The organism is Verrucomicrobiia bacterium, from assembly GCA_035629175.1.
Taxonomy (GTDB): Bacteria; Verrucomicrobiota; Verrucomicrobiia; order Limisphaerales; family DASXHY01; genus DASXHY01.
In genome coordinates, this window is sequence record DASPIL010000107.1 from 173,015 (window position 1) to 230,685 (window position 57,671).

The following is a 57,671-nucleotide window of genomic DNA, read 5'->3' on the forward strand; positions in this document are numbered from 1 at the left end:
CACGACGCCGTTGGTGCTTGTCGGGAGTAGGAAAAATTTCGACAAAAACCCACGGCTGGAAACGGTCGTGGGTTTTTTGTTATCCCGCGCCGCAGCCAAAACCAGAAAAGCAATGAGCAAGACATCCGAATCCGGGAAAAAAAGCGCCGCCGCAAAACCGGCGTCGCGCACCGCAAAATCTTCCGCCAAACCGCGCGCCGAGGTCGGCCCGCTGATGTTCGGCCGCGATATCCTCGTCGAGGCGCTGGAACGCGCCGGCGTGGAAGTCATTTTCGCCTATCCCGGCGGAGCGAGCATGGAAATCCACCAGTCGCTCACGAAATCCAAAATCCGCACCATCCTCCCGCGGCATGAGCAGGGAGGCAGCTTTGCCGCCGAAGGTTACGCGCGAGCGACTGGCAAGGCTGGCGTGTGCATGGGCACAAGCGGCCCCGGCGCCACCAACCTTGTTACCGCGATTGCCGACGCCTTCATGGATTCATGCCCCCTGGTGGCGATCACCGGGCAGGTGAACCAGAACATGATTGGCCGTGGTGCGTTCCAGGAAACGGACATCATCGGCGTCACGCTGCCAATCGTGAAGCATTCCTACCTGGTGACCGATGTGAACGACATTCCGCGCGTGGTTGCCGAGGCATTTTACCTTGCCGAGTCGGGACGTCCTGGCCCTGTCGTGATTGATGTTCCGAAAAACATCCAGCAGGCCAAGACGCAACCCGTGTGGCCGACGCTGGAGCAGGTTAAAGCCGGATTGCGTGGATACAACCAGCCTGACCTCCGGGCGGACGAACTCGCGTTGAACGAAATTGTGGGGCTGATCGAGAAAGCTGAGCGGCCCGTGTTGTATGTGGGTGGTGGAATCATCACGAGCGGCGCGGCGGCGGAATTGAAGAAGTTCGCCGAGACAACGAATATTCCGGTGACCACGACTCTCATGGGAATTGGTGCGTTTCCGGAAACCCATCCGCTTTCGATGCGCTGGCTGGGAATGCACGGCGCTGCGTTCGCAAACTGGGCAGTGAACGGCGAATACAAGCAGCGCGCCAGCTTCGACGAACCGATGGTAAAGATCAAAGATGGGGCCGATCTGCTGCTCGCGTTCGGCGTGCGCTTTGATGACCGCGTGACGGGCAAGTTCGAGGAGTTTTGCAAGCACGGCACCATTGTTCACCTGGACATCGACGCGTCGGAATTGAACAAGAACCGCAAGGCCCATCTGCCGATTGTTGGGGATATCAAGGACGCGTTGACACGTCTCAACGCAATGATTGCGAAGCGTCCCATGGAGAAGAAACACACGGCGTGGCTTGCCCAGATTGACGAGTGGAAGAAGAAAGGCCCCTTCACCTACAGCATCACGACAGAAATCGTGAATAGCGATCATATGAAGGACCACCTGTGCGGCCATGAGGACCAGGTCATCCTGCAGCAGAGTGTGATTGCCGCGTTGTATGAGTTGACCAACGGCGATGCGATCATCACCACAGGCGTGGGCCAGCACCAGATGTGGGCGGGGCAGTGGTACAAGTTCAAGCACCCGCGCCAGTTCATCACGAGCGGCGGACTCGGCTCCATGGGTTATGGCTATCCGGCGGCGCTAGGGGCAAAGGTCGCTTTTCCTGACCGGCAGGTGGTTGATATCGATGGGGATGGCTCATTCCTGATGAACATCCAGGAACTGGCCACGGCACACGTGGAACACATTGGCGCAAAGGCGATCATCCTCAATAACCAGCATCTGGGAATGGTGGTGCAGTGGGAGGATAAGTTTTACGCGGGGAATCGCGGCCACACATATCTCGGCAACCCGGAAAATCGTGCGCAGATTTATCCCGATTACGTGCGCGTCTGCAACAGCTTCAACGTTCCCTGCGAACGCGTGATGTACAAGCGCGATCTCAAGCCCGCCATCCAGCGAATGCTCGATTCAGACGGACCCTACGTCCTGGATGTGGTGGTGCCTTACAGCGAGCACGTGCTGCCATTCATCCCCGCGGGACGAACGGTGGCCGACATGATCTGGAAGGCATCGGATCCGCGCATTTGATTCGCGGCTCGTCCGAATCCGCGGATGTCGGTTCTTAAAACACTCGGGGTGGGCTGAACGCTTGCCCCGGTGTTTGACGTCAGTTGAAGCGCCGCTACGCAACGACGCACTCACGTTACTTGGATAAGGGGGCGTCACTCCGTGAATGAGCCCCGGTGAAACCGTGCTGCGGCTCTTGCCCGGGAAATATTAGGGTGATAGTTTTTCGCCGCACCATGTTCACCCAGCAAACGACGTTTTTATGAAAATGACTTCTCTCCTGGTTTTGGCGGCGGGTTTGGCTGCAGGCGTTGCAACGGCCGCAGAAATTTCCGGCACGGTCACGTTGAATGGCAATCCTCCGGCAGAAAAAGCGATCACCCCGTTGAAGGATGATCCGAACTGCGGAAAGCTCCATTCCAGTGTGCCGACGACGAAGTTCTACGTCGTGGGTGCAGACAAGGGACTGGCGGATGTGGTCGTGATGCTGAAGAACGTCAGCGGCAAGTCGACGGGCGCATCGGCGAAGCCAGTTGTGCTGGATCAAAAAGGCTGCATCTACACGCCACAGATTCTGGCGGTACAAACTGGCCAGAAGCTTTTGGTCAAGAATTCCGATCCCGCATTGCACAACGTCCATACGAAGCCCGGAGCCGGCAGCGCCAACAAGGAAGAGAATCGCGCGCAAATGCAAGGTGGCCCCGATCTTCCATTCACTTTTGCAGCCTCGGAAAACTTCCTGAAATTCCAATGCGACGTGCATCCCTGGATGTTCGCCTGGGTAACTGTCGTCGATCACCCGTACTTTGCGGTGACGGACAAGGATGGCAAGTTCGCCATCAAAGATGTGCCCGCAGGCAAATACACAGTTACAGCACTCCATCGCAAGGCAGCTCCCACCGGGCTCGACAAGGAAGTCGAAGTAAGCGACGCGGCGGCGAAAGTGGATTTTGTTCTAGAGGTCAAATAATCATAACCTTTCTTAAGACCGCTGTGGGCGCAGGCTCGCAGCGGTTTATTTTTTCAAGAACTGATGTCTCACGCTTCTTCAACATCCCGCGGTGTTCATGCCTTTGCGGTCGCCACCGCCATCGCGACCCTGCTGTTGATTGCAGTTGGCGGGCTCGTGACAAGCAAGGGCGCCGGCATGGCAGTGCCGGACTGGCCGACCAGTTACGGCTACAACATGTTCGCGCTGCCGATTCACCTCTGGACGGGTGGTGCGTTGTACGAGCACACGCATCGGCTCTGGGCGTCGGTTGTCGGCCTGATGGTGGTAGCCCTGACGCGGTGGTTGGGTGGCCGCGCTTCCCGCAAGCCGCTCGCGTGGATTGGCGCGGCGGAACTGCTCGCGGGTCTTTTGATGGTCACTCTCTGGCCGAGCCTTAGGGGAACAGGCTTTTTCCTTTCTGGCATCGGCGGCGTGGTGTTGCTCGCGGCGCTGGTGTGGATCAGGAACGACGCCGCGTCCCACGGGCTCGTGCGGCTTGGTTGGATCGTGTTTGTGCTCGTGCAGGTTCAGGGGTTGCTGGGCGGCTTGAGGGTCGTGCTGTTTAAGGATCAATTGGGCATCTTCCACGCCGCGCTAGCCCAAGTTTTCTTTGTCCTGCTGTGCATCATCGCTCTGTTCACCAGCCGCACGTGGCGGCGTCATGTGTCGCATCAATCGTCCCCCCTTGAACAGGGCGCGGTGGGGATGCCAGTGCGTGCAGGGTCCCGGGCCTCGCGATTCGCGATTCTCGCGACGACGGTGCTGATCTTTATTCAGTTGCTGATTGGGGCCACCATGCGGCACCAGCATGCGGGGTTGGCGATATGGGATTTTCCGCTCGCGCATGGGGAGCTTTGGCCGGCAACCGACCCGGAATCCGTTCTTCGGTACAACCAGCAGCGTGTGGAGATCTCGTCGGCGAATCCAATCACCCCATTTCAAATTCATCTTCACATGGCGCACCGTTTTATGGCGGTGGTGATCCTGGCCGCGGTGGTTTATTGCGCTGGAACCTTGTGGCGCTCACGACGGCTTGGGGAATCGAGCCATTTCGCGGCACGATGCTCCGCCGTGTGGCTGGGTCTGATTCTGGCGCAGGTCGGATTGGGAATTGCAACCGTGTTGACCCATAAGGCGGCTGACGTGGCGACTGCGCATGTGGTGGTGGGTGTACTTTCTCTGGCCACGGGTGCACTGCTGTGTATATTCACTTTTCGCAGCCTTGCCTTTTCAATGCGCGCGCCCTTTTTGCCAGGTGACGCGCGCCGCTTCACTGGCAGAAGCGGAGTCACGGCAGGCGCATCACAGAGATGAAAGCAACTGCACCAACATTGATCGACGCTGTTCCCGACGAGAAGAGCTGGTTCGCCGTCTATGCTGATCTCACCAAGGCGCGGCTGACTTTCCTTGTCGTTTTGACGACGCTGGTTGGGTTTTACATCGGGTTTGAGGGGCCGGTGAATTACGCGCTGATGTTTCACGCTGTGTTTGGAACGGCCATGGTCGCAAGCGGCGCGGCGGCGCTGAATCAGCTTCTCGAGCGCGAGCACGATGCGAAGATGCGACGCACGCGCAACCGGCCGTTGCCTTCAGGGCGGCTGCAGCCCACGACCGTAATGATTTTCGGCGGGGTGTGCGGCTGCGCCGGATTGTTGTATCTGGCGCTGGCTGTGAATCTCACCACGAGCGTTATCGGCGCGATTTCATTGCTGAGCTATCTGTTCATCTACACGCCTTTGAAACGCGTGACCTGGTTGAACACAGCGATCGGCGCCATTCCGGGAGCACTTCCGCCTTTGATGGGATGGACCGCGGCGCGCGGCGAACTCACGACAGAAGGATGGGTGCTGTTTGCAATCCTTGCATTCTGGCAATTGCCGCATTTCCTCGCGATCGCGTGGATATATCGCGAAGAATACGAGAAGGCGGGATTCAAGATGCTTCCAGTGATCGATCCGGAAGGGCATCGCACGGCGCGCCAGGCGGTGAGCCACACGCTGGGTTTGTTGCCCATCAGCATCTGCCCATTCCTGTTCAAACTGACGGGGCCGATATACCTCGTGGGCGCGCTGGTGCTGGGAGTGGCGTTCCTCTGGTTTGCGGTTCAATTCGCCCGCCAGTTGACCATCGCGCGCGCGCGCCAGCTTTTTTATGCATCCATTCTATACCTCCCACTGCTGCTCACGGTGATGGTTCTGGACAAGTGGAAATGATAGTTAAGATCAGCTGACTCTGCCGTTGACACTGAAATGTCACTGAAGTTGACTAACGCGGATTTTACTCCTGTTCGACGACAAGACGCGCTGTCTTTTTGTCCAACAGCTTTTTAGGAACGAACGAACATGCAGGCGACGCACGCAGTTTCACACGCAGACGTCCACCACGACGCCCACGACCTGGGCTTCTGGCGGAAGTACGTCTTCACGGTTGACCACAAGGTCATTGGCATTCAGTACGGCTTGACCGCGCTGGCCTTCCTGCTGCTCGGTTTCTTCCTCATGCTGATGATGCGGTGGCAGATTGCGCATCCAGGCCAGCCCATCCCAATCGTTGGAACTTTGCTTGAGATGGTGCTGGGTCAACCCGCGGCCAAGGGGATCATGTCGGCAGACCTCTACAATTCCTTTGGTGCCATGCATGGAACCATCATGGTGTTCCTTGCGATTGTGCCACTGGCGACGGGCGCGTTCGGAAATTACCTGGTGCCGCTGCAAGTCGGGGCTGGCGATATGGCCTTCCCCCGTCTGAACATGGCGAGTTACCAGTTTTACTTTTTCGGCGGCATCATCATGTTCGCCAGCTTCTTCATCCCCGGCGGAGCCGCGCAGGCGGGGTGGACGTCGTATCCGCCACTCGCCGTAGCCATCGCCACCAACGGCCAGACCATGTGGCTTCTCGGCATGGTCTTCCTGATCACCTCTTCGCTTTTGGGTTCGGCCAACATCATCGTGACCATTGTGCAATTGCGGGCGCCCGGCCTGACGTGGATGCGGCTGCCGTTCTTTGTGTGGTCGCAATTTGTCGCGGCGTTCCTCCTGCTGCTTGCGTTTCCTCCCCTGGAAGCCGCAGGCATCATGCAGTTGATGGACAAGGTGTTTGGCACCAGCCTGTTTCTTCCCACGGGACTGGCGGTTGGCGGAAACATGGCAGACATCAGCGGTGGTGGCAGTCCGCTCCTGTGGCAGCATCTGTTCTGGTTCCTTGCGCATCCCGAGGTCTATGTGCTCATCCTGCCGGCGATGGGAATCATTGCGGAGGTGATTGCCAACAACACGCGCAAGCCGCTGTGGGGCTATCGTTCAATGGTATTCGCTTCGCTCGGCCTCGGGTTCATGTCGTTCATCGTCTGGGCGCATCACATGTATCTGACCGGCATGGGAACAGTCATTGCGACATTCTTTCAGACGACCACGATGATCATTTCCATTCCGTCCGTGATCATCCTGACGTGCCTCCTGATATCGCTTTGGGGTGGGTCGATTCGATTCAACACGCCGATGCTGTTCTCGCTGGCATTCCTTCCGATGTTCGGAATTGGTGGTTTGACAGGCCTGCCTCTCGGATTCAGTGCGAGCGATATTCATTTGCACGACACCTATTACGTCATCGCCCATTTCCATTACGTGGTGGCGCCGGGGACGATCTTCGCATTGTTTGCGGGCATTTATTTTTGGTTCCCGAAATTGACCGGCCGGATGATGAACGAGTTCTGGGGCAAGGTGCATTTCTGGCTTTCGCTGGTGTTCATGAACCTGATTTTCCAGCCGATGTTCGCCCAAGGCATGTCAGGCATGTTGCGGCGCATGTCTGATGGGGGTGCGAATTATTCCGCGTCGGTGCTGGAGAAATCCGGCGCTGCGGTGATCGGCGGCCTCAGTGACATGGTCATGCACCTCAATGTGTACATCCTCTGGGCGGCAGTGGGTCTCGCCGTCGCGCAGATTCCATTCATCATCAACCTGTTCTGGAGCATCAAGAACGGCCGGAAGGTGACATCGGATAATCCCTGGGATTCCACCACGCTGGAGTGGCAGACGCCAACGCCGCCGCCGCACGGCAACTTCACCCACGACATCACGGTTTATCGCGGCCCTTATGAATACAGCCCCATTGGCAAAGTGGGCGACGATTTCCTGTCGCAGGCTGATTCAGGCGCACCAACCAAACACTGATTCATCAGCACATGGAAATTCCTTACGCAGTCAAACCCCGTCCGGACACCGGCGTTTACAATGCCAAGCTCGGCATGTGGTTGTTTCTCGCGTCCGAAGTCATGCTGTTCGGCGGCTTCTTTTCCGCCTACATCCTGCTGCGCGTTGGCGCCCCGGACGGAACCTGGACTCGAGGTTTGCTGAGCGTCCCGCTCGGAACCCTCAACACGTGCATCCTTGCTTTATCCGCCGTGACCACCCTGCTGGCATGGGCCGCGTGCAAGGTTCGGGATCTTGGCAAATTCAAGTTTTACCATGCGTGCACCATCCTCCTGGCGCTCACGTTTCTTGGAATCAAAGCCTACGAATACAGCGATAAGTTTCACCATTACCAGGTGTTGAAAACCGACGGAACCTATGTGGACGGTCATTTTGTGGACGCGCGCTACGTCGACGCAACCGACCCGCAGCAGGAACGCGTGCTGCATGGCTTCAAGGGCAAGTCATTCAAGGAGGGCGGTAAACAGTTCAATTTGGCGTCCGTGACGTTGAATGGGTTTGAAGCGGAAACGTTGAAGGAGATCAACGAACCGATGCGAGGCCACAAGCACGAGCACAAGGACGTGGCGGTCCCAGCCGCGGATATTCGAAAGATCGGCAACTACGGCCCGGCGCATAACACGTTCACGGCGATTTACTTCACGATGACGGGTTTGCACGCGTTGCACATTCTCGGCGGCGTTCTGGTGATCGCCTATTTTTGGGGGCCAGGCAGCCGCATGTGGCACACCGAGCCGGAACGCTTCACGAACCGCATTGAGGTCTCGGGATTGTTTTGGCATTTCGTCGACCTCGTGTGGATTTTCCTTTTTCCGCTCCTTTACCTGACCTGATTTATGGATGACCTGACGCCTTCCAATATAAGCGCCTACACGAAGCGCTGCTTTCTAGTCCTGCTGGGCGTGCTGTGCGGCACCCTTGCCATGGTCGCAGCCTCCTTCGCCCCGCTTAACAGCCACGGCTTGAAGATTGCGCTGATTCTGGCGGTCGCGGCTGTGAATGCAACACTCGTTGCAACGTTCCTGATGCACATCGTCACCGAGCGGAAGTTTGTGCTGATTGTTCTCGGGTTCACTGTGATTTTCTTTGTCGCGTTACTTGGGTTAAGTTCGCTGGGGCAATTCGACCATCCCAGGATCGTTGCCCCCAAATAAAGTTATGTCGCTCAAAGCTTTTCATCTCATCTTCGTTACAGCCCTGAGTTCGCTGGCGTTTGGCTGTGCCGCGTGGAAGTTCAAAACCTACGCCGCAGAACGCGCAAGCGGCGACCTGCTCTGGGCGATTGCTGGTGTCCTCGGCGGGATCGCGGTGCTCGTCTACGGAAAATATTTCCTGAAGAAACTGAAAAACGTGAGCTTTCTGTGAAAACCTGCGCTTCCCGCATTCTCATCGTTCTTCTCCTGCTGGCCGGGATGAATTCTCCCATGCAAGCCCTCGCTTGTGCCGTGTGTTACGGGGAATCCGATGCGCCGATGGCAAAAGGCGCCGCGTTCGCAATCCTTGCGCTGGGCATCGTCGTAGCCGGGGTGCTTGGCGGAATAGTCGCTTTCTTCGTGCACATCAAACGCAAGGCCGCCGCGCAGGCGGCCACGATTGCGTCGCCTGATTCGGTTTAATGCAACGTCTCATATGATGGAGTCCTTTTACAATCTGCTCGGTCTGCCGCAGCTCGCATCTGAAAGCGGGCGGGGCGTGGATGACCTGATCGTTTATATCCACTTCCTCATGATCGCGCTCTTCGTCGGGTGGCTGTGCTACTTTGCCTACGCGCTCTTTCGCTTCCATCAATCCCGGTCACCAAAAGCCGATCCCGTCGGTGTGCGCAGCCATGTCACCAATTACATCGAGCTTCTCGTGGCTGGCGTAGAGGCCGGCCTGCTCGTGCTTGTCGCCGTTCCTGTCTGGGCAAAGGCGGTCAAACAATTTCCCAGCACAGAAGACTCAACCGTCATCCAGGTGGTTGGACAACAGTTTGCATGGAACGCGAGGTACCCCGGTCCTGACGGCGTGATCGGAAGACAGGATATGAGTTTCGTCGCAGGCGACAATGCCTTCGGCATTGATCCCAATGATCCCGCGGGCAAGGACGATGTGCAGGTGTTGAATGAGATGCACGTGCCAGTGAACCGGCCCGTTATCGCTTACGTCAGCTCCAAGGATGTCATCCACTCATTCAAGATTCCCGCCATGCGTGCTGCGCAGGACGCGAACCCGGGGATGCGTGTTCCGATGTGGTTCAAGCCGGTGCAGGTCGGACGTTTCCAGGTTTATTGCGCCCAATTGTGCGGCAACGGCCATGCCAGCATGGCTCAAGGGTTTATTGTCGTGGACACCCAGGAAGACTATGACAAGTGGCTCGCCTCCAAGGTCGGCGCTGCCACCAGTTTTGAGTAACCGCTTGTTGTGACATCTCCATCGCGTCGATTTTCAACGGCAGCCATTGTCGGGCTCCTGCTGGTTGCATTGACGGTGACGTTGATCGTGTTCCTTCAGTTGCGATTGCGTGCAGGCCCACCGCTTCCGAAGATTGCGCAGGTTGTTAATTTCACCCTCACAAACCAGTTTGGCTCCGCAGTATCGCTCGCGGACCTCCGAGGCGAAGTTTGGGTTGCCGACATCATTTTCACCCGTTGTCCGGGGCCCTGTGCGCGCATGACGCGGCAGATGAAGGAACTCGAAACTGCGCTGCCAAGGGGGAGCGGAACACGGCTGGTTTCGCTGACGACCGATCCCGATTTTGATTCTCCTGAAATCCTCAGGCAATACGCGGAGCGCTTTGGGGCTGATTCGAACCGCTGGATGTTTCTGACGGGCAGCAAGACTGAGATTGCCCGGGCTGCAATTGATGGATTGAAGCTGACCGCCATCGAGAAAGCGCCGGAGGAGCGCGAGTCAGTGGATGACCTCTTCATTCACAGCACCATCTTCGTGGTGGTCGATCGCCACGGAGTGTTGCGCGGTGTGTTTGAAACGGGGGATGTGGAATGGAGCGTTTCAAAGCAGAGGCTTCTCGATGCCGTGAGGAAGCTGGAGCGGGAGCGATGAATCCCGCAGACCTTCCGGCGTTGAACGCGGTGTTGAACGGTTGTAGCGCAACCCTGCTGGTGATTGGATATCGGATGATACGGCAGGGAAAACAGGCGGCTCATCGAAACGTGATGGTTGCCGCGTGCGTGTCGTCGCTGCTCTTTCTGGTTGGGTATGTGACGTACCACGTGTGGATGCAACAGACGCACGGCACGGCGCACACGAGCTTTAGGAATCCGGCATGGTTCCGGCCGTATTACCTATTCATCCTTTTCACGCACCTGGTGGCGGCAATGGTGATCGGACCGTTCGTTCTGCTCACGCTGTATCGGGCGTTCGCCGGACAATTCGAAAAGCATAAGAAAATCGCGCGCTGGACCTGGCCGCTGTGGATGTATGTTTCCGTGACGGGCGTCGTGATTTACCTGCTGCTCTATCAATTGTTCCCGCAGGGCTGACGACCGCGCTCAGGGGGAGGATTTTTCCTGTGACTCCAGCGTACGCAACGCGTCGCGATATTGCGCTGCCTGCTCGTAATCCTCCCGCTTCACTGCATCTCCAAGCGCCAGTTCCAGCTTTTCGCGCGCAGACAAGGGGCGATTATCCCGGATTTCCGCGAGCCACGCCTCCAAGGACTGAATCTCGCCGCTTTGTTCAATGAGTTCGGGACGCACCTGGTCGCGAAAGAAGGCGCGGATCCGTTCAACACCTTCTTCCACCTGGCTGATCGCCGTCGGATAATCTCCCGCCTCCAACGACTGCATCGCCTGGGCGCGGGTCTGGATCATGAGCAACTGGGGCTGGAATTGCTTGAGTGACCAGGCGACATCTTCGGATTCCGCGAACTTGCTGACGAATTCGAAAAGCGAAAGGTTGCGATCTGTGTCGCGCATGACGCTTTCGTAATCGCCGAGTTGGAGCATGCAGATGTAACGGTGATGATACTGCAGTGATTCCAATTGCAGCTTTGAACATTCTTCCGCCTTGAGCTTGAAGCCATCGGCGGAACCATCGTTTTCGGACACATGCTTTTCGAGTTTCGATTCATAAAACTCGAACAGTGAACCAAAGCCAAATGGCTGCTTACCGTCAGGGCGCCCCTCCGCGTTCATCTGCAGCAAACCGAGGTCGACGCGCAGTTGAATCTTTTCAATTCCATCCCGGCCCTTGAACCTCCGAACAACCACTTGGCCCGGTTTGTAGTCCCAGTGCTCGAGAAGATGCGAGATATCGAGGTCCATGCCGCGAATATGACCGCCGCGTTTTATCAAGTCAACGCGTTGTAAACCCCAGTGTCTGTAGAAATAACGAGGGGTGGGAGAGACCCGGCCTCCTCTTCACTGCCTAATCGCGAACCACTAAAAAGACGCCTTCCTCTCCTGAATGCGCAACCCAGCGTTCACGCACAATGAGGCCGTGCTTTTGCAGTTCAGTTTCCAACAGGCCCGGCGTGTATCGATAGGAGAAAAACAAACGGAATGCATCACCGGGCGAGAACGAAAACGATTCACCTTCAACGCGGATCGAGCATGCGCGTTGGAAAGAGAACGTTGCCTCAATGCGCTTCAATCCATTTCCGTCAGGTTCCACGACTGAGAAACGCAGTTCGCCGTCATGCGGTTCCACACCGTGGTCATACAGGAAACCGAAGAGCCATTCGCGCGTGGGAGCATTGTCATACTGCGGCAGCACCCGTCTGAGACCCTCCGCGTAATCAGGTCCCGGCGCCAGGTTCGCGCTGAAAAGCAGGAGATCGTCCCGCGACAGCATTGCCGCCAGCCGGGGCAGAATGACCGAGGGTTCGAAGTTGGGAATCATTCCGAAGAACGTCACGAACCGCCGGGTTTCGCAACTGGAAGGTCGTGGAAACAGTTCCGCGGAATCCTGCACCGATGCAAGGTCGCACACAACAGGGGAGCAGTGGATGCTTGGAACGGCGTTCAGGATTGTCTCCCTTGCGGTCAAGACCATCGGTGTGCTGACGTCACAAGGAAAACAAGCGATGGCCTTGTTGGAACGTCGTAGCACTTGAAGGAACCGTGCGTCCTTATGCCCGCCGCCGCATCCCAGGGCGACCAATTCAACCTGGGATGCCAACAGCCGGGTTGCTGCGTATTCAAAGCCGCGATCGTAAACCGCTCGAATTTCCGGATCGTTATGCGCGGGAGAACACGCCTCGTGCACAGCCTGCCAGCGCGATGTCTGGCGGACGCTATCGTAGAGGAACTTGTGGTTAACTTTTTGGGTGCGAAACGATTCCAGCAACTCGGTTCGCAGGCGGCTCGGAAACTGGCTTTCGTGAATGAGAACCGAAACGGCGCGTGTCATAGAAGCGTCAGGCGTCGATTCGGTGGCAGCCCAGCGACAGGTGAGTGCGGGATGAACTTAATCATCTCTGCGAGTTGTCCGTGCGGCTGCAGCCGCCCGCTTCCACTTCACCTGGAACTCCAATTCCTCGGCGCCTTTCTCCCGCTCATGCTCAATGCTGAGAACGGCATCCTTGGGCAGGCGAATGCGTTCTCCTCCGACTTGAATGACGAATGGCTTGCCGGTTTCAAGCGCATCGGCCAGGCGGCGCAGTTTGAGAACGAACTCTTCGCGAGAAATGGATTTTTCAAGATCCCGATCCTTCCGGCTTTTAGGTTTCGCAGGCATGGCAACGGTTTAGCCCAGTCCGACATGCGGCGCAATGGCGAGATGACGTTCAGCAGGCTCTGTTGCGCAACTGCAATGCTGCTTTCACTGTTATCTGGGTTCAAACCATACTTCCCAACAAATGCAACATGCGGCAAATAGAAGAACGTGTTCAAACCGAGGTCGGTGGTGCGAATAACGGGCGGGGTCAGGGACGCAATGAGAATCTCCACCGCGGCTTCATACCTGGCCGGGAGATGGTTTCTCAATGCGCTGGCGAGATGTTGTCCGCGCTGCAGGATGCTCAGCGGTTCGAGTGCGTTCATCGCCGTACGCTGGAACGCAGAGCGATCGAACTTGCGGTGCACCAGGGAGATGTTGTGCGCCAGGCAGGCGATCGCCTCGGGACCGAGCAACTCCTTGAGTGAACCGCCCTTCGACATTGTGCATGTGGTGGACGGAAGGCTCGGATGCGGGCTCAGCTTCATGCACAGATTGAGCCGTTCGAACTCGCAGTTCGCAAGCCTGCATCGCGGGTCATCTCAACCCCGCGCCCGCGTCTTTGCTTCAAGCACCCCGCCGCCCGCCACCAGGATCACCCGGTCATCCGGGGAGGGCGTCACCGTGTGGCCGCCGGTGAACCCACCAAACGCGGGCAATACACACTGATGCTTTTGGATCCAGAAACAGCGAAGCCGCAACCGCTGCCTTGCCATGCCGCGCGTCACCACGACGGGATGCACATGCCCGCAAAGCGCGTACCCTTCTGCGGGTTCATCGAGGGGATGATGATGCAGGAAAAACGGCGGCATTGCATGGCCCTCTTCAACCGTGTCGCAGCCCATCGTCCGCGCCACGCCGGCCGCGCGCCGATCGTGATTCCCCTTCACGAGAACGACGCATGCGTCGAGCTGCGCGCGCCATTGCTGCAATTGTCGAAGGGTGTCTTCCTCACGCGCGTGTTCCGAGTGAAAGGTGTCTCCGAGAATGACGAGGCGTTCAGCGCCATACTCCGTCACCAACGCGCTCAGCCTGCTGATGTCGTCCGCCGTCGTTCCAGGCGGCACCCACCGAAGCGCATGGCGGAAGGTGGCGTCTTTTCCAAAGTGAACATCGGCCACGAACAGGGTGCGTGTGCGCGGCCAGAAGAGAGCGCGTTCCGCCAACGCCAGGACGTTTTCGCCTGCCACTTGAAATTCCAGTTCCCGCTCAGGCATGGGCGGGTTCCCGGCGCCTGCGCGGCCTTGTTTCACCCGCGCTCTCGATCACGAGCTCCATTCGCGCGACGCGATCGGCGAGCTCCTCAAGGCTGAGTTCCTGGCGAAAACGTTCGACGAAAATCGGGAACGCGAACGGCGACGGCGACTCAAGGTCAACGATTCGCATGCGGCTCGCGCTCATTTTCCGGAGCGCAGCCCGCAACCGGGTTTGTTCCAGTTGATTTTCCAGCACCTCGCGCGACGCCTGATGCAACAGGAGATTGGACGGTTCATACCGCTGAAAGACCTCATACAACAGGGATGAGGAGATCATCAGCTGCCGGGTGGATTTGCGCGAGCGCCCCACGCCTTCGTGCGTGAGCCCGGCGATTCGTGCAATCTCCCTGAATTGTCGGCGGCTCATTTCGCCTGCATTGATGCTGGCGAGAATATCTTCGAGCAGGTTCTCATCACTCAACAATCCGTTTTCAAGGGAGCGCTCCAAATCCGCTTCGTCTGGCGAAAGCAGTTCCATCCCGTGATCGTTGAATGCCAGTGAAAAGGTGGTGGGATGCTGCCGTCCCAGGCGGTAGGCAAACAACGCGCCCAGCCCCTCATGAACCAAACGTCCTTCGAATGGATAGATGAAGAGGTGATGTCCCTCGCGGCTCTTGAACTTCTCGATGAGCAGTTCGTCTGTGGCTGGAATGGCCGAGAGTTTCGACTGGATTTCCAGAACGCCCCGCAAGCGCTCCATCTCAGGCGTGTCGAAAATCCCGCGCCGCGCCGCGTCGAGCCGGGTTCGCATCCCTTCCGCGAGGCGCGTTGAGAGCGGCAGGCGCCCGCCCATCCATCGAGGCACGCCGCGCGGTCCCTTGCGGGCAAGCCGCACGTGGGCGCGCATGTCCCGCACGCGAACGAGTTCGAGGTTGCGCCCCGCAAAAAGAAACCGATCGCCGCGTTTCATCTTCGCCAGAAAAGATTCCTCAACCGAACCCAGCCGCGCCCCGCGAACAAATTGAACCTGGATCGAGGCATCGCTCGTGATCGTGCCAATGTTCATGCGATGTTCCCGCGCCAGCCGTTCGTCCCGCATCATGAAGCGGCCGTTCTCATGAGTAAGCCGCGCGAATTGAGGGTAGGCCTTCAATGACTGCCCGCCGCGCGCGGTGAAATCCAAGGCCCAGCTCCATTCCGCATCAGTCAAGCTGTGGTAAGCGAGGGTGGTCCGCGCTTCAGCGAGCAGCGCGTTCTCATCAAAACCGCCAGCCTCATCCATTCCTCCGGCGCCCACGGTGGCGAGATGCTGAACAAGGACATCGAGCGGTGCGCGCAAGGGCGGACGTCCTTCAAGGCTACCCGCAATGGCGAGGTCGCGCGCCGCCGCAATCTCGACGAGTTCGAGGGTGTTGGCTGGAACGCAATAGATGATGCTCTCGGCGCCGGGCCGATGTCCGCTGCGTCCCGCTCGCTGCAGCAACCGGGAAACGCCTTTGGGACTGCCGACTTGAAGCACCGCGTCCACGGGCGCGAAATCAACCCCAAGGTCGAGGCTGGACGTCGCAACAACGGCTCGCAGGCGCCCTGTGCGCAGCCCGTCCTCGGCATCGGCCCGCACTTCATTCGACAGCGAGCCGTGGTGCAACCCCAGCTTGCCTTCCCAATCAGGCATCGCCTGCGCCAGGCCCTGGAACCACAGCTCGGCCTGCGATCGCGTGTTGGTGAATACGATGCTGGTCGTATGCCTGCGCAACAACTCCGTCACGCCGTTCAGCAGGTGCAATCCGAGGTGCCCGCCCCACGGGTAGCGTTCCACCGCGGGCGGCAGCAATGTCTTGATGGAAGTGCGTTTCACGGGGCCGCCCTGGACGAGCGCCATTGGACGGGCATTGCCTTCGCCATCGTAACCACCGAGCGCCAGTGCCGCATCCGCCAGATTGCCAAGTGTCGCCGACAAGCCCCAAACGCGCACCGTCGGAGCCAGCGTCCGCAGCCGCGCCAGCGCGAGCTCTGTGAGAACTCCGCGCTTCGTCGAAAGCAATTCATGCCATTCATCAACTACGATCAATTGAAGTGAACGGAAGTGATGCAGGAAAGTGGGCTGGCTCAGGAGCAGCGTTGCGCTTTCGGGAGTGGTGACCAGGCATTCAGGCGGACGTTCTGAAATCTTCTTCCGCTTGTGCGCCGAGGTGTCGCCGGTGCGCCGGGCGACCTTCCAGTGCGGCCACAGTTCTGCAGTCGATGACGCGAGGGCAGACTCAGTGTCTGCGGCAAGGGCGCGCAGCGGCGTGATCCAGAGCACGCGCATGCCGCCGCCGCGATCGTCGCGGCGCATCCCCTGCAGCAGGGCGGCGAACCAGATGGCGAACGTTTTTCCCGCGCCCGTTGTGCAATGGAGCAGACCCGAGTCTCCGCGGCCGATGCGCTCCCAAACTTCGTGCTGAAAGGGGAAAGCAGACCAGCCGCGCTTTTCAAACCACGCGTGGATGCTTGCTTCGGCGGGCACACTTTTCACCGCGGAAATATACACGCGATTGCATGGTCCGCGACTCGCAGTCAGCGGATGCAATGTTGCAGGATCTGCGCCTGCTGAAGGAATCTACAGCTATTGGGGAAGCTTCAGCCGGCCTTCGTCCAAATCGATGAACTCGAACATCGTTTGAACAGTTCCCGGAGGAAGGCCCAATTCGGCGAGCCGCTCATTCAAGCGTTGCGTTCCCGCATCGCGCCAGCCCCGCTTGATCATGAACGCATTCCATATCTCGATCTCTTCCTCACTGGGCCTGCGTCCGTTCTTGAATGCCCAATCGAGGAGTTCTTCATCGCTTCCGCCCTTGAGTGTTTCGATTTCCAACTTCGCGTAATCGATCTGAAGGAACCGGCAGCAGCGCGAGTCGAAACTCGTTGACATCGAGGTGCCGCGGGCGGCCTGCCAGTCGGGTGGGAGTTTGCCTGCGGCCGCGAGCCTGATCTTATCGATCATTCGGCCGAAATAAACAATGCCGTCAATTTGATCGAAAGGGCTGCGCAGCCCTGGAATGATCGTCGGATTTGGGAGTGCCATGCCGGGAGAAAACCACGTTCTGCCGCGTTGCGCAAGGTGCGCTGGACAAGTGCGAATCACTGTTGCCGCTCGATCCACACGGGCTGCGTGAAGGCGCCGTTGGCAGCAATATCCCACACCTCAAAACGCACCCACGTCCTTCCGCTGAGATCCACTGGCGTTCGAAGCGAGCGATGGCCGAAGCTTTCAGTGTCGGAAAGATCAATGCGCTGACGGTAAGTCTTCTCTCCATCGCCCGACACGACTTCCGCAAAGGAAAGCGGGAACGTCCATTCCAATTCCGTTTCCATCACCACATGCGAATTGGTGATTGCCAGCGTCTGCCCGCTTTGCCGTCCGCCCACGTTGAAGCGAGGAATAAGAATTTCACCTGTTGTCGTGAAAAAGGCCCCGCTGCGCAACGCATCGAGCACAGGCTGCCAGCCCTCGTCAAAGCGGGGAAGCTTTGCAAGCCTCAGATAGTTCATGTTCATGTGCGCGTAGGTTTCAAAATCAGGTTCCATCAGGAACGTGTCCACTTCTCCCAGCACCTGCTTCTTCGCGCCCCAATTCGACATGTCATCGAGCAGATCCAGGACGCGCCACCCGAGCGTCGGCCGCGACAGGTCAGCCGGCATTGCCTTCCATGCAGCTCCAAGAAATCTGTCCGAGCGGAAGAATTCCGTGTTCCTGTAACGGTCCGGATACTCGAACGAAGCCTTGATGCGCGGATGCGCCGTCCACATGAGGCCGCCTTCCGCCTCGAAAAGCCTCAACACATCGGCGGGATTGCCGACTCGATAGACTTTGCCGTGGGTTTCCGTTTCTTCCATGAACGCCTTTCCTGCAGGCCGATTCAGCGTCCAGTTGATGGGCTTGGGAAAGAGGCTGAGCCAATGCCCGCCGAGATGCACGTTCGGCTCTTCGCCAGGAAGCAGGAGCAGCTTGTCGTCCGAGAGCCGCCGGCATTCCTCATGCATTACCGTTAATTTGTGCAGCCGTTCGGCTTCGGGAATGCGTGATCCATCCTCGTAATGATACTCGGCGAGGTGAACGATCTCAGCCCCGCGAGCCTTGAATGTTTTAATGAACCCGGGAGATTCCAGTTCTGGTGGCAGCGCATTGGTGGATCCGCGTTTTCGCGCGTCCAGCACTTGCTTGGAATGCTCCACATGATAATGGCTCGTGAACGTGATGTGGCCGGGAACACGCTTGTAATGGTCGCCGCGGGTGTAGCGCGCGACCTCATCGAGCGTCCCGCGTTCGCTGTCAGCTGAAAGGAGATAAAAGACTCCCAACGACTGTTCCGTCCCAGGCGGCGCGTTAAACCAGGGGACGTAACGGTTATCACCAGTCGTCGATTGGCGAATTCCAAAACCGAGGCCGCGAACGTGTCCCCGGTATCCGCTTCCCTGCCATACGAAATGAAGATTGTACGCCTCATCCTGCGGATAGAAGAAGCGGTGCGGTGCCGGGAACACCGCGAGGCTGCCCTGCTGATTGCGTGCCACAAGCGTTCGGCCAGCGACCTTGATGGGCCGCGCTTCAGCCGCAGGGTCAGGCGCGACGCTCTGCAGCTGGCCCGAGGGATCGTTCCACGCGAAAGCATCCCAGTTGACTCGTTCAGTGGACAACCCCGTGTCGTAAATAATTGCCCGCCAATCCTGCTCCGTTTTCAGGACTGTCTCGACATGGATCAACGGACTGTTTCGGTAGAACGTCAGGCGGAGGTCGCCAGCGAATGTTCCCGCGCTTGCCTCCGCGACGCTGACTGTCGTGCGCGTGCCCAGATGGGTTGTGCGCACATGGCGCCTTCCCAGTTGGACGGCGTACGTTTCGTAGTGCCGCCGCGGTGTGTTGTCGAAGAACGCTCCCCAGCCTTGCGGGTTCGTTGAGTCGCGGCTGCCGACTGTCAGGATCGTAACGGGATTCAATCCGCGCGCGATGACCTTCGGTGGCTGGCCTTCCCCTGATATCGCGAGCGACTCAATCAACGGCTGCGCTGAGTCCAGATTGACGATTGCCGTCCCTGACTGTTCTGCGGACATCGGCCACGTGATGACAGCTCTTTGCCCATCCTGTTGCACCAACACGCCGGAATCCGCGGCGCCCGCCTGGCAGACAGCCAGGAATGCAATCAACGAGCTGAGGAACGAGAAATAAAGTCGTCGCATAATATTGAAACACTTTGAGCAACGCGCCGCCGGCCGTGCCAATCGTGCGGTGATAGCTTTGCCGAAAACATGAGCACACGTTCGCGCGTGATCAAGCCAAAGGCTGTTGTTTTGATTTCAGGAACAACCGCGGGGTGATCAGCGGCGTCTTCGATGTGGCGTCCACGAACGCTGTGATCCTGATCCCGCGGGTCCTCGATGCGGCTGGTGTCCTGATCGGCTGGAGTGGGAAGCTCGATTGCCCTGCGCGTGCTCAGTTGCAGGGCGCTCGCCTTGCGGGGGTTGAACCCCGTAGTTGAAACCTTCCGCGCGCTTGCGCACAAGGCCGCGGCCGATGAACCGCTCGAGCGACCGCAACTCGGCATGGTCTTCGGGTGTGACGAAGCTGATCGCATCGCCCACGGCATGCGCGCGGCCAGTGCGTCCAATGCGATGCACATAGTCTTCGGGATGCATCGGGAAATCGTAATTCACCACATGCGAAATGCCGTCCACGTCAATGCCGCGCGCGGCGATATCGGTCGCGACAAGCACCCGGACCGCGCCTGATTTGAAGTCCTTCAAAGCGCGCAGCCGTTGATTCTGTGAACGGTTGGAATGCAGGGTCGCGGTCCGGATCCCCTTTTGTTCCAGTTGCCGCGCCAGCCGGTCAGCACTGTGTTTCATCCGCGAGAAAACGAGCACCATGTTCATCTCCGGCTCCGCCAGCAAATGGAGAAGCAGACTCGTCTTCAGATGTTTCGGCACTTCATACACCAACTGCGTCACCGTTTCGGCAGGATTGGCGCGACGGCCGATCTGGATTGTTTTCGGCGAGCGCTGGAAATCGTGGGTCAAGGCCTCGATCTCCCGCGACAATGTGGCTGAGAAGAGCAGGGTCTGTCGTTTGTTGGGCAACTGTTGCACGATCCGGCGAATGGATGGCAAGAATCCCATGTCGAGCATGCGGTCGGCTTCATCGAGCACAAGGTGCCGCAATTGCGAGAAATTTGCGCAGCGCTGGCCCATCAGGTCGATCAGCCTTCCGGGAGTGGCAATGATGATGTCCGTCCCAGCGCGCAGCGCCTTGATCTGCGGGTGTTCCCCAACGCCGCCATACACGGTGGCCACGGTCAGGGGCAGATACTTGGAGTACGCCTTTACGTTCTCCTCAATTTGCACGACGAGTTCGCGCGTGGGGGCGATGATCAGGACGCGTGTCGCGCGATGCTGATTTGTGCTCGAATTGGCGAGCTTCGTGAGAATAGGCAGCGTGAACGCTGCGGTTTTTCCGGTGCCCGTTTGCGCGATGCCGATGAGATCGTGGCCGCCAATGATCGGGGGAATGGCGGCGACTTGGATGGGCGTGGGTTCAACGTAACCCGCTTCCGTCACCGCCCGCAAAATGTTCGCATCCAAACCTAAATTCGTGAAAGGCATAGCGCGCAAGTGTGCCAGCGTCTGGCGCAATAGCACGCAATAACCTCTCGCATTTTGGGCAATGCGCCAGGGTTCGGCCATCCCTTCGATTCGCGAAGAGACGGCATAAATCGCAGCCTGATCCTTACTTCTTTTTTCCGGCGGTTTGCTTCGCCGCAGCAGCCTGCTTCTTTTTCTGATCGGCTGCGCTGGCTTGTGTGTTCTTCTGGTTGGACTTCTTCTGGTTTGCTTTTGGTGAGCGATCGCCCATGGGATTGTCTTTCGTTAACCGAGTTGCGCTTCCTGAACGTCAGTGTCCGGAATGCTCGCACATCATCATCATGGCCACGCATCTGTAAACGAATTTCGGGCTGGTTGATGCTCCCGCGATAGATTCTGCGCGACTCAGGGCCTGCCGATTGGCACCATCCACGCCCTTGAACCTGGAACCGTGGCAATGGATTTTTTTGGCGGTTGGGGCGTTTTTCAGCGGCCTTTCGAAAACAGGGATCGCGGGGCTCGGCATCCTCACTGTTGCCTTGTTCGCGAACGCACTGTCTGCCCGTGACTCCACCGGCGCGCTGCTGCCGCTGTTGATTTGCGCGGACGCTTTCGGTGTGGCGTTCTTCCGCAAGCATGCCGATTGGTCTCAACTCCTGAAGCTCTTTCCATGGGTCATCATTGGCGTGGTGCTCGGAACATTGGCGCTGGGTGCATTGAATGATGCCCAGGCACAGCGAACCATTGGCGGGCTGCTTGTCGCCATGGTGGCGATGCAATTCTGGCGCCGCCGGCAATCCGGCGACATTGCCGCACGGCTTCCCCACAGCCGCGTATTCGTGGCGCTCACGGGAATTGCGGCGGGGTTTGCCACGATGACTGCAAACGCCGCCGGGCCGATCATGTTTATCTACCTGCTGGCCGTGGGTTTGCCAAAACTTGCATTGGTCGGAACAGGGGCGTGGTTCTTCCTGATCGTCAACGTCTTCAAGGTTCCGTTCAGCGTGCACCTCGGCTTGATCCACGCAGAATCGCTTCTCATCGACGCAATCCTGTTGCTCCCGATGATTCCGGGCGCGCTGCTGGGACCGGTCATTCTCAAGCGAATCAACCAATCGATGTTTGAGACGATGGTTCTGGTATTCACCATCATCGCCGCAGTCCGCCTGTTGATCTGAACTCAACCGCGAGACTGCACAAAAGGAAACCCTGCCAAACCCGAAAATGCATTGTGCCCGCGCATCGTCTACATAGATTGAGCGCGTCCCCGTCGTCCTCTGCGGCGCAATCCATGCGATGCCCCGGACACGGACTGCCACGAGGCAAAACATCGACGGGAAACAAAATGTCCAGAACGGGATGCGCCGTTCGTCATAACAGATAACACACAATCCAAAGAACCGTATGACAGCAAACAACACCAACACCGTGCAGTTTCATCGAGTACTCCGCGCCACGCCGGAGCGGGTTTATCGCGCGTTCCTGGATCCTGACGCGATGGTCAAGTGGCTTCCGCCCAACGGATTCACGGCCAGGATGGAGAGCATTGATGCCAGGGTCGGCGGCAGCTATCGCATGGCGTTCACGAATTTTAGCACCGGCAGCAGTCACTCATTTGGGGGAACCTATCTGGAAATGAAGCCGAACGAGCTGATCCGCTACACGGACAAGTTCGACGATCCGAACCTGCCGGGTGAGATGGTGACGACCGTGGCGCTGAAGCCGGTTTCCTGCGGGACAGAATTGAAAATCTCGCAGGAAGGAATTCCGGCGGTGATTCCCGCTGAAGCGTGCTACCTCGGCTGGCAGGAATCGCTGACGCTGCTGGCAAAGCTGGTCGAAGCGGAAATTCCGGACCACAGTTGAGCCGCGTGGAAACCTGTGGCGCATACGGCGGCTCCGGGACGGTTCCGCTCGTATGCCTGCTTAGGATGGCGCAGACGCTGGCTTCGATGGCGGCCACGTCGCGCCAGCCAGTTCGCGCGGAAGTTGCGTCGGGTCGACGGGGTAGATGAGCGATAAATCCATTTTGGATTTCGAACCCTGAAGAAATTCCAGTTCCTCCGGGGCGCCCACCACCAGCCAGAGCACATCAGCTTCCGTGTCATTGAACACCTGCCGCAACTGGTCCGGTCCGACCAAAATGCCGCCATGCTTGGGCACGGTCAGTGTTTCATCGCCCACCCGGATTTTTCCGGTGCCTTCGAGGACCAGATAAAACTCCTCCTGCCGCACGTGCTTGTGGAGAGTGTTTGCACTTTTAGGGGGCATTCGCCAAAGGCGGGCCGCGAGATTTTCGCTCCCTGTTCGCTCCAGGAAATCCGCATTGGGGATCTGCATCAGGTTGGAGGGGCGCCAATGAAGATCGTCTGGCGTTATGAGTTGATAGCCTTGGAAGGTTTTCATTGGCGCAAGAATTTCACTGACGCGGCGTCAAATCAACCCGCTCGTGATTGCGCCTTGAGAGCAGGGGTGCGAAAGGCGTTTTGCACGTAGCAAAACAACAACGCCGTTAGGACCGCTGCGATCCCGGCATTTCTCCATTGAGTTACATCCGCAAACACATGCCAGCGGTCGAAGGCGGCATAGAAGGCGAGACAGAGAATCGCTGAATACGGAAGTGCCAGAACCAGCAGCGGAAGCTCAGTGGGCACTCGTGTGGAGTCGCCGCTGAACGACGCATTGATCTCGTGCCGCCTCCAGGAGTTCCAAATGAAATGTATCAGCGCTGATGTGCAGCGGATTGCGACGCCGATCAAGGCCGCCAGCGTTGCGAATCGAGCGAGCGGAACCAGCTTTTCCGGCAGCCATCCTGGCGGTGTGAAGAGCGCGGGTATCGAAGGCGAATGCCAGATCCAAATGCCCAGTCCCACTGCGACCCATCCGATGAGCGACATCAGGTTGCCGAAGCGAAGGCACCTGATCCGCCACAGGGCGCGGTCGTCGGCCAACACATCGTGAGCGGGAATGAACTGCTGCAGCGAGCTGTTCGCCGTGTCCGCGCAGATGCGCGCCAACTGCAGCACAAAGCCATCGATGTTTTCCCAATATGTGGTGTGATCGCTCAGCGCTGATCCCTCATTGAATATCAGCGCAGATTTGAATTGATTCGACGGCGGTTCGGGCGGGGTGGTTCGCGTGGGTCCGTTTGGAACTGGATCAGCCGACGCATAGAAGTCGAACCAGTGTCCCAGCCCCGCTGGCATGGAAACCAGGGTCACAGCCTTTCTCATGTCCTCCGATAACACCAAATAGACACCCGCCAGGAGCAGGATTAAATCGTAATAGAAGAGGCTTACCGAGAAGAGGGGAAGACTTGTTTTCTGCGCCGCATAAATCGCAAGGCCGATCAGCGCCAGCATGCCGAAGACGATGGAATTAAGGACGATGCTTTGTTCGTGCTGTCTGATGAAAGCGAACTTTTTGCCAAGTGACGCGATTGCCTTCCGCCCGGCCATTGCGATCGAAATGACGAGGGCAAGACACGCGCCGAGCGCACCGACGGCGATCAGGATCATCCGAACGGTTGTGTGTTGTTGCAGAACGGAAACTCCGAGTCCGAGGATGATTGCGCAGGATACCAGCATGGCGCCCATGGCGCAGTTCACTGGATTGAAGCCAAGGCGCCTCGGCATTCCCGTGGCGAGCTTCTTCAAACAGGTGAGTTGATTTGTGCCGGCGCCAAACGTGACAAGCGTGTCAGGAACCAGGTTGCTTTCCGACGATGCGTCCGCTGTCTTGAAAGATTCATCCTCGGGATCTCGGATCGCCCCGAGCGCGTCGAGCACCACGGCTGCACCTTGGGAGTGCGCGACAATCATCGTTTTATCAGATTCGGTTTTAAGCCATTTGAGGTCTTCCCGAAGTCGTGTCCTGATCAATGCTGCGCGAATCGGGCTTTCCACAAAAACGAGGCTGTCGCCGACAGTGGATATCAGCGTTCCCTGCGCGGCCATCAGGAATGCACGCAGCTGGGGGATAGGCAATGCTCCAATAACCAATGAGATGGCGAGACCGAAAACGAATACAGGTGCGAGGACGAGCGCGGCCAATAACTTCAAAACTGTAACCGCAACACCCCACGCCTTGCGCCAGCCTTTCTGCTCCCGAAGCTGCCAGTGGCTTTGCGCAATATGTAAAGCGATCGCCCAGGGCAGGGCCCGTCCGCTCCAGGAAACCAATTCCTTGTAGCTTGGCGGCAGGAAAACATCGGCCCACCATCCGTCCGCAATAAGCCAGGTCTGTTCGCCATCGGGTAGTTGGAGCGACACAATGGCTGATGCCGGAGTGTCATTATTATGGCCCCGCTCGGAAGTCGCGGTTTTGACGGTAACCGGAACTTTGCCATGTGTCGCCAGCCTGATCGTCTTGAGCAGGGCATCGCCCCAATGGATGAGGGATTCGCCGGAAGGCTGGGTGCCGATCCCATGCACCAGGAGAATTCCAAGTTGATGTTTGGGCATGTTACTTTTCCGGTGAGGGGCGTGCAGAGGTTTATCAGCTCGAGCCCCGGCCTGCACCTGAAATCATTGAGCTCGCCGTGCCCCAGCCGGCAACTTTCCTGATGCAAGGGCCGATGCATTATGTATGATCCACGCGTTCCCGCACCTATATGTTGAATCTCTACGATGCCGTGCGTTTGAACCCGGGCTACAACAAGCTCGAGATTGGAGGCTTTCTCTTCGCCGAATACACCTGCGGCGCGAATGATACGCTGCTGCCAAACTGGACTGAGTCGGATTATCTCGTGCACGTGGTCACCGGCAGAAAAACCTGGCATACATCAGATGGTGTCTGGCGGGCTAATCCGGGTGACACCCTGTTCTTCAGGAAGGGGGCGACGATCGCGGAACAGCATTTCGAAGAGGATTTTTGTCTGCTGATGCTTTTCATTCCCGACGGTCTCATGCGGAGCACGGTTCGTGAGGTTGTGGAGGCTTTGCATGCTGACAACAGGGAGCCGCGGCCGATCGGGACAGCGTTGCGAGTGCAGAACGATCTTGCGCTCTCGGCACTGTTCCAATCGATGAGGACGTATCTATCAGGCGACGAGCCGCCGGCCGAAGCGTTGATTCGCCTCAAGTTCAAGGAATTGGTCATCAGCGTTTTGACGAGCGGCACCAATTCGGATTTGGCTGCATACTTCCGGGGGGCGGGTGCAAACGACGCGCCGGGGATTGCCGAGATCATGGAGGCAAATTACCGCTTCAATCTTTCCCTTGAGGAGTATGCGAAGCTTTGTCATCGGAGCCTGTCCTCGTTCAAGCGGGAGTTTCAGGCGATCTACAAGCAATCTCCCGGAAAATGGCTGCTCCAGCGGCGCCTCGGCCACGCAGCGAAGTTGTTGACCGGTTCGCAGAAAAGTGTCACCGAAATTGCGTTTGATAGCGGGTTCGAGGACGTCTCGCACTTCAGCCGCGTGTTCAAGGAACGATACGCGGTCCCGCCCGTCAGCTACCGGGAGCAGTCGATTGTCAGAGCTTGAACCGCACAACCAACTGATTGGCCTGGACAGCAAAGCATGCTGGCCGGGAGTTCTGCATCCTGTATCCGCTACTCACAAAGCGAATACTTATGCAGACACAAACAATTGAACACAACGAGACGCGTTCACAGGCACGCGTCCAAAACATTCCGAACCTCCACGCGATCAAGGCGAAACAGAAGGCCACCTGGGAATCCGGGGACTTTGGTCAGATCGCCCGCACCATTGAAAACGTCGCTGAGGATTTCATGTCGCGGCGATCATTACCGGCAGGCCTCAACGTCCTTGATGTGGCTTGCGGCACAGGGAACCTTGCACTGATAGCCGCCAGGCACGGGTGCAGCGTCACTGGAATCGACATCGCTGAGAACCTGCTCGCGCAGGCTCGAACACGGGCGGTTGAGGCGCGATGTGACATTCGTTTCCTGCAGGCCGACGCCGAGGAGTTGCCACTGGTTGACGACGCATATGACCTCACGGTGAGCATGTTCGGAGTCATGTTCACTCCACAGCCGGATCTCGCCGTGAGCGAACTGCATCGCGTCACGAAACCTGGGGGTGCGATCGCGCTGGCAAACTGGACGCCTGAGGGGTTCATCGGCGAGATGTTCACCATTTTCAAAACCCACCTTCCTCCTCCGCCCGCCGGAGTTCCGTCTCCGATGGATTGGGGAAATCCGACGATTGTTTGTGACCGGCTCAAGGGCCGCTTCACAGATCTCCAGCTGACACGGCGGATTGCCGCAATGCAGTATCCGTTTCCTCCAGCGGAAACGGTCGAGTTCTTTCGGAAATACTATGGTCCGACGCATCGCGCGTTTGAATCGCTTCCAGCTGCCGCGCAATCCGCGTTGCTCCGTGATCTGGTAAATCTTCAAACTCGCTGCAACATCGCGGAGGTTTCGGGCACGACCGAAATTGCCGCCGAATATCTTGAAGTTGTGGGAACGAAACTTTAGGGCTCACGACGGGCGGTTTTTAACGGCATCATCCTGAAACGATGGTGCCGTTATTTCGGAGGGAGGGCTGCCAGGCTGATGCCAGGAACTTCGCGGCAAGTTCAATCAAACGGTGTATTGTGCTGGCACTGCCTGCGAACCACACTTTGGCTACATCCATGAATTCCCATCACCGTCGCACGACGCCGTTAGTGTTGATCTGCATCCTTCTTGCAACGGCGCTGACGTCAGAGGCTTCCGCTGCGCAGACGAATCGAATTCCTGTCAGGGCCGCGAATTTCAAGGCAGGCGCGGCCATGAGCGCGTTCGATGGAACGAACCAGGTTCATTTTCTGCTGGATCCAGCGCCAGACATCCCCTTCAGCCAATCAGCCATCAAGCAATCGGCAACGCCTGCTGCAATCGGGCACCGGGCTGATGTGCCGTACTTCACTGTTCGATTTGCGATGCCGAATCCGCCTGTTTATTCAGAGACAGAAGTTGGAGCTTTGGCGGGTGTGGATCCGATGGTCTTTCACCATAATCATTCGCCAGGTTTCGAGATTCTTCCAAACGGCGACGCGCTGGCGATTTATTTCAGCACACCGATGGGCAAGGCGGAGGCAGATGTTTCGACGTGTTTCGTTCAAGCTCGTTTGCGTTATGGATCGGAGGATTGGGACATGCCGGAACTGTTCTTCAAAACGAAGGATCACAATGACCAGTCAGGATTGTTGTGGAACGATGACGGGAAGATTTGGTTCTTTGGCGGAGGCCGGGCGATTTCGGACGCGGTGCCGTTCCGCATTGCCACGTCATCGGACAACGGCGCCACGTGGACCTTTTCCATCCCGCAACTCGACAAGCCGGCTCGGGATTATACGGCGCAGCCGATCACCAGTGCCTTTCGTGGACCTGACAAAGCCATCTATTTCGCGATGGATGGAACTGAGGCAGCGAGTTTCCTGTGGCGGAGCCGCGATGATGGGGCTCATTGGCACGACATGGGAGGACGGACGGGCGGCAGGCATTCCGCCATCGTGCCGCTGGATGATCAAGGCCGTTTGCTTTCGATTGGCGGCAAGAATTCTTCGATATCGGGATGGTCACCGCAGAGTCTCTCCACGAACTGGGGCGCCACCTGGAGCAGCAACACTCCTTCCCCTTTTCCCCCGCTCGGTACGGCTCAACGCCCTTCACTGATTCGGCTGGCCTCTGGGAACCTGCTGTTCGCCAGCGATTCCTATATGCACAAGTTGAACATTCCGCCCCCGGCGGAGTGGATGCACGGGAACCGATGTTTTGTGGCGCTATCTACGAACAATGGCGTTTCGTGGCATGTCAAAACATTGCCTGTCCAAATTCCGGCGCATCATCGCACCAATTATCCCTCGCTCGGGTATGTCACGGCGCGGCAGGCGCCGAACGGCGTGATTCATCTCCTGACAACCGTCACGCTTCCGCCCCTGCACTACGAATTCAATGAGGCGTGGATTCGGTCTGATGCGGGAGACATTTCGGCACCGACCGGGGACGGGACGATACGGGCATTTTCTGAAACGTTTCAAAACGGAAAAACCCGGTCGACGTGGAGTGCGCGAATTACCCCGAGCGGCCGTTATCTGCTTCATGGAGAGCAGGTCGATTATTTTGAGGACGGCGCGAAGCAGCACCTGGCAACGTATGTCAATGGGCGCAAAGTGGGCGCTGAAACGTTTTGGTCAGCGGATGGCAAAACAATTTGGACATGGCGGCGGGATATGAAGAACAACCGCGCAACCTGGACTCATTTCTGGCCGAACGGACAAAAGAAGATTGAGTCGCAGTGGAATATCAGGCCCGAGGCGCGCGACCTGAAACGGAACTTTTATGGCAACGTTGCTGATGGGCCTGCGCGTCATTGGGACAGCAGCGGGAAACTCGTCGCAACCTATCGGTTCGTGAATGGAGTCTTCGCAGGCGCGGCTGAATAGAGCCTGTATCTCATTTCCGGTTATCACTGCGGTACCAGGAGACGATCGCATAGCGTTCACCGTGTGACACCGGCAGCACCTCGTGCGTCGTTTCGGAACGAAATGCAACCAGTGTGCCCCGGCCTTGGACGGCGCGTTCTCCCGATTCCATCGGCTTGCCATACAGAACAAGATCTCCTCCGCCATAGGTGCCAGGATCGGAAGCGTCGCCCGGCTGTGAAAGGCAGATGCTGATCGAGATTTTCCGAAATCGGGTGTGATCGTAAACCAATGGGGTGTTGCCGTCCTGATGTGCGACAAAAAAATCGCCAGTCTCGTAGCGCAAAAATTGAGGTTCCTCGCAGTGATTAAGTGCGACGCCGAAGTGCATCGACAGCGCGTCTTTTGCCTCCATGAGCAGAGACACAATCTTGTCCCGGGTTGCAGTCGACATCGAGAGACGTGAAACCTTGCGGACGTGGGGGTTCACCGTTCCACCGGCTTTTGCCTGCCCATAAACGGGCGCCGCTGCAGCGTGGCTGCGTTTCATTTCGCCGACAATTCCGGTAATCGTCGCGTCATCCAGGAACCTCTCCTGTGTGAAATAGAGGGCACTCATTTCTTCTGCCTACTGCGTCATGGAATTATCGGCGGAATTTTGTTTTACGTCATGAACCGTGGCCTCGGGCCACGCCTCGGTCCAGCGCAGCGGCATGATCGCGAGCGTCGCTTGCCCGCCCATGCCGATGTCCCCTTCAAATTTGCATACGAACCAGTCCTTTCCGTTCGCAGTCAGCATGGATGCGTGGCCGGGACCGATCAATGGACCGTTGGCCGTGGGCAGAAAGGAGCTGCCACCGCTGTTCATCAGGCTCATCCCTGCTTTATCCAGGTAAGGTCCTGTGATGGTTTTGCTGCGCCCAACACGGATATTGTAGGTGCTGTTTGTCCCCTGGCAGCATGATCCCCAGTTGACGAACAAATAGTAGTAATCGTCGCGCCGGCAGAGGAACGCGGCTTCAATGGACCGGTTGTAGGCGACCGAATGCAGTTTGGAATCAGACGACAATCGCTTCCCGGTTTTTGGATCCAGCTGAACCAGTTTGAGCCCAGTCCAATAGGAACCAAACGTCATCCAGAGGCTTTCGTCCTTGTCCTGGAACAATGCCGGGTCAATCGCGTTGTAAGCGTCGCCGGGCTGGCCTTCCACGGTTTGCACCACGATGCCTTCATCTGTCCATTGGTAGGCCGGATCGTCCGGGTTCAGCGTGGGCGTCGTTGCGAGGCCGATCGCCGATGTCATCTTCCCCATAGACGACACGGAATAATAAAGAAGGTGCCGGCCACCCACCTTGATGATGTCGGGCGCCCAAAACGACATGTTGCGATTTTCGGGAACGGCCTTGGAAATCCACTCAGGTGCCGTATTGAAGACAGCCGGGCCGCGCTGCCAATTCACCAGGTCCCTGGAACGATACGACGGCACGCCGCGTCCCGTGTAGAAGACCCAAAACTCATCGTCGCATTTCACGATGCTGGACGGGTCGCGCGTGACAATGCCACGGCTGGCCGACTGTTCCAGGGGAATCGCCAACTGCGCGTTTGATTTCGCAGTCTCCGATTGAGCCACGGATTGTGTGGTGATTGATATCGCGACGACCAAGCCCGCGACGAAAAAGGGGCGATTAAGGTTGAAATGCATTTGCAGAGTTTCCGACCGGTTCGATACAGAGCGAATTCAGATTTTCAGCGACGCACGAAACCCGCGGGCGGCGTAGTACGACTGCGCGCCATTGTGTCCTACGAAGACGCGCCCGTAACGGCGATCGCAGTACAGGGCGCCGCCGAGCTTGCGGATGTCCGCTGGTGTCTTCACCCAGCTCGATGTCTTTAGATCAAATTCACCGAGCTTCTGGAGCTCGAAATATTGTTCCTCCGTCAGAAGTTCCACCCCCATCTCGGCAGCCATTTCCATGGCGGACGTTTTTGGACGATGCTCTTTCCGCGACTCCCACCCTTCCCGGTCATAACAAACACTGACCCTGCCTTTGGGCGTTTCCGCAGAGCAATCAAAGAAGATGTATTCTCCGGACTTTTTATCGTGGCCGACGACATCCGGTTGACCGCCTGTGCGCTCCATTTCCTGCAGCGACGAACGTTTCGCGGGATTTGCTTCCAGGCGCGATTGAACGCCAGACCACGCGACACCCTGATGACGTTTCATGTTTTTCTCGAAGCGATCCTTCAAAGTGTGAAGGAGATCGTCGGGCTGCTTCGAAGGTTGCGCTGTTGATCGAGATTTCATAGTTCGATTGGATCGCCGCCATTTTGAACGAACCTGGGCAGGATTCAACCACTCAGCGGCTTGGGGTCCCGCAACTGCGTGAAAATCGCCCCCAATAGGAACGGCCTATGGCCAGCGCAGGAAAAAGTATTTCCAGGATCCCAGGCAACGTGTTCTCATTCCGCTTTAGTCAAAACGTTGAATACACATGTCTACTGAATCGAAGTGCCCATTTCAGGCAACCAATGGCAATGGCAGCAAGGATCACCGCGCATCCCGCCCCGGGACAACCAATCAGGATTGGTGGCCGGATCGTCTCAAGGTGGAACTCCTGCATCAGCATTCCTCCAAGTCCAATCCGATGGGCGAAGGCTTTGATTATGCCAGGGAATTCCAGAGCCTCGATTACGCGGCCTTGAAGAAGGATCTCGCGTCGCTGATGACGGACTCGCAGGAATGGTGGCCTGCGGATTTCGGACACTATGGGCCGCTCTTCATCCGCATGGCGTGGCATAGTGCCGGAACCTATCGCACGGGCGACGGCCGCGGCGGCGGGGGGCGCGGTCAACAACGCTTTGCCCCGCTCAACAGCTGGCCCGACAATGTCAGCCTCGACAAGGCCCGCCGCCTGCTCTGGCCCATCAAGCAAAAGTATGGACGCAAGATTTCCTGGGCTGATCTGCTGATCCTTGCTGGCAACGTCGCGCTGGAAACAATGGGTTTCAAAACCTTCGGTTTTGCCGGCGGACGCCCCGACACATGGGAGCCGGACAACGACGTCTATTGGGGCGCTGAAACAAAATGGCTCGGTGGTGACGTTCGGTACTCGCAGGGATCGCCTGGTGTCGATGATCCTCACAGCACACTCGTAAAGGATGACGACAGCGAGATTCCACACACGCGCGATCTCGAGAATCCACTCGCCGCCGTGCAGATGGGACTTATCTACGTCAATCCCGAGGGACCCGACGGCAAGCCGGATCCGATCGCTGCCGCAAAGGATATTCGCGACACATTCGGCCGCATGGCCATGAACGATGAAGAAACGGTCGCGTTGATCGCGGGCGGACATACGTTCGGCAAAACGCACGGCGCAGGCCCGGCGGAAAATGTGCAGTCGGATCCCGAAGCTGCATCGCTGGAGGAACAGGGCCTCGGCTGGCGCAATCAATTCGGCTCCGGCAAAGGCGCTGACACGATCACGAGCGGACTCGAAGTCACATGGACCAGCACACCGACACAGTGGGGCATCGGGTTTTTCCAAAATCTCTTCGAGTTCGAATGGGAACTGACAAAGAGCCCGGCGGGTGCGCAACAATGGGTGGCGAAGAACGCTTCAGCCATCGTCCCGGATGCTCACGACCGCACGAAAAAGCACTTGCCGACGATGCTCACAACGGATCTTTCGCTGCGATTCGATCCAGTATACGAGAAGATCTCCCGCCGCTTTCTTGAGAATCCTGATCAGTTCGCCGACGCGTTTGCCCGCGCCTGGTTCAAGCTAACGCATCGCGACATGGGACCGCGTTCGCGTTATCTCGGGCCGGAAGTTCCCGCCGAAGAGCTCGTCTGGCAGGACCCGATTCCGGCGGTGAATCACCCGCTCATTGACGCAAGGGACATTGCGGCATTGAAGAGCACGATTGCTGCAACGGGACTTTCGGTCTCGCAGCTCGTTTCCACCGCGTGGGCTTCGGCTTCGACGTTCCGCGGCTCAGACATGCGCGGCGGGGCAAACGGCGCGCGTATTCGTCTGGCGCCACAAAAGGAATGGGCCGTTAATCAACCGGCGCAACTCGCGGCGGTGTTGAAAAAGCTTGAAGGCATTCAGGTGGAATTCAACAAGACGGCAACGGATGGCAAGCAGGTCTCGCTTGCGGACATTATCGTCCTCGCAGGTGGCGTCGGCATTGAGCAGGCGGCGAAGAAGGCTGGTCACGAAGTCACTGTGCCTTTCACGCCCGGACGCATGGATGCAAGCCAGGATCAGACCGACGTCGAATCATTCGCGGTGCTGGAACCGATTGCTGACGGCTTCCGCAACTATTTGAAGGGCAAGTACACCGTGCCTGCGGAGGCGTTGCTCATCGACAAAGCGCAGCTGCTCACGCTGACGGCCCCGGAAATGACGGTTCTTGTCGGCGGCTTGCGTGTCCTTGGAAATAACTTCAACAACGAAGCATACGGCGTCTTCACGCGCCGCCCGGAGACGCTGACAAACGACTTCTTCGTCAACCTGCTCGACATGGGCACGGAGTGGAAACAGATATCTCCCTGTGGTAATGCCTTCCTTGGTTCCGATCGAAAGACGGGGCAGCCCAAGTGGACCGCTTCACGCGTGGACCTCGTGTTTGGTTCCAATTCGATTCTCCGCGCCGTCGCCGAGGTCTATGGAAGTTCGGACGCAGAGAAAAAGTTCATCGGGGACTTTGTCGCTGCATGGACCAAGGTGATGAACCTGGATCGATTTGATCTGAAGTAGAGGCGGCAGGGCAGATCCGTGGCTTTGCTCGTCCTTCATCGGGCGCGAGGGCGGCGTTTATGGGCCGCCCTCGCCGCACTGAAGAAGGACCAACCCGCGCGTTCCCAGTCAGGCGCTGGGAAGTTCAATCCAGAAACGGCTGCCGCGGCCTGGAATGGATTCCACGCCGATCCTTCCACCGAGCCGCGTGACAGCGCGTTTGGCGATGGCGAGGCCGATCCCATTCCCTTCGAACATCGTTTGCGGATGCACCTGCTGGAAGACATCGAAAATGCGCTGTTGATGTTCTGGCGCAATGCCGATGCCGTTATCTTCGATCCAAAGCCGCGTCAGCGCGTTGCGTTGTTCGGCCCTGACGGTTACGCACGGGAGAGTGCCAGGGCTGACGAATTTTACTGCGTTTGACAGGAGGGCCGCGAGCGAAGGCTCCAGAAATTCTGCATCGGCCATGACGGGTGGCAACGATCCCTGGATATGGATTTCTCCCCTGTGCGCTTTCAACGCGGGATGCTGCTCGAGAATCTGCCGCACAATCTTCTCAAGGCTCACCGGCTGGAGATGGATTTCAATGCGCGAGACATGGCCGTACCGCAGAACATCGCGAATCATTCGATCCAGGCGGTGGGCTGCCCCCGAAATTCTGTCCAGCCGGTCCAGTTCGTCCGCGTGCAGCCTTTCGGCTGCTTCCTCGCGCAACGTATCCGCATAGCCGTACATTGTACGCAGCGGCGCCCGAAGATCATGCGAGATGGTGTACGAAATCGTTTCCAGCTCCTTGTTCGCCTTCACCAGTTCTTCCGAGATGGCGGCAAGCTGTTCCGCGTGTTGCAGAACGATTTCCATGATCCCGCCGCGCAATTCACGGGCGACGTCCAGCTCCGATGGCTTCCACGGCGTGGAGCGCCCGCGCACGGTTTCCGACCAGGCTTCGAAGCTTTTTCGTGGATGCAGGCGAGTGGGTTCATTCGCCGGCTGCTCGACAGGTTTGGCAGGATTGCCGCCCCACTTGACTGTCGAGACCACTTCCGGACGAAACCACATCACGTAGTTCCGGTGCACGCGTGACACCGGGATCGCCAGGAGTCCGCTCGCTGCATCAATGTATTCAAGGGCGGCGGAGCAAGGTTCCGCCAATTTTTCAAACGCAATGACGTCGCCTTTGGCGTCTTGATGCAACCAATCGGCGAGCGCGATAATTTGCGCCCGTGTCGGGGTGCGCCCGATCAATTCAAGCCGGTCGTTCAGCAACAATGCAGCGCCTGTGGCGTTTGCAAGTGCGAGCCAGTCGGCGCTTTGTCCGCAGAGGCTCGAAAAAATGTCCTGTTCCCGCGACATGCCCGACATGAGACGGGTGAGCACCGCGTTGAGCTTGTTCCGGTACGCCAGCCCGGCGGTTTGCTCCCGCGTGGTGATCTGTAATGACAGGACCTGGCCAAACAACTCGCAGGTTGCGCGTATGTCGAACGGGACAATTCTTGGATCACGACCGTGGCACGAAATCAGTCCCCACAATTCATTGCCATGCATCAGGGAAATGGACATTGAGGAAGCCATTCCCATGTTACGCATGTATTCCAGGTGGACAGGCGAGACGCTGCGAAGTGTCGAAAGGCTGAGGTCCAGCGGCTCGGTTTCATCCGGCTGCGCGAGCAATCGAACGGGTTGGTAATCGTTTCGCTCGATCAGTCGCAATCGATTGATGCGATACAGCTCGCGGGCCTGCCGCGGGATGTCCGAAGCGGGAAACCGCAGGTGGAGGTACGAGGGAAGCCGATCGTTGCGGTCCTCAGCGATTACGATTCCATTCCATTCCGGATCGAACTGATAAATCATGACGCGATCGAAGCCGGTGATCCGGCGAGTTTCTGCGGCCGCCATCTGGAGCAGTGAACGCATGTCGGACGCGCTTTCCATGCCGGCGATCAGGATGTCCATCTCGTGATGAACGCCGGGACGCGGATCGACCTTGAGCTCGCCCACGATCGCCTCGCCCTCAAGAACGACGCACCCGCCGTATCGATGGGCCAGCAAAGAAAAAGGCACGGCGCTTCGCTCGTCATCGCGACGCACATAGGCAACGAACAAAGGGCGCTGTGTGAAAAGCGGATGCGCAGCAGCTTCGCGGAGGGCGGCGATAACCGGCTGCGTAAAGAGGTCCTCGACGGGACGGCCGAGGGAGGCGCTCGCTTGGATGCGCAGATAATCGCCGACGTTTTCGCTGGCGTAACGAACCGTCCAGGAGGTTGCGTCCAGCGCCAGCAGAAATCCGTGCGGCTGAATCGCACCCGGGATATGAATCGGCTCCCGATCACACATTGTAATGTCAGCCGGCGAAGGCGGAGTATTGCCAGGTGCATTCATGAACGGCCCCCTTCGCATTGGCGGAACCAGCGATGAAGCATTTCGAACGTTTCACGCGCCGCCCCAACGATCACCGGATCATGGGCGGTGGACGACGCGCGAAGCAATTCATCGCGAAATGCTTTCCATTGCGCGCCAACGTCGGGCCCGTAGCTGCGAAAATAGCGATAGCCCTGTCCATCGCGCAGTCCCAGTTCACCTTCGAGATGCCGCACGATGACCTGCCCGCCGAGCGTCGAGCCTTCCAGCACGTAAGCGGCGCCGAGGATCTCGGCGCGCGACGCGAGCGATGGCAGTTCGTTGATTCGCGGCAATTGCTCCCGATCGGCATGGTTGATCCCGAAAAATTCCAGGTCCTGTTCCAGCCAGGAAGTTTTCTGGCGGCCTGCGCGGATCATGTCGTCGGCAGGCAAGGCCTGGGCTACCGCGCGTTCCCACGGCTCAACGAAGCCGAAGAACTTTTTGAGTTGCCTTACGTAATCCGCTTCCGACTGCGGCAGGGGATTGGCTGATTCCAATTCTTCGTGTTGCCTGCGGGTTTGCTCCCTGAGAATTTCAGTCAACATAAGGTCGCATCGTTCCACGCGAAGGCTTTGGCTGCAAGGGCAAGTCATGCCTTGGCGGCTGTCCCGGTTCTACTGCGGAATCACTCGAGGCCATCGGGCGTGCGTTCCGTTAAAAACCAATCCTCCACTTTGGCGCGCGCCCACGGGGTCTGTCGCAAAAACTTCAGGCTGGATTTAATCGTGGGATCGAAAAGAAAGCAGCGGATCGGAATGCGGCGGCCCATTTCCTTCCATCCATGCCGGTCCACCAAAGTCTGGACGATCGTTTCCAGCGTGATTCCATGCAGCGGGTCCCGCGGATGCTCGCGACGGCTCAGTGGAGCCGTGTCTTTCGCAGCTTCGTCGCTCGTCTTTTCGGAGAATGGATCGGGATCGGTTGCCATGAAAACACTCTAACTCGATTCGAGCATCGCCTCAATGACCGCCAGCAACTCGGGCAATCCCCGTCCGGTGACTGAGGAACATTTGAAGATTTCAGGCATTGCCTCGAACCACTCGGCAAGGTGTTCCTTGAACAAGTTGATGTTCTGCTGCACTTGCTCGGGGCGAACCTTGTCTGTTTTTGTGAACACCAGCACCAGCGGAATCGATTGGCCGCCAAACCAATGCACAAACTCCAGATCGATCTTCTGCGGCGTCTGTTGGGAATCAATCAAAACGAACACGCCGGCGAGATTTGGACGATTGAGAAGGTAATCGTTCACTGCCTCGTTGAACTTCGCTTTGTTTTCGCGTGCGACCTGGGCAAATCCGTATCCCGGCAAATCCACCAGCCGCCAGGTGCGGTTGATGACGAAGAAGTTGATGAGCTTCGTGTAGCCTGGGATATCCGAAACCCGCGCCAGTCCTTTCTTCCCGGCGAGCGCGTTCAACAATGAAGATTTCCCTACGTTCGATCGCCCGATGAAAGCCACTTCGGGAAAGGTCTCAGGGGGACACGATCCTAGATCGGGAGCGCTGCATTCAAAGATGGCGGACTTAATCTTCATAGTGGGACGAGTATCTGCAAAGCGGCAGCTTTGCCCTACCAAATAATAGGGTGCGGCGGCGTTGCCACGCGCCTGCTATTCCCTTGGCGACCATGAGGAGTTGTCGAGCAGCTCAATTCCAGGATTTTTGAAAGCGATTCGCCGTGCCTTGTAAAGTTTGCCGAGCGCCTGCTTGAATGCCTTCTTGCTCACGCTGAACTTGTCCCGGATCGCTTCCGGTGAACTGTCATCATCGAACGGCAGTAGACCTCCATTCTGTTGCAGTGCCTCGACGATTTCATCGGTGAGGGGTGCCACGCGTCTGTAACCTCCTGCGTCGAGACTCAGATCGATCTGTCCGTTTTGGCGAAGGTTGCGGACGAATCCGTTCAGCCGCTGCCCTATCTGAAGCGGGACCATGATGTTGTCGTGATAAAGCAATCCGCTGTAGGCGTTATCCACGATGGCCGTGTAACCGAGCGGTGTTTGTCCCGTGATGAGAAGGTCGACGGGATGACTGTTGCGATAGAGCGGGCGCTCGCGACTCAGATGACGCCTCAGTCGCGATGTCGCAACAATGCGTTCAGTCTTCGGGTCAAGATAAACAAAGACAACAAGCCGCTGTCCGACGCGCGCTTGTCCTTCCTGTTCGCGAAACGGCATCAACAGGTCTTTCGCCAGTCCCCAATCGAGAAATGCGCCGACGCGGTCATTCACGCTGACAACCCGCAGGCACCCAAACTCACCAACCGTGACGTAAGGAATCTCCGTGGTGGCGACAAGCCGATCTTCGGAATCGCGATAGATAAAGACGTCGATCTGGTCCTTGGGCTTGAGGTCCGCCGGGATGTAGCGACCGGGCAAAAGAATTTCGCCCAACTCGCCACCATCCAGGTACAGACCAGGCGCTGCAGCCCTCACAACCGAAAGCGTGTTACGTTTCCCGAGAAATGCCATGCGCCCCAACCTAAACCCCGTGCCAGAACGACAGGAGGAAAATCTGTGATGGGCCCGACTGATTCAGATTTACCGAACCGAATTCCAAATTCCTTCGACTTTCTTCGATTCCCTTTTTCACCGCATTGTCTTCATTCATGCCGTGTTCCGCGGCGTAATTGCGGACCTCGTCACGCGCTTCATTCCATCGGCAAGGGCTCGCCATAGATACGTTCGAAGAGGCGGCGTTTTCGTTCGGCATCTGACAAATCGGCAGGCAGCGAAGCCAGGGTCATACGGCGGGCGGCTTCAAACATTTCGATGCCCATTCGGAAACGTTCGGCTCCGGATTTCGCCATTAAGCGGGCCCGCACCATTTCCGCAATTTCAGGCGAAGTGTCCGTCATGGTTTGCATTGCTGCCACAGCGTTTGCAGCCCCAGATCTGTCGTCCAGCGCTCGATGTATTCAGCATCGCACCCGGTGCTCGCGAGATTCTTCACGTCGCGTAGTTGGAGTTCGGACAACGAATCTTTTGCCCACCAAAGTTTGGAAATGATGAGATCTTCCTTGCTCGCAATCCAGGTGGAGAAATCTTCGATCGTGATCCTCTGGCGTCGTTTGAACTCGATCATCCGATACGGGCTGCTTTTGCGCACAATGCAATCCACTTTGATGACGCTCTCATTGTGAATCAGGTTGAACAATGATTCATGCGTGATCGAACTGCTGACGGCTTCGCGGGAAACGTAATAGTCAGGCGTGAACAGCAGAACGACCGCATCCGTGTCCCCGGGCGTCAGCGCGACCACGATGTCAATGTCTCGGGTCATGCGAGGTTGCGCGTAGTAGTTCATCGCCATCGAACCGGTCAGCATAAACGCAAACCCGCCGCGTTCCAGCCTGCAGGAAACGTCGCGGACAATGTCGAGTTCGTTTTGCACCAGGAGCGTAGGGGTGGCTCGCTGTCTATGCTCTGTTTTGATTAGCTATTCCTTCCCGTAAACCTCAGCGCCCTTTTCCACAAATTCCTTCGACTTTTCTTCCAGGCCGTGCTTGAGGGCCTGGTCCTCCGCGATCCCTTGCTCGGCTGCGTATTTGCGGACGTCCTCAGTTATTTTCATCGAGCAGAAGTGCGGGCCGCACATGGAGCAGAAATGCGCGGTCTTGGCGCCTTCCTGCGGCAGTGTTTCGTCGTGGTACTCGCGCGCAGTGACAGGATCCAGGCTGAGGTTGAATTGATCCTCCCAGCGGAATTCAAATCGCGCCTTGCTCAATGCGTTGTCGCGGTATTGCGCGCCGGGATGGCCCTTGGCCAGGTCTGCTGCATGAGCGGCAATCTTGTATGCAATGACGCCGTCCTTCACGTCCTTCTTGTTCGGCAGGCCGAGGTGCTCCTTGGGGGTCACGTAGCACAGCATCGCACAGCCGTACCATCCGATCATTGCGGCGCCAATGCCGCTCGTGATGTGGTCGTATCCCGGGGCGATGTCCGTCGTGAGCGGTCCCAGCGTGTAGAACGGCGCTTCGCCGCACCACTCGAGTTGCCTGACCATGTTTTCCTCGATCATGTGCAACGGCACGTGTCCCGGACCTTCGTTCATCACCTGAACTCCTTTGGCCCAGGCGCGTTTCGTCAAGTCGCCTTGAACTTCCAATTCGCCGAATTGTGCCTGATCGTTCGCGTCCGCGATTGAGCCCGGGCGCAGACCGTCTCCGATTGAGAACGACACATCGTAGGCTGCCATGATGTCGCAGATGTCGTCCCAATGCGTGTAGAGGAAATTTTCCTTGTGATGCGCCAGGCACCATTTGGCCATGATGCTCCCGCCGCGGGAGACGATTCCCGTCATGCGATTTGCCGTAAGCGGAACAAAGCGCAGCAGCACGCCGGCGTGGATGGTGAAGTAATCAACGCCCTGTTCAGCCTGCTCGATGAGCGTGTCACGAAAGATTTCCCACGTGAGCTCTTCGGCTTTGCCGCCGACTTTCTCAAGCGCCTGATAAATTGGAACCGTGCCGATCGGAACCGGCGAGTTGCGCAGGATCCACTCGCGCGTGATGTGGATGTTCTTGCCCGTGGATAAATCCATCACCGTGTCGGCGCCCCATTTCGTGGCCCAGCGCATCTTTTCGACTTCCTCCTCGATGCTCGATGCGACCGCGCTATTGCCGATGTTGGCGTTGATCTTCACGAGGAAGTTGCGCCCGATGATCATGGGCTCGAGTTCAGGGTGATTGATGTTGGCGGGGATGATGGCACGGCCGGCGGCGACTTCGTCGCGCACGAATTCCGGGGTGATCTCGCTCGGGATGCGTTGGGGGAAACGGGCGAAGACCCCTGGTGCAAACCTGGCACTGCGGGAATTGAGGGTTGAAGCCTGCGACGACCCGGAGTGCTGTTTGTCCAGCCTGTTCCGCACGATGTCGTTTGAAAGGTCCGCAATTTCCGCCGCGCGGGTGTTTTCCCGAATGGCGATAAACTCCATCTCGGGCGTGATGATGCCCTGGCGTGCGTACCACAATTGAGTGACGGGATGGGCGTTGCTGGCACGCAACGGCCGGCGCGCGGCGGATCTGGGATTTCGGACTTCCGGATTCAGTTTAGTCGCACGTGCGCTCGCCTGGTGCACCTCGCTCAGGTAGCCGTCATCCTGCGGTTTCACCGTTCGCCCGTTGTATTCCTCCACATCGCCGCGTTTCCGGATCCAATCGCCACGCAAGGCGGGCAACCCTTCCGCAACGGAACCTTTGAAATCAGGATCTCCCCACGGGCCGGAACAATCGTAAACGCGCACCGGGGCATTCTCAGTGATCGCGCCGGAATATGACTTCGTCGGTGACAGCGTAATTTCGCGCATTGGGACGCGGACCTCTGGATGGATCTTGCCCTTGACGTAAATGCGTTTGCTGTTCGGCAATGGTTCCCCGCTGGACGGTTCGAAGCTTTCCTGGGTCGCGATCATAATTCTACCAAGGTTTTTCCAGGAGCGAGCGGGAAAGAAAGCGTGAATGACGCCCGTGCCTTCCTACGCCAGCATTACCTGGATCAGGTTCAAGGGTCGGCAACGCTCCCGCGTCGCCCTCTCAGCCTCGGTCCGCCTGCAAAAGCGAATCCAATGGTTGGCTCCCCTGTGATGCTGGGAAGGTAGGTTGAAGGGTTGGCAGCGTCAAGCCGTGCGCTCGACCCCGGATTCTGAACAAACATGCAGGTTTGATTTTCCAGGCGGGAGCACGAGGCGTCCGTAGAATTCCCGGGGCGCTGCCGCGTAGTACTCCTGATCAAACGCAGCTTGTTGGTCCAGACCGCGTTGCGATAGAAATGATCCGCCTCATTGTGAGCATCAGTCAGTCTGTTTTTTTGCCTGAAGCAGCTTGGAGGTTTGTCGATGAGCTTAACTATGACCACGCGTAAATATCTCTTCCTGGCGGTTGCTTTGTCCGTTGGTCAACAATCGAGTTTTGCTGCGGATGTCGTTTGGACGAATGCGGCGGGAGGTAATTGGAGTGCGGCAGCGAATTGGAACCCGAACCAGGTGCCCACTGGGGCTGATGCGGCGTGGATCACAAATTCCGGCAGCTACACGGTGACTGTATCCGCGAACGCCTCTGTCGACGCGTTGACATTGGGGTCTTCGCTATCAACCGGAACGCGCACGCTGCAAGTCGCTGGCGGAACCCTGAGCGTCACCAACGGAAGCTGCGCCAGCAACGGATTGATTCTTATTTCAGGCGGAGCCCTTCAAGCCGCTGGAACGTTCAGCAGCCGGGGATCGGTTCATCAGACTGGAGGAACCTTGTGGTTGCTGTCGTCCGCCATGTTGAACACTTACAATTTCACGAACGGCGATCTTCGGGGCGGCCTCCTCACGGTGACGAATCTCACGTGGGCAGGCGGCAACATGTATGCGGACGCCACTGGCGACAAGACTGTGATCCCGTCGGGCGGCGTGTTCAACCTCGTCAGCGGCGCAACCCGTTACCTCACTTACAATGCAACGACCAGCAACGGCCGCAGCATTGACAATTACGGAACCTGGAACTGGAGCGGTGATGCCGTCCTTTACGGTCTCCAGCCCGCCTGCGTGATCAACAATTTCGGGACGATGAATCACGTGGGAACCGGCGATGCCTATTTCGCGTATTATCCTGGTTACGGTGGGCCGACATGGAACAATTACGGGACGTTTCTCAAGTCCGGCGGAACGAACTCGTTTTATTTTTACGGAGTGTATGCGAACAACCAGACAACGATGAGCAGCCAGGCAGGCAAGCTCTGGTTCTACGGCGCGGCCGTGACCAACAAAGGTTCGATCGCGGTACAGAACGGTTTGCTTCACGCGTACGGCGGGTGGGTGACCAACAGTGGCAGCGTCAGCCTGGCATCTGATGCGGGATTTCAAGTGGACAATGGCGCATTGGTTACCCTTGGCGCCGTGTCCAGCATGACATCGCCGGGCGCGGATTCCATTCGTCTCATCAGCGGCACGCTCGCTGTGGAATCGACGAACGTCACGACTCCCAGCGTCCTGATTGCTGGTGGAACGCTATGGCACAGGACGAACAATTTCATCCCGACCATCAACCAATCCTCAGGCACGTGGCGGCTGAGCGTGCCTGTCGCGGTGCAGAATTACAACTTCACCAACGGCGAACTTCGCGGCGGTACTCTGACCGCGACGAACCTGAACTGGGCCGGCGGCAACATGAATGCGGACGCAAACGGCGATCGAACGATTATTCCCTCTGGCGGCGTGTTAAATTTTATGGGTAACACAACGCGATATTTCAGTTACAACGCCCCAGCAAGCAACGGCCGATCGCTGGATAATTACGGGACATGGAACTGGAGCGGGGACGCTGTGCTGTATGGCTTGCAGATGGGGTCGGCCGTAAACAATTTTGGCACCGTGAATCACACGGGTGCCGGCGACGCGTATTTCGCCTACTATCCCGGCTACGGCAGCCCAGTGTGGAACAATCACGGAACGTTCAACAAATCGGGCGGCTCGAATGTGTTTTTTTGGTATGGCGTCTATTTGAACAACTTCGGGGCGATTGAAGCCGGCACCGGTGCCTTGTCGCTCTATGGGTCCGCTGCGATCAACCAGGGTCCACTCGTCGCAAATGGCGGATTGTTGCGGATTTATGGCGGATCACTAACCAACGAAAGCGCGATCGCCATCTCGGCAGCGTCGCTGTTGTCCGTGGAAAACAGCGCCACCGTTGTGTTGAATGCGTCATCCGCGCTGACTGCTCCCGCTGCAAACAGCGTACGCCTCGTGAGCGGAGCCGTGCATATCGCGACGACAAATCTCGTCACACCCTCGCTGTGGCTGAACGGCGCCACGGTGTACCAGCGCACGAACATCGCGGTTTCAACGATCAACCAGTCGGGCGGCAGCCTTGAACTGCGCGTCCCGGCCGTGCTGGCAAACTACAATTTTACCAACGGGGAGTTGCGAGGGCGTGATCTCACCGTCACCAACCTGAACTGGTACGCGGGCGACATGAACAACGGGTCGCCATCCGATGGTCCACTCGCCCAGCCCGATCGCACGATCATTCCGGCTGGCGGCGTCGCGAACATTTTGGGAACCGCAGATCGCGGATTCAGCTATTACAGTTCGAACAGGGGACGCGGGCTCGACAATCACGGAACGATCAACTGGGCCGCTGCAATTCAGTTGCGCGGCAACAACAACATGGCCGTGAACAATTACGGAAATGTGATTGTCACGGGCGATTCGCCCAATGTTCAGTTCGACTGGTACGGAAACGGGGCCGGACCCGTTTGGAACAACTTCGGAACGATCACGCGTTCAAACGGATCTTCGACCTTCTATTTCGACTCGGCGTACTTGAACAATCACGGCGTCATCGACGCGCGGTCCGGAATCCTGTCGCTGCATGCGTCCATTGTTACGAATCATTCGGGCGGAGCGATCCTGCTGGGAGCCGCAGTTCCGCTGGTCAACGAACAAGGGTCGGGAACCACCCTGAATCCCGGTTCGATCGTTTCCGGGGGTCCCCCGAATGCGCTTCGAATTCCGAGTGGCACGGTGTACCTGCGCTCCACCGACCTGCAAGTTCCCTCGCTGCTGATTTCGGGCGGTACACTGGTGCAGGATGCCAGCACGGTGCCCGCGGTGGTGAATCAATCCGCCGGCGTGTGGCGGCTGGATGTGCCAGCATCTGCCACGAGCTTCAATCTCACGAACGGCGAGTTGCGCGGTGCAAACCTCACAGTGGACCATTTCAATTGGCTCGGAGGCGCATTGAATTCGGATGGACCCGGCAAGGACACGGTCACTGTGAACCAGACTTTGAACATCGCTGGCAATACAGCCAAATCGATGAGTTATTGGGTCGCACCTGGCCGTTCGCTGATCAACCACGGCACCGGAACCTGGGGCGGCGTGGGCATCACAGGACAGGGTGGTGCGACGATTCGCAACAACGGCTCACTGGCCGTGACAGCGGACGTTGCATTAGTCTGGGGAGGGACAGGGCCTGCGACGGTGCTTCACAATATTGGAACCTTCACCAAATCTGGCGGCACTGGAATCGCGACATTCGGGAGCACGACGATCACCAACAGCGGCACGTTTGATTTCAATGTGGGCAGTCTCTCCCTCGCCGGTCCGTTTGTTCAAACCGCCGGCTCCGGATTCCTCGGAACCAATTTCAGTTGCGGATCGCAGGTGCGCGTTGAATCCGGTGTTCTAACAGGTCGCGGAACAATTGCGGGATCCTTCTACAACAACGGCGTCGTGAATCCCGGCGCGTCTCCGGGTCTTATCACAGCCGCAAACTATACAAACACGATTGCGGCCGCGTTGAATGTCGAGCTTGCTGGCACATCGGTTCCCGGAACGAATTACGATCAGCTGCGACTGTCGGGAACCGCGACGCTGCAGGGGACATTGAATGTGCGTCTCATCGAGGGCTTTACTCCGTCGCTCAGCAACACCTTCACCGTCATGACTTTCGGATCACGCCTCGGAATGTTTGACAGTATCACGCCGCCGCCCGGTGTGACATTCGAGGCGACTTACACCAGCACGAATCTGGTGCTGACGGTGGGTGCGCTGACGAATGTCCCGCTCCAGATCACAAGTTTCCCGAGCAATCAGACAGTCTGGCAACCCGATCCCGTAACATTCGTCGTTGGAGTTTCGGGAACCACACCCATCAGCTTTCAGTGGCAGTTCAACAGCAACAATATTCCTGGTGCGACGAACGCGGTGTTCACGATTGCATCCACAACGCCGGCGAATTCCGGTGTTTACAATGTCATTGTCACCGACGCGACCCTTGCCACGACAAATGTGTCCGCGACGCTCAGCGTGATTCCCTTTGACGGCACCATTAACTGGACGAACACGCTGGGTGGCAATTGGTCCGTCGCCGCCAACTGGCTGCCGAATCGGGTTCCAGGCCCAACGAACACCGCGTCGATTTCTGCTGCAGGAACCTATTCTGTGACGATTGATGGGAACATTGCCGTCAGCAACCTGCTGGTGGGCTCTTATACGGGGACGCAAACAGTGCATCTTGCCGCGGGGCGGACGCTTTCGTTGGGCGGCGACTCGCGGTTTGCAGCGAACACGGTGTTGAATCTCGATGGCTTGCTGCAAACGTCGGGCGGATCCAACTACCTCGGCGGTCTTGTAAACTGGTATACAGGCGCGCTTTCCGGTGCTGGCAGGACCGTGGTTGGAACGAACGGACACCTGTATTTCATAGGGAGCCAGCAGCAGAAGCACATCGTCACGAATATCGTGGAGAATTACGGGGAGTTCACCACCTCGCGTGACGCGGGCATCGGGCCGGGGCAATTGCCGATGTTCAGCGGCGGAGCCCAGTTGACCAACCACATCAGCGGCGTGATCCACATGGGCGCGAACGGTTTGAACTACGCAGGATCGCAGTTGCCGCGGTCGTTCCTCGTGAATCATGGAACAATCAACACGGCAAGCTCATCGGTGTGGTCTCCAAGCACGATCGGGATTGATTTCATCAATTACGGCCGGGTGCAAAACTACAGTTACGTCTACATTTTCCGTGGTGCGAACTACGGCGAATTCTGGAACTACAACGCCCTGGCCGAGTACAGCATCTTTGGCGATTCAACGGGTGAAGCGTTCAGCTTTGAACCGGGAACGCAACTGACTGGCGGACATGTGAACATCGCGTGCGCAGGGCCCGTGCAGTGGCGTGCGGCCAATACGGTTCATCACGGGAGACTTTATATTGCTCAAGCATCGGGAGGCGCGAAGTATCCGAACCCTGAATTCCGGGTGCTCGCGAATTACACAAACACATCGCAGGTGCATATCCTTCTCGGCGCGCTCTCGATTCTCGACCCGGCAATCATCACCGACCTGCGTTCTCTCAGCGACGGGTTTGTCAGCTTCTGGTCTTTTGGCATCACGAACGCAGGGACGATGTATGTCGACAACCTGAGTCACACGATTTACTCGATCGGCAATGGCGGCACCATGGTGATCCGGACGAACGCGCACATTTCGAATAGTTCGATACTCGGCAGCGGCACGACGATCCTTGCGCCGGGCGCCACGGCAACTTTCCAGGCGATGGCGGTGGACGCCCAACGCATTGAGAATTCTGGCACCGTTGCCGTCACGGGTGGCACCAGTTCCTTGACTGGGAACAGCTACTTCGAAAACAAGGCGGCTGCTCAGCTGTATTTCAATGGTGGGGCAATTGGCGGCGGGCCGGCGTCAATTGCGAACTTTGGGACGATTAGCGGTTTTGGTGGCATCAGCGTGAGTTGCACGAACTTCAACAGCGTGGTCGCCGATGACACGCTCGGGCGCAACCTCGGCCTGGGCCTGTTCGTTCAGCTCAGCGGCGCAACTGAAATCCTGCGGGGACAAGTTGGCGGCGCATTGCGGATTCTTGGCGGCACGCTGACAGGCACCAATGTCGTCAACGGCACTGTGGAGAATGCCGCCGCGTTTGCACCGGGACGTCCGTTTGGAAACCTCGCGATCACGGGCAACTTCACCAACCGGAGTGACGGGATCGAACTGCTGCCAATCGGTGGCACGAACCTGTATCCGACGGTGAATATCGGCGGAACCGCGCACCTTGCCGGAAAGCTGGTGCTGTCCTTTACCAATGGCTTTTATCCGATCATTGGGAACACCTTTACCGCAATGACCTACGTTGCGCGTTCGGGTGAGTTCGACGAAGTCGTCATGCCGGGTTACGACTTCGAGGTTCTTTACACCCCGACTGCGTTATTGCTGCGCGCGAGCAATGCGTTGCCGTCGATCACCTTCAGTGTCGCCGACGGTTCGCAGACGCAGCTCGTTTGCCGCCCCTTCTCGCTGCTCGCGAGCGGGAACGATCCTGACGGAACCGTCACAAACCTCAGCGTTCGGCTGAACGGCAGCACGTTTGCAACGGTGAACGGCGGGTCGCTGCAAAGTTCGGCAGAGTTTGATTTTCCCACCTCGCTTGAGTTTGTGGGAACTGTCATCGACAACAGGGGCGGAAGCCGGTCCATCACGCAGCAGGTGTCAGTTGTTACACCGCCGCCGCACGTGCTGTCGCTCGGAGGCGTGCGCACCAACACGTTCAAAATCTGCATGCAAGGCGAGCCAGGCCGCGATTACAGCGTGCTTGCCAACACCAACTTGCGCAGTACGAATTGGGTGATCATCGGACCCATGGAACGCACCAACGGAATCTGGCGATACGTGGACACGCACTTCACCAATCACCAGCAACGTTATTACCGAGCGCGACAGATCCCGCAGTAGTCTTTGATGTTGGAGGTTCCCCCTTCAACATCGACCTGATTGGCTCGTGGCGATCATGCATTTTGGGCAGGGGCTCCGCTGCGCCCCGGCCTAAAGTAGTAGAACAATCTACTGGTTTTTGCCCGGTCACGTGAGTATCCACCATGGCGCAACAACTGCATTTTATGAAAACTCAATTCAAGGGACTTTTACTCGCTGTGCTCTGCTCAAGCCTTTTGCCGTTGCACGCGCAACCCGGCCGGCCAGCCAGCGGAACCCCGCAGATCAGTGCGGCCATGGCCAAACTGTTCGGGGACAACCAGGCGTTCTCAGCTGCGGTGCAATCGGAAGTGAAGATGTCGGGCGGAGAAACGATCTCGGTGCCTGGAAAAATGAGCTTCGATTCGGGCAAGTCCCGCTTCGAGATGAACATGAGCGAGGCCAAGGGAAGCGCGATGCCGCCCCAGATGGCAGAGCAGATGAAGACAATGGGCATGGACCAGATGGTCATCATCTCGCGGCCCGAAGAAAAGCAGAGCTACATGGTTTACCCCGGACTCAAGGCCTATGCGCAGATGCCCATGCCCGAGGAAGCGGCCAAGGCCGGCACCCTAAAAATTGAAACCACCGAAATCGGCAAGGAGACAGTTGATGGACATCCGTGCGTGAAGAACAAGGCCGTCGTCACCGATGAGAAAGGCACCAAGCATGAATCTACTGTTTGGAACGCGACCGACTTGAAGAACTTTCCCGTCAAGATTGAAACCACCGAGCAGGGAATGGCGATGAAGCTCTCATTCAAGAATGTAAAGCTCTCCAAGCCGGAAGCGTCGCAGTTCAACCCGCCTGGCGACTTCAAGAAATACGACAACATGATGGCGCTCATGCAGCAGGAAGTAATGAAGCGCATGCAACAAGGCGGCGGGATGCCTGCTGCTGGCGAGTGATTGTGCTAGGTTGCGCACGTGAGTTTTGTTTCTGAGTTCAATTCGCTCCCATTGGCGTCGCTGAAGGCTCGGTCGCTTGCCGCGACCACCGCATCGGTACGCGCGACGATGGGCAAGGCGAAATTATCGCTCGCCGACTTCGCCGTGCTGCTTTCGCCGGCGGCAGGGGAACTTTTGGAGGTTCTGGGTCGTCGTGCCCACGCTGTAACGCAGCAGCGGTTCGGAAAGGTGGTGCGCCTCTTTGCGCCGCTGTATTTGTCAAATGAGTGCATCAACAACTGCCAGTATTGCGGTTTCTCGCGCGACAATCCCATCCTGCGGGTGACGCTCAGCCTCGACGAGGTGCGGCAAGAGGCCGAAGCATTGCGGGCGCAAGGCTTCCGCAATCTCCTGCTCGTGGCGGGTGAACATCCCAAATTCGTTTCGAGCAATTACCTGCGCGATTGCATCCAGACCTTGCATCCGGACTGGCCGAGTTTGTCGCTGGAAGTCGGCCCGATGGAAACGGATGAATACCGTCCGCTTGTTGCAGCGGGAGCAGATGGGCTGGTGGTGTACCAGGAGACTTACGAACGCGAGGTGTATTCGGAGATGCACACAGCCGGACCGAAACGCAACTTCGACTGGCGGCTCGAGACACCCGAGCGTGCGTACGCAGCAGGTTTCCGCCGGCTCGGAATCAGCCCGTTATATGGCCTTGCCGACTGGCGCCACGAAGCCTTGAGCGTCGCCGCTCACGCTGATTACCTCCTGCGTCAATGCTGGAAAGCGTCCCTTACGATTTCCACAGTTCGCATCAGGCCCTGCGCCGGGGAATTTGAACCCCTGACCCATATCAGCGACCGCGAGTTGACGCAGTTGATCTGCGCGTTGCGGCTCATGTTTCCGGATGTCGGCATCGTCCTTTCGACTCGCGAGACACCGCGCCTGCGCGATGGATTGATTCCGTTGGGGGTGACGATGATGAGCGCTGGCGCGCGGACAGAGCCGGGCGGTTACACGGGAGCGGGTCGAGAGAATACGCATCAGACCATTAGAGGCCGCATCGTCGAAAGCGGCGGCAGCGAATGGTCGGCACTTTCCCAGGCATCCCCGACAAATGCCACGGGCCAATTCAACGTTGCTGATGAACGCTCGGCGGCGGAGGTGGCACGAATCATTCAACGCCTCGGATACGAGCCTGTTTGGAAGGATTGGGATGTGGCGCTGACGAGTTGACCATGGCAAGCATCACAGCCAACGGCAAACCCGCCGAGATTACGCTGCCCTGCTCGATTGAATCGTTCCTGATTCAGCAGGGCCTGCTGCCGCGCAGCGTGGTGGTCGAGCATAATGGGGAGGCGGTTGCGCCTTCTCAATTTGCACAACATTCGCTGCAGCAAGGCGACCGGCTCGAGATTGTAAAGATCGTTGCGGGGGGGTGATACCGGCAGTCCGCCAACCGTGGCAGACGCAAAGATCCGCAAGGCGCGGAGGTCCTTACGCCTCGCCACGGCCGAGCCACATTCACGCCAGGGCGCCCGCCCGGCTGGCAGATTTAAAATGACTCAGGAGGTCCGATCGGTTCACTTTGGTAAGGTCGGACGCAACATCGATTTCGATTCTGGCCCGCACTTCGGGATCAAGTTCCGCCAGGAGCGCATTGTTGATTTCACGGCTGCACGCCAGGAAGCAGCGTTCCACATCGGGGGCTTTCACCAGACCATTGATTCGGCGTGAAAGCTGTCGCAGGCAGCGTTTGCGTTTCTCAAGCTCGATGTTGTGGCGTTCGCCTGCGGACATGCCGCCCATGATCTCATGCGCCACACTCGCCCGCGGAAAACGGCCGGCCAGATCCGTGGTTTCCTCGACGAGCTTCCGCGCAGCGCCAGTCTTGAACGTATCGATCAGTTCCAGGCGCGGGTTGCTGTGCAAAGGGTCATTGTCAACTCGATAGGCTTTCAGTTGCTCCAAATCCGTCACTATGATCAGTGTGTTCTTCATATCCTCTGTTTGATTTCCTTGATTCCCGGGATACGTGCCCGTGGATGCTCTAACTTAGCATCCTGAATGACGTGTGCAAAAAATCAATCAGTGCACCCTCGGAAAACTGCTTGTGAATTCAGTGTCGGGCGGTTGAATGTCACTGATGCGCAACCCGATTATCGCTGCATTGGATGTGTCCTCAACCGAACAGGCGCTGGCACTCGCGCGCCAGCTCGCTCCGGCGGTCGGCGCCTTCAAGATCGGCAAGGAACTTTTCACTGCGGCCGGGCCTGACATCGTGAGGCGCATCAGGGATACAGGCGCTGCGGTGTTCCTTGACCTCAAATTCCATGACATTCCAAACACTGTTGCGAAGGCGGTTGCGTCGGCTGTTCGACTGGATGTTCATATGCTCACGATTCATGCGAGCGGCGGCGGGGAGATGATGCGGGCGGCTGAGGCGGCCGCCAGCCAAACGGCGGGTGAGACAGGCAGCAGCGCGCCGCTGGTGCTCGGTGTAACGGTTCTCACCAGCATGAACGGATCGGGTCTCGATGAAGTGGGCTGTGGAACCGATGTCGGCAGGCAGGTGGAACGGCTCGCGCAACTTGCGGTGAAGTCAGGGTTGCGCGGCTTGGTGTGTTCGCCCTTGGAAATAGCAAGGTTGCGGGAGTTCCTGCCGGCAACGATCCAGCTCGTTACGCCGGGTATTCGGACTGGCAATGAAAAGAGCGATGACCAGAAGCGCACGCTGAGTCCGAAGGAGGCGCTTCAAGCCGGCGCGAACTGGCTGGTGATTGGCCGGCCGATTACGGCCTCCGAAAATCCGCGCTCGGCGGCGGAACGGATTCTGGCGGCGCTCGGTTGATTCCATAAGCACTTGCGAATCGTCAAATCCCCATTGGCGTCGCGTTCTCCGTCCTGTATGGTCTGCGCCGCTTATGTTTGACACAATTAAGGCGCAGATTTTGACGGCATCGGAGAAGTTGACGCACCTGCGGAGGTTTCTTTGACGTCCCGGGAACGCAAAAACGGCTGACGGAATTGAACGCCTTGATGGCAGGCGAAACGTTCTGGAATAATCGCGAACAGGCGCAGAAGCACATCGATGAAGCCAACGCGTTGCGAGGCCGGATTGAGCCGCTGTTGAAGGCCGAAAAGCAGCTGGATGACTTCAAGGTGATGCTCGAGCTGGGCGAGGCTGAACCCGCCGAGGCGCAGACGGCGATTGAGAAGGATCTCGAAGGCGACCTGACGGGCTTTTATCGGGACCTGGAATCTTTGGAGTTGCGGGTTTTTCTGACAGGACCTCACGACAAAAACAATTGTCTCCTCAGCATCAACTCGGGCGCGGGCGGTACGGAAGCCTGTGATTGGGCGAATATGCTCCTGCGGATGTATCAACGCTGGGCGGAAGGCCGGGGGTGGACGGTGGAAATCGAGGACGCGCTCCCCGGGGAAGGTGCTGGAATCAAAAGCGCAACCATGCTGATCTCGGGCGAGAACGCCTATGGGTTTTGCAAGGCCGAGCGCGGAGTGCATCGATTGGTGCGCATCTCGCCATTTGATGCCAACAAGCGCCGGCATACGAGTTTCGCGAGCGTTGATGTGATTGCGGAAATTGAAGAGACGTCTTCCGACATTGTCATTCCGCCGGTTGAATTAAAGGTGGATACGTACCGTTCAGGCGGGAAAGGGGGGCAAAACGTCAATAAAGTCGAGACCGCAGTGCGGATCACCCACATCCCGACCGGAATCGTGGCGGCATCGCAAAACCAGCGTTCGCAGCATCAGAATCGTGCGACCGCCATGCGGATGTTGATTTCGAAGTTATACGCCCAACGAGTGGACGCACAGAAAGCGGAAATGGAGCGATTCTATGGAGAAAAGGGGAGCGTCTCGTGGGGTAATCAGATTCGCAGCTACGTGTTTCAGCCTTATCGGATGGTTAAAGACCTGCGAACCGGGGTTGAAACGAGCGACGTGCAGCGGGTGATGGATGGGGATCTGGATCCTTTTGTGAACGGCTGGTTGCGGGCTGGCTGCCCGATGAAACGCATCCAGGGTGTAAAGGATGACGATAACTAAGCATCGAAAACCCAGGGGGGCTGTCGGCCCTTTTTACATTTGTGTCTTCCCTCCTTTTTGAGCCGCCGCTGTTTGAAGCTTTTTTTTCAACGCAACCTCCTCGGTGAAAACAACCACCACTGATTGTCTCAATTTTGGCCAACGTCTTGGCTCAATCGCTGCTTAAGATATCTTGCCACAGATACAATCCGGGGTGAAAACATGATCACAAAGACGTTCGTTAGCAGACTTGGAGCAGCCGCTCTTCTCGCCGCATCTCTCACGGGGGCTTATGCCGTTCCTTCAGAGATTCAATTCGTAAACACGGGCAACGCTCCTGCGTTCAGTGGGGGGCCTCCATATAACGTGGACCTTTCCGGGGTCAACATTACTGTCAGCCACACAACCGGAGCATTTAGCCCCATTCCCTTGGGCCATTCAGCCGATTGGACCACGGGTTTTTCCACAGGCGATAGCGGCTTCACTCTTTGGCAACTGATTTACAACGGAGTGACATTCAAGCTGGATGGCACATCCATTACCTTGGTGAACCCAGGTCCCGGCACGCTTTTTCTGGCCGGGGACGGGATCGTCCATATCAATGCACATAATGCCCCAGGCCAATGGAATTTGGTGATCGATACAACGGGCAACCGTGTATCCACATTCGGAGCCGCCACCACGACTGACCTCCCGGAAAACGCCGGACGCGTTCCAGACGCGGGAATGACGTTCACGTTGCTCGCCGTTGGAATGTCGGGTCTGGTACTGATTCGGCGGCGGATTTCCTGAATTGTGAACAACTACTCCTTGACCGGAGTAGGCACTCAGAAGTAAAAGCGAGCAACCCTCAATTCTATGAAGAACCAGATCCTGAAATTTTGCGCGGTTGCGGTTGTTGGGTTCGGTGCCTTGATGCTGCCAGTTCAGGCAGCGACCTACATCAGTGGCGAAATCGCTTTCACTGGGGGAGCCACGTTAAACGGACCGATAGATACGGCGACGGCGTTCACCTCCATCTTCGGTCCCTTGGGGCCGGGAGCTGACGTTCCTGTTGTTGGCGGCGGGCCGACTGGCAACTATGCGGGAGTTCCTGGAGGCACTCCTGTCTCGTTTACCCCGTTCGCGTTCGACGCTCCAATTGGTTCTCCAACCCAGCTGTGGACCTTTTCGGTCGGGCCAACCACTTATAGCTTCGACATTACTTCAGTCACAATCGCACTTCAGGGCAGCGGGTTCCTGCATCTGACTGGCGAAGGCATCGCACACATTACCGGGCAGCTTTCGACCCCGGCAACGTGGAGCATCACGGACGTAGGCTTTAACGGCCCAGTGTTCACATTCGGAAACATCGCTGTGGTTCCCGAGCCTTCCATCAACGCGCTCCTCGCTGGTTTCGGAGCTGTGTTCCTGGTGTTTCGCTACCGCAGCAAACAATAATCAGCGGATTTCTCAAAAACCCGGCGCTTACCCGCCGGGTTTTTTTTGCTCCGGTTTGGCGAACTGCGACCCTCTGCGGCAGGCCATCGCATGCCTCAGGCTGGGCGTCTCAAGGTGGGGAGTGGAATCGGCCGGGATTCGCCAAGAGCTTTGTCAGCTTGTAGATTTTCTCCAGCCCAAATCCGCTGGGATGTCCATTTGCGGGAGGCTCCACTCCAGAATGGATCAGACGGAGGCAAACCAAGTGGCAACAATCCTACGCTGCAGAGGTAAAGACTGCCTGTTGAAATATAGCCTTCCGCCAGCGCCGGCTGATGCCCACAGAACCCCAATTGCAGCCATCCCTCCGAGTTAAATGTGCCCGGCGCTTCAATGAGAGGCCGAATCATCGCCGTCATGGCACAACGAACTTGGGCGGGCTCCAGTGAACTCGGCAGTTCCCGCATCCATGCGACCTGCGCCAGCGTCTGGAACGCGCCAAATCGATACGTGAGCGACCTGCCGAAGGGCGGAAACGTGCCTTCGGGTGAGATCAGCATCTCCTGAACAGCGGCAAAGCGGCGCGCCCTGCGAAGAACCTGTTGGTAAACCGGATCGAACGCGCTGTCTTTCGCGCGTAGCACCTGCAGCACATCGAGCAGCATCGGCTGGATGACAAATGCATTGTAATAGTCAAAGTGGAATCGCTCGCCGTCGCCATATGCGCCGTCTCCCACGTACCAATTGAGCATTCGGCCAACACAGGTTTCCAGCCGCTCCTCAATCGTTGGTTCTCCCGCGATTAACAGCAGTGCTTCAACCATAGCGGCAAACATCACCCAATTACTTCCGTTCGGAGTCCCGATAGCGCGGGAGGATTTCAGGGCCTCGATCAGCCGCTTGCGAGCGTCATCATCCAGGCTGCTCCATAAGGCCGTAGGCGCGCGCAACAACGCCTGCGCCAGGAACGCGGAGTCCACCAGGGCCTGACCCCCGGTGTCGAAATTCAAAAAGTCGGGAGACCCTGGATGCGTGGCCCGTTCGATGGATTTTTGCGCGAGTTCGATGAAATGCTTCTGGCGATCGGCTTCGCCGCCATCAATCGTCTTCAACTCCAGCCACGGAGCAATCCCTACGAGCAGGCGGGCGAAAGCTTCGAGATGCGTGTAGCGGCGGCGGTCCGCAGGATTCGCCGCCTCAACGGGCATGCGCTTTTTGAGTTCGCCCGCCGCCAGGTGACCCAAGACGGGTGTCGCCAGCCGTTCTACAACGGACAACCAATAACGGCGGTCCGCTCCTCCATCCACTGGAATACCAGGGTCAGCCGCAAGAATCCGTTCAATCGGTTTCGCTACCATCCCAGCAACACCCGCTGCAGCGGCGGTTTTCAGAAAATTCCTTCGCGTGGTCATATTGCGGATTAGTTCAAAATGTTGTTCGCCAGTCGAGTTAACATGCGCCGCACAGTCGGCTCAATATCCATGCTTTTCCACCGCGTCCATGGCAGTTCGTGGACGCGCTCTGAACTGAAGTAATCGCGAAGGACCGCAGCATTTGAGGATTGGGAAGCGTCCGGCTTACGCTCCTGCACCAGCACCAGCTGTGCAGTCTCGGATGAAAACCGTGGCAGGGCGCGCATGGCAAGCCGCGCCTGATTGATCGCACCCAGTCGATTCCGACAAACGACGATGGGAAATGCCTTCAACTCCGTTATGAGATCGAGTGAATCAAAATTCCTGCCCAGCGGACTCAGCAACCCTCCAGCCCCTTCAATGATAATCATTGGAAATTTCTTCTGTACACGGCGCACTTTCTCCAGCACTTGCACTTTTTGAATCGCCCTGCCCGTCAATTTCGCCGCAATCATTGGCGACAAGGGTGCCGGAAAGAACCAGGGATTGATTTCATCGAGCGTTAATCGGCCGCGCTGCAGCGCGAATAAAGCCTCTGCGTCATTGCGGCCGCCGGAGCAGAACGGCTTAAGCGCGGCGAGTGGCAGGTCCCGCGCCAGGAAATGCCGCGTGAGGAGACACGTGACGACGGTTTTGCCGACGTCAGTGTCGGTGCCAGTCACAAAAAGAACGCGTTTCACCACGGAATCAAACTCCAATCTGCTCGATGTGGCGAATCAAATGAACCCACCCGTTCGGGTTGGCTGAAAGAAGGCGGGGCAGCCTGGGAGATATAGGCTGCCCCGTGGTAACGCGCCATGAGCCGCGCTTCCAAGTAGGGGAACGCCGGGTTGCCCCGCGCGTTCATGTCATACCTATCGATTGGAACCAGTGCTCCCGATACACCGATTTTGCAGAATCACTCACCATCCATTGCGCAGATTATCGGTGACCAACGGCGTCGACATCCATCCTTCAGCCCGGGACTGCCAAGCGTGCCCGGCGCGTCCAAGTTATTCCGCATGATGAGAATCCCGCTTCGGCTGTATGCAGTTTAATCTCACCCGCGTTCGTGAGACCCCAGCGTGCCGCCCCGGATTTTTGCATCTTGAACACTGTCACTGGCCTGTTAATGATTACCGCCTTTATGAAAGCTGACGTGTTTTGGAGCCTATTTGCGATGCCGATCGGCCTGACGATTTGCTTTGGTCCTGCCTTGATCGCCTGGTTGCTTTCGCCGGCTGACCCGAGCGATGAACCCATCAAGTCTCCGGCAAAGCGTTAACCGAATCGGCGCCCTTGCATTTCGCAGGGTGGCGGCGTGACAATGTCACCGAATATCCTCGATACCATCGTTGACGAGAAACGTCGCGAGGTGGCCCGCCTGCCTCAGCGTCTCCTCGCGGTTGGGGATCTTCGAGACGCCTTGCTTGAA

General features: G+C 57.7%; 55 protein-coding genes and 1 riboswitch (2 of these 56 running past the window's edge). Of the genes, 29 read left to right on the forward strand and 26 right to left on the reverse strand.

Annotation, left to right across the window (positions count from 1 at the left end; genetic code table 11):
* A protein-coding gene (locus VEH04_20420; protein ID HYG25140.1) for a hypothetical protein crosses the window boundary here: on the reverse strand, positions 1–270 show its 5' portion. It extends 123 nt beyond the left edge of the window; the window shows 270 of its 393 coding nt (coding positions 1–270); it begins with the start codon at positions 268–270; its stop codon lies off the left edge, out of view.
* Here VEH04_20420 and ilvB point away from each other — a divergent pair.
* The 12 genes from ilvB (at position 215) to VEH04_20480 (ending at position 10,713) form a co-directional block, all read left to right on the forward strand.
* On the forward strand, positions 215–2,047 hold the full coding sequence (gene ilvB, locus VEH04_20425) for a biosynthetic-type acetolactate synthase large subunit (GenBank protein HYG25141.1): 1,833 nt from the start codon (positions 215–217) through the stop codon (positions 2,045–2,047). The genes VEH04_20420 and ilvB overlap by 56 nt on opposite strands.
* Positions 2,048–2,288: 241 nt before the next feature.
* A complete protein-coding gene (locus tag VEH04_20430; GenBank protein HYG25142.1) occupies positions 2,289–2,996 on the forward strand; it encodes a hypothetical protein in 708 nt (235 codons plus the stop codon).
* A 63-nt stretch (positions 2,997–3,059) separates the two neighbouring features.
* On the forward strand, positions 3,060–4,331 hold the full coding sequence (locus VEH04_20435; GenBank protein ID HYG25143.1) for a COX15/CtaA family protein: 1,272 nt from the start codon (positions 3,060–3,062) through the stop codon (positions 4,329–4,331).
* Positions 4,328–5,230, forward strand: coding sequence for a heme o synthase (gene cyoE, locus VEH04_20440; protein ID HYG25144.1), 903 nt, complete (start codon positions 4,328–4,330; stop codon positions 5,228–5,230). The genes VEH04_20435 and cyoE overlap by 4 nt, the downstream gene beginning before the upstream one ends.
* A 129-nt stretch (positions 5,231–5,359) precedes the next feature.
* Positions 5,360–7,189: a cbb3-type cytochrome c oxidase subunit I gene (locus VEH04_20445; protein ID HYG25145.1), complete on the forward strand. Its 1,830-nt coding sequence runs from the start codon at positions 5,360–5,362 to the stop codon at positions 7,187–7,189.
* An 11-nt stretch (positions 7,190–7,200) separates the two neighbouring features.
* On the forward strand, positions 7,201–8,061 hold the full coding sequence (locus tag VEH04_20450) for a cytochrome c oxidase subunit 3 (GenBank protein ID HYG25146.1): 861 nt from the start codon (positions 7,201–7,203) through the stop codon (positions 8,059–8,061).
* A 3-nt stretch (positions 8,062–8,064) separates the two neighbouring features.
* On the forward strand, positions 8,065–8,382 hold the full coding sequence (locus VEH04_20455) for a hypothetical protein (GenBank protein ID HYG25147.1): 318 nt from the start codon (positions 8,065–8,067) through the stop codon (positions 8,380–8,382).
* 4 nt (positions 8,383–8,386) lie between these two features.
* Entirely contained in the window at positions 8,387–8,593 is a 207-nt protein-coding gene (locus tag VEH04_20460) for a hypothetical protein (GenBank protein HYG25148.1), read from the forward strand.
* A complete protein-coding gene (locus tag VEH04_20465) occupies positions 8,590–8,844 on the forward strand; it encodes a hypothetical protein (GenBank protein HYG25149.1) in 255 nt (84 codons plus the stop codon). The genes VEH04_20460 and VEH04_20465 overlap by 4 nt, the downstream gene beginning before the upstream one ends.
* A 13-nt stretch (positions 8,845–8,857) precedes the next feature.
* A complete protein-coding gene (locus VEH04_20470; GenBank protein ID HYG25150.1) occupies positions 8,858–9,622 on the forward strand; it encodes a cytochrome c oxidase subunit II in 765 nt (254 codons plus the stop codon).
* Positions 9,623–9,631: 9 nt separating this feature from the next.
* Positions 9,632–10,273 (forward strand): SCO family protein, encoded by a 642-nt coding sequence (locus tag VEH04_20475; protein HYG25151.1) that lies wholly within the window; start codon positions 9,632–9,634, stop codon positions 10,271–10,273.
* Complete coding sequence (locus VEH04_20480) at positions 10,270–10,713, forward strand: DUF420 domain-containing protein (GenBank protein HYG25152.1); 444 nt, start codon at positions 10,270–10,272, stop codon at positions 10,711–10,713. The genes VEH04_20475 and VEH04_20480 overlap by 4 nt, the downstream gene beginning before the upstream one ends.
* 9 nt (positions 10,714–10,722) lie before the next feature.
* Here VEH04_20480 and VEH04_20485 read toward each other — a convergent pair whose 3' ends face one another.
* The 3 genes from VEH04_20485 to VEH04_20495 form a co-directional block, all read right to left on the reverse strand.
* Complete coding sequence (locus VEH04_20485; GenBank protein ID HYG25153.1) at positions 10,723–11,496, reverse strand: UvrB/UvrC motif-containing protein; 774 nt, start codon at positions 11,494–11,496, stop codon at positions 10,723–10,725.
* Positions 11,497–11,599: 103 nt separating this feature from the next.
* Positions 11,600–12,583, reverse strand: a complete 984-nt coding sequence (locus tag VEH04_20490; GenBank protein HYG25154.1) for an L-histidine N(alpha)-methyltransferase — start codon at positions 12,581–12,583, stop codon at positions 11,600–11,602.
* A gap of 57 nt (positions 12,584–12,640) precedes the next feature.
* Positions 12,641–12,910: an amphi-Trp domain-containing protein gene (locus VEH04_20495; protein ID HYG25155.1), complete on the reverse strand. Its 270-nt coding sequence runs from the start codon at positions 12,908–12,910 to the stop codon at positions 12,641–12,643.
* Positions 12,911–13,038: 128 nt separating this feature from the next.
* Between VEH04_20495 and VEH04_20500 the strand changes: the two genes are divergently transcribed.
* On the forward strand, positions 13,039–13,317 hold the full coding sequence (locus tag VEH04_20500) for a hypothetical protein (protein ID HYG25156.1): 279 nt from the start codon (positions 13,039–13,041) through the stop codon (positions 13,315–13,317).
* Between the two features lie 114 nt (positions 13,318–13,431).
* On the opposite strand, the gene pdeM is transcribed toward VEH04_20500, so the two are convergent.
* The 6 genes from pdeM to VEH04_20530 all read right to left on the reverse strand — a co-directional run bounded on the left by pdeM (position 13,432) and on the right by VEH04_20530 (position 20,974).
* Positions 13,432–14,106, reverse strand: coding sequence for a ligase-associated DNA damage response endonuclease PdeM (gene pdeM, locus VEH04_20505; GenBank protein ID HYG25157.1), 675 nt, complete (start codon positions 14,104–14,106; stop codon positions 13,432–13,434).
* On the reverse strand, positions 14,099–16,603 hold the full coding sequence (locus VEH04_20510) for a ligase-associated DNA damage response DEXH box helicase (GenBank protein HYG25158.1): 2,505 nt from the start codon (positions 16,601–16,603) through the stop codon (positions 14,099–14,101). Before VEH04_20510 ends, pdeM begins: the two co-directional genes overlap by 8 nt.
* 90 nt (positions 16,604–16,693) lie before the next feature.
* Entirely contained in the window at positions 16,694–17,152 is a 459-nt protein-coding gene (locus VEH04_20515) for a DUF5069 domain-containing protein (GenBank protein ID HYG25159.1), read from the reverse strand.
* A 56-nt stretch (positions 17,153–17,208) separates the two neighbouring features.
* Positions 17,209–19,305 (reverse strand): hypothetical protein, encoded by a 2,097-nt coding sequence (locus tag VEH04_20520; protein HYG25160.1) that lies wholly within the window; start codon positions 19,303–19,305, stop codon positions 17,209–17,211.
* Positions 19,306–19,443: 138 nt separating this feature from the next.
* On the reverse strand, positions 19,444–20,724 hold the full coding sequence (locus VEH04_20525) for a DEAD/DEAH box helicase (GenBank protein ID HYG25161.1): 1,281 nt from the start codon (positions 20,722–20,724) through the stop codon (positions 19,444–19,446).
* A 124-nt stretch (positions 20,725–20,848) separates the two neighbouring features.
* Positions 20,849–20,974 carry a hypothetical protein gene (locus VEH04_20530; GenBank protein HYG25162.1) on the reverse strand — a complete coding sequence of 42 codons (126 nt, stop codon included), beginning with the start codon at positions 20,972–20,974 and terminating at the stop codon, positions 20,849–20,851.
* 166 nt (positions 20,975–21,140) lie between these two features.
* Between VEH04_20530 and VEH04_20535 the strand changes: the two genes are divergently transcribed.
* On the forward strand, positions 21,141–21,881 hold the full coding sequence (locus VEH04_20535) for a sulfite exporter TauE/SafE family protein (GenBank protein ID HYG25163.1): 741 nt from the start codon (positions 21,141–21,143) through the stop codon (positions 21,879–21,881).
* A gap of 226 nt (positions 21,882–22,107) precedes the next feature.
* Positions 22,108–22,569 carry an SRPBCC family protein gene (locus VEH04_20540; protein HYG25164.1) on the forward strand — a complete coding sequence of 154 codons (462 nt, stop codon included), beginning with the start codon at positions 22,108–22,110 and terminating at the stop codon, positions 22,567–22,569.
* A 60-nt stretch (positions 22,570–22,629) separates the two neighbouring features.
* Here the strand turns inward: VEH04_20540 and VEH04_20545 are convergent, their stop codons facing one another.
* Both VEH04_20545 and VEH04_20550 read right to left on the reverse strand, forming a co-directional pair.
* Positions 22,630–23,109 carry a cupin domain-containing protein gene (locus VEH04_20545; protein HYG25165.1) on the reverse strand — a complete coding sequence of 160 codons (480 nt, stop codon included), beginning with the start codon at positions 23,107–23,109 and terminating at the stop codon, positions 22,630–22,632.
* 32 nt (positions 23,110–23,141) lie between these two features.
* Entirely contained in the window at positions 23,142–25,166 is a 2,025-nt protein-coding gene (locus VEH04_20550) for a hypothetical protein (protein ID HYG25166.1), read from the reverse strand.
* Between the two features lie 149 nt (positions 25,167–25,315).
* On the opposite strand from VEH04_20550, the gene VEH04_20555 reads away from it, so the two are divergent.
* The 3 genes from VEH04_20555 (at position 25,316) to VEH04_20565 (ending at position 29,099) form a co-directional block, all read left to right on the forward strand.
* Entirely contained in the window at positions 25,316–26,188 is an 873-nt protein-coding gene (locus tag VEH04_20555; protein HYG25167.1) for an AraC family transcriptional regulator, read from the forward strand.
* Between the two features lie 89 nt (positions 26,189–26,277).
* Complete coding sequence (locus tag VEH04_20560; GenBank protein ID HYG25168.1) at positions 26,278–27,147, forward strand: methyltransferase domain-containing protein; 870 nt, start codon at positions 26,278–26,280, stop codon at positions 27,145–27,147.
* Between the two features lie 158 nt (positions 27,148–27,305).
* The gene (locus tag VEH04_20565) at positions 27,306–29,099 is read left to right on the forward strand and encodes a hypothetical protein (protein HYG25169.1); all 1,794 of its coding nucleotides are present in this window, start codon (positions 27,306–27,308) and stop codon (positions 29,097–29,099) included.
* Positions 29,100–29,109: 10 nt separating this feature from the next.
* Here VEH04_20565 and VEH04_20570 read toward each other — a convergent pair whose 3' ends face one another.
* From VEH04_20570 to VEH04_20580, 3 genes are read right to left on the reverse strand one after another with little or no spacing between them, the layout of a single operon-like run.
* Positions 29,110–29,697, reverse strand: coding sequence for a 2OG-Fe(II) oxygenase (locus VEH04_20570; GenBank protein HYG25170.1), 588 nt, complete (start codon positions 29,695–29,697; stop codon positions 29,110–29,112).
* A 9-nt stretch (positions 29,698–29,706) separates the two neighbouring features.
* Positions 29,707–30,780, reverse strand: coding sequence for an arabinan endo-1,5-alpha-L-arabinosidase (locus VEH04_20575; protein HYG25171.1), 1,074 nt, complete (start codon positions 30,778–30,780; stop codon positions 29,707–29,709).
* A 36-nt stretch (positions 30,781–30,816) separates the two neighbouring features.
* A complete protein-coding gene (locus VEH04_20580) occupies positions 30,817–31,383 on the reverse strand; it encodes a DUF4256 domain-containing protein (GenBank protein HYG25172.1) in 567 nt (188 codons plus the stop codon).
* 187 nt (positions 31,384–31,570) lie between these two features.
* Here VEH04_20580 and katG point away from each other — a divergent pair, with 187 nt between their 5' ends.
* A complete protein-coding gene (katG, locus tag VEH04_20585; protein ID HYG25173.1) occupies positions 31,571–33,844 on the forward strand; it encodes a catalase/peroxidase HPI in 2,274 nt (757 codons plus the stop codon).
* Positions 33,845–33,952: 108 nt separating this feature from the next.
* Here the strand turns inward: katG and VEH04_20590 are convergent, their stop codons facing one another.
* The 8 genes from VEH04_20590 to thiC form a co-directional block, all read right to left on the reverse strand.
* Positions 33,953–36,205, reverse strand: coding sequence for an ATP-binding protein (locus VEH04_20590; protein HYG25174.1), 2,253 nt, complete (start codon positions 36,203–36,205; stop codon positions 33,953–33,955).
* Complete coding sequence (locus VEH04_20595; GenBank protein HYG25175.1) at positions 36,202–36,771, reverse strand: biliverdin-producing heme oxygenase; 570 nt, start codon at positions 36,769–36,771, stop codon at positions 36,202–36,204. The genes VEH04_20590 and VEH04_20595 overlap by 4 nt, the downstream gene beginning before the upstream one ends.
* 80 nt (positions 36,772–36,851) lie before the next feature.
* On the reverse strand, positions 36,852–37,088 hold the full coding sequence (locus tag VEH04_20600; protein ID HYG25176.1) for a VF530 family protein: 237 nt from the start codon (positions 37,086–37,088) through the stop codon (positions 36,852–36,854).
* A gap of 75 nt (positions 37,089–37,163) precedes the next feature.
* The gene (yihA, locus tag VEH04_20605; GenBank protein HYG25177.1) at positions 37,164–37,760 is read right to left on the reverse strand and encodes a ribosome biogenesis GTP-binding protein YihA/YsxC; all 597 of its coding nucleotides are present in this window, start codon (positions 37,758–37,760) and stop codon (positions 37,164–37,166) included.
* Between the two features lie 75 nt (positions 37,761–37,835).
* Complete coding sequence (locus VEH04_20610; protein HYG25178.1) at positions 37,836–38,696, reverse strand: S1-like domain-containing RNA-binding protein; 861 nt, start codon at positions 38,694–38,696, stop codon at positions 37,836–37,838.
* Between the two features lie 179 nt (positions 38,697–38,875).
* Entirely contained in the window at positions 38,876–39,100 is a 225-nt protein-coding gene (locus VEH04_20615) for a hypothetical protein (GenBank protein HYG25179.1), read from the reverse strand.
* On the reverse strand, positions 39,079–39,618 hold the full coding sequence (locus VEH04_20620) for a hypothetical protein (protein ID HYG25180.1): 540 nt from the start codon (positions 39,616–39,618) through the stop codon (positions 39,079–39,081). Before VEH04_20620 ends, VEH04_20615 begins: the two co-directional genes overlap by 22 nt.
* A 45-nt stretch (positions 39,619–39,663) precedes the next feature.
* A complete protein-coding gene (thiC, locus tag VEH04_20625; GenBank protein HYG25181.1) occupies positions 39,664–41,640 on the reverse strand; it encodes a phosphomethylpyrimidine synthase ThiC in 1,977 nt (658 codons plus the stop codon).
* Positions 41,641–41,683: 43 nt separating this feature from the next.
* Positions 41,684–41,818: riboswitch (TPP riboswitch) on the reverse strand.
* Positions 41,819–42,075: 257 nt separating this feature from the next.
* On the opposite strand from thiC, the gene VEH04_20630 reads away from it, so the two are divergent.
* From VEH04_20630 to thiS, 4 genes are all read left to right on the forward strand, one after another.
* A complete protein-coding gene (locus VEH04_20630; GenBank protein HYG25182.1) occupies positions 42,076–48,468 on the forward strand; it encodes an immunoglobulin domain-containing protein in 6,393 nt (2,130 codons plus the stop codon).
* Positions 48,469–48,743: 275 nt separating this feature from the next.
* The gene (locus VEH04_20635; GenBank protein HYG25183.1) at positions 48,744–49,394 is read left to right on the forward strand and encodes a DUF4412 domain-containing protein; all 651 of its coding nucleotides are present in this window, start codon (positions 48,744–48,746) and stop codon (positions 49,392–49,394) included.
* 18 nt (positions 49,395–49,412) lie between these two features.
* Positions 49,413–50,612 (forward strand): 2-iminoacetate synthase ThiH, encoded by a 1,200-nt coding sequence (thiH, locus tag VEH04_20640; GenBank protein ID HYG25184.1) that lies wholly within the window; start codon positions 49,413–49,415, stop codon positions 50,610–50,612.
* 2 nt (positions 50,613–50,614) lie between these two features.
* Positions 50,615–50,818, forward strand: a complete 204-nt coding sequence (gene thiS / locus VEH04_20645) for a sulfur carrier protein ThiS (protein ID HYG25185.1) — start codon at positions 50,615–50,617, stop codon at positions 50,816–50,818.
* Positions 50,819–50,900: 82 nt separating this feature from the next.
* On the opposite strand, the gene VEH04_20650 is transcribed toward thiS, so the two are convergent.
* Positions 50,901–51,377 carry a host attachment protein gene (locus VEH04_20650; GenBank protein HYG25186.1) on the reverse strand — a complete coding sequence of 159 codons (477 nt, stop codon included), beginning with the start codon at positions 51,375–51,377 and terminating at the stop codon, positions 50,901–50,903.
* Between the two features lie 136 nt (positions 51,378–51,513).
* Here VEH04_20650 and pyrF point away from each other — a divergent pair, with 136 nt between their 5' ends.
* From pyrF to VEH04_20670, 4 genes are all read left to right on the forward strand, one after another.
* Positions 51,514–52,227 (forward strand): orotidine-5'-phosphate decarboxylase, encoded by a 714-nt coding sequence (gene pyrF, locus VEH04_20655; protein HYG25187.1) that lies wholly within the window; start codon positions 51,514–51,516, stop codon positions 52,225–52,227.
* 73 nt (positions 52,228–52,300) lie between these two features.
* A protein-coding gene (prfB, locus tag VEH04_20660) for a peptide chain release factor 2 (GenBank protein ID HYG25188.1) occupies positions 52,301–53,447 on the forward strand; the annotation gives its coding sequence in 2 pieces (ribosomal slippage) (positions 52,301–52,369 and positions 52,371–53,447; 1,146 coding nt in all).
* Positions 53,448–53,648: 201 nt separating this feature from the next.
* Positions 53,649–54,218, forward strand: coding sequence for a hypothetical protein (locus VEH04_20665; protein ID HYG25189.1), 570 nt, complete (start codon positions 53,649–53,651; stop codon positions 54,216–54,218).
* Positions 54,219–54,284: 66 nt separating this feature from the next.
* Positions 54,285–54,866 carry a hypothetical protein gene (locus tag VEH04_20670; GenBank protein HYG25190.1) on the forward strand — a complete coding sequence of 194 codons (582 nt, stop codon included), beginning with the start codon at positions 54,285–54,287 and terminating at the stop codon, positions 54,864–54,866.
* Between the two features lie 95 nt (positions 54,867–54,961).
* Here VEH04_20670 and VEH04_20675 read toward each other — a convergent pair whose 3' ends face one another.
* Positions 54,962–56,257, reverse strand: coding sequence for a DUF2264 domain-containing protein (locus VEH04_20675; protein ID HYG25191.1), 1,296 nt, complete (start codon positions 56,255–56,257; stop codon positions 54,962–54,964).
* Between the two features lie 8 nt (positions 56,258–56,265).
* Entirely contained in the window at positions 56,266–56,937 is a 672-nt protein-coding gene (gene bioD / locus VEH04_20680) for a dethiobiotin synthase (GenBank protein HYG25192.1), read from the reverse strand.
* 407 nt (positions 56,938–57,344) lie between these two features.
* Between bioD and VEH04_20685 the strand changes: the two genes are divergently transcribed.
* Both VEH04_20685 and trpC read left to right on the forward strand, forming a co-directional pair.
* The gene (locus tag VEH04_20685) at positions 57,345–57,521 is read left to right on the forward strand and encodes a hypothetical protein (GenBank protein HYG25193.1); all 177 of its coding nucleotides are present in this window, start codon (positions 57,345–57,347) and stop codon (positions 57,519–57,521) included.
* A gap of 42 nt (positions 57,522–57,563) precedes the next feature.
* Positions 57,564–57,671 carry the start of an indole-3-glycerol phosphate synthase TrpC gene (gene trpC / locus VEH04_20690; GenBank protein ID HYG25194.1) on the forward strand. Its footprint extends 696 nt past the window's final position, so the window shows 108 of its 804 coding nt (coding positions 1–108); the start codon lies at positions 57,564–57,566; the stop codon falls past the right edge of the window.

Bases quoted from the DNA above. Each gene is read 5' to 3' on its own strand.
- ilvB (HYG25141.1), top strand. From the start codon at position 215: ATGTTCGGCCGCGATATCCTCGTCGAGGCGCTGGAACGCGCCGGCGTG.
- VEH04_20430 (HYG25142.1), top strand. From the start codon at position 2,289: ATGAAAATGACTTCTCTCCTGGTTTTGGCGGCGGGTTTGGCTGCAGGC.
- VEH04_20435 (HYG25143.1), top strand. From the start codon at position 3,060: ATGTCTCACGCTTCTTCAACATCCCGCGGTGTTCATGCCTTTGCGGTC.
- cyoE (HYG25144.1), top strand. From the start codon at position 4,328: ATGAAAGCAACTGCACCAACATTGATCGACGCTGTTCCCGACGAGAAG.
- VEH04_20445 (HYG25145.1), top strand. From the start codon at position 5,360: ATGCAGGCGACGCACGCAGTTTCACACGCAGACGTCCACCACGACGCC.
- VEH04_20450 (HYG25146.1), top strand. From the start codon at position 7,201: ATGGAAATTCCTTACGCAGTCAAACCCCGTCCGGACACCGGCGTTTAC.
- VEH04_20455 (HYG25147.1), top strand. From the start codon at position 8,065: ATGGATGACCTGACGCCTTCCAATATAAGCGCCTACACGAAGCGCTGC.
- VEH04_20460 (HYG25148.1), top strand. From the start codon at position 8,387: ATGTCGCTCAAAGCTTTTCATCTCATCTTCGTTACAGCCCTGAGTTCG.
- VEH04_20470 (HYG25150.1), top strand. From the start codon at position 8,858: ATGATGGAGTCCTTTTACAATCTGCTCGGTCTGCCGCAGCTCGCATCT.
- VEH04_20480 (HYG25152.1), top strand. From the start codon at position 10,270: ATGAATCCCGCAGACCTTCCGGCGTTGAACGCGGTGTTGAACGGTTGT.
- VEH04_20485 (HYG25153.1), bottom strand. From the start codon at position 11,496: ATGGACCTCGATATCTCGCATCTTCTCGAGCACTGGGACTACAAACCG.
- VEH04_20490 (HYG25154.1), bottom strand. From the start codon at position 12,583: ATGACACGCGCCGTTTCGGTTCTCATTCACGAAAGCCAGTTTCCGAGC.
- VEH04_20495 (HYG25155.1), bottom strand. From the start codon at position 12,910: ATGCCTGCGAAACCTAAAAGCCGGAAGGATCGGGATCTTGAAAAATCC.
- VEH04_20500 (HYG25156.1), top strand. From the start codon at position 13,039: ATGCGGCAAATAGAAGAACGTGTTCAAACCGAGGTCGGTGGTGCGAAT.
- pdeM (HYG25157.1), bottom strand. From the start codon at position 14,106: ATGCCTGAGCGGGAACTGGAATTTCAAGTGGCAGGCGAAAACGTCCTG.
- VEH04_20515 (HYG25159.1), bottom strand. From the start codon at position 17,152: ATGGCACTCCCAAATCCGACGATCATTCCAGGGCTGCGCAGCCCTTTC.
- VEH04_20520 (HYG25160.1), bottom strand. From the start codon at position 19,305: ATGCGACGACTTTATTTCTCGTTCCTCAGCTCGTTGATTGCATTCCTG.
- VEH04_20525 (HYG25161.1), bottom strand. From the start codon at position 20,724: ATGCCTTTCACGAATTTAGGTTTGGATGCGAACATTTTGCGGGCGGTG.
- VEH04_20530 (HYG25162.1), bottom strand. From the start codon at position 20,974: ATGGGCGATCGCTCACCAAAAGCAAACCAGAAGAAGTCCAACCAGAAG.
- VEH04_20540 (HYG25164.1), top strand. From the start codon at position 22,108: ATGACAGCAAACAACACCAACACCGTGCAGTTTCATCGAGTACTCCGC.
- VEH04_20545 (HYG25165.1), bottom strand. From the start codon at position 23,109: ATGAAAACCTTCCAAGGCTATCAACTCATAACGCCAGACGATCTTCAT.
- VEH04_20550 (HYG25166.1), bottom strand. From the start codon at position 25,166: ATGCCCAAACATCAACTTGGAATTCTCCTGGTGCATGGGATCGGCACC.
- VEH04_20555 (HYG25167.1), top strand. From the start codon at position 25,316: ATGTTGAATCTCTACGATGCCGTGCGTTTGAACCCGGGCTACAACAAG.
- VEH04_20560 (HYG25168.1), top strand. From the start codon at position 26,278: ATGCAGACACAAACAATTGAACACAACGAGACGCGTTCACAGGCACGC.
- VEH04_20565 (HYG25169.1), top strand. From the start codon at position 27,306: ATGAATTCCCATCACCGTCGCACGACGCCGTTAGTGTTGATCTGCATC.
- VEH04_20570 (HYG25170.1), bottom strand. From the start codon at position 29,697: ATGAGTGCCCTCTATTTCACACAGGAGAGGTTCCTGGATGACGCGACG.
- VEH04_20575 (HYG25171.1), bottom strand. From the start codon at position 30,780: ATGCATTTCAACCTTAATCGCCCCTTTTTCGTCGCGGGCTTGGTCGTC.
- VEH04_20580 (HYG25172.1), bottom strand. From the start codon at position 31,383: ATGAAATCTCGATCAACAGCGCAACCTTCGAAGCAGCCCGACGATCTC.
- katG (HYG25173.1), top strand. From the start codon at position 31,571: ATGTCTACTGAATCGAAGTGCCCATTTCAGGCAACCAATGGCAATGGC.
- VEH04_20590 (HYG25174.1), bottom strand. From the start codon at position 36,205: ATGAATGCACCTGGCAATACTCCGCCTTCGCCGGCTGACATTACAATG.
- VEH04_20595 (HYG25175.1), bottom strand. From the start codon at position 36,771: ATGTTGACTGAAATTCTCAGGGAGCAAACCCGCAGGCAACACGAAGAA.
- yihA (HYG25177.1), bottom strand. From the start codon at position 37,760: ATGAAGATTAAGTCCGCCATCTTTGAATGCAGCGCTCCCGATCTAGGA.
- VEH04_20610 (HYG25178.1), bottom strand. From the start codon at position 38,696: ATGGCATTTCTCGGGAAACGTAACACGCTTTCGGTTGTGAGGGCTGCA.
- thiC (HYG25181.1), bottom strand. From the start codon at position 41,640: ATGATCGCGACCCAGGAAAGCTTCGAACCGTCCAGCGGGGAACCATTG.
- VEH04_20630 (HYG25182.1), top strand. From the start codon at position 42,076: ATGACCACGCGTAAATATCTCTTCCTGGCGGTTGCTTTGTCCGTTGGT.
- VEH04_20635 (HYG25183.1), top strand. From the start codon at position 48,744: ATGGCCAAACTGTTCGGGGACAACCAGGCGTTCTCAGCTGCGGTGCAA.
- thiS (HYG25185.1), top strand. From the start codon at position 50,615: ATGGCAAGCATCACAGCCAACGGCAAACCCGCCGAGATTACGCTGCCC.
- VEH04_20650 (HYG25186.1), bottom strand. From the start codon at position 51,377: ATGAAGAACACACTGATCATAGTGACGGATTTGGAGCAACTGAAAGCC.
- pyrF (HYG25187.1), top strand. From the start codon at position 51,514: ATGTCACTGATGCGCAACCCGATTATCGCTGCATTGGATGTGTCCTCA.
- VEH04_20665 (HYG25189.1), top strand. From the start codon at position 53,649: ATGATCACAAAGACGTTCGTTAGCAGACTTGGAGCAGCCGCTCTTCTC.
- VEH04_20670 (HYG25190.1), top strand. From the start codon at position 54,285: ATGAAGAACCAGATCCTGAAATTTTGCGCGGTTGCGGTTGTTGGGTTC.
- VEH04_20675 (HYG25191.1), bottom strand. From the start codon at position 56,257: ATGACCACGCGAAGGAATTTTCTGAAAACCGCCGCTGCAGCGGGTGTT.